At 65.7% G+C, this 56,666-nt stretch carries 52 protein-coding genes and 1 pseudogene (1 of these 53 running past the window's edge); 20 read left to right on the forward strand and 33 right to left on the reverse strand.

Annotated features, from left to right (window positions below; genetic code table 11):
* The coding region (locus tag BLP83_RS16100; protein ID WP_143006728.1) for an IS3 family transposase at positions 1–329 on the forward strand (329 nt) is incomplete at its 5' end.
* Between the two features lie 116 nt (positions 330–445).
* Positions 446–1,255 (forward strand): DUF6694 family lipoprotein, encoded by an 810-nt coding sequence (locus BLP83_RS16105; protein ID WP_091245217.1) that lies wholly within the window; start codon positions 446–448, stop codon positions 1,253–1,255.
* Between the two features lie 426 nt (positions 1,256–1,681).
* Here BLP83_RS16105 and BLP83_RS18425 read toward each other — a convergent pair whose 3' ends face one another.
* From BLP83_RS18425 to BLP83_RS16130, 5 genes are all read right to left on the reverse strand, one after another.
* The gene (locus tag BLP83_RS18425) at positions 1,682–3,292 is read right to left on the reverse strand and encodes an ATP-binding protein (RefSeq protein WP_143006729.1); all 1,611 of its coding nucleotides are present in this window, start codon (positions 3,290–3,292) and stop codon (positions 1,682–1,684) included.
* Positions 3,293–3,461: 169 nt separating this feature from the next.
* Positions 3,462–3,725 (reverse strand): hypothetical protein, encoded by a 264-nt coding sequence (locus BLP83_RS16115; protein ID WP_091245222.1) that lies wholly within the window; start codon positions 3,723–3,725, stop codon positions 3,462–3,464.
* A gap of 81 nt (positions 3,726–3,806) precedes the next feature.
* A complete protein-coding gene (locus BLP83_RS16120; RefSeq protein ID WP_176764242.1) occupies positions 3,807–4,583 on the reverse strand; it encodes a PD-(D/E)XK nuclease family protein in 777 nt (258 codons plus the stop codon).
* Positions 4,584–4,656: 73 nt separating this feature from the next.
* Positions 4,657–5,142 (reverse strand): single-stranded DNA-binding protein, encoded by a 486-nt coding sequence (locus tag BLP83_RS16125; protein ID WP_091245227.1) that lies wholly within the window; start codon positions 5,140–5,142, stop codon positions 4,657–4,659.
* Between the two features lie 247 nt (positions 5,143–5,389).
* On the reverse strand, positions 5,390–5,602 hold the full coding sequence (locus BLP83_RS16130) for a hypothetical protein (RefSeq protein WP_091245230.1): 213 nt from the start codon (positions 5,600–5,602) through the stop codon (positions 5,390–5,392).
* Between the two features lie 204 nt (positions 5,603–5,806).
* Between BLP83_RS16130 and BLP83_RS16135 the strand changes: the two genes are divergently transcribed.
* Both BLP83_RS16135 and BLP83_RS18430 read left to right on the forward strand, forming a co-directional pair.
* Positions 5,807–7,267, forward strand: a complete 1,461-nt coding sequence (locus tag BLP83_RS16135) for a UvrD-helicase domain-containing protein (RefSeq protein WP_091245234.1) — start codon at positions 5,807–5,809, stop codon at positions 7,265–7,267.
* Positions 7,234–7,461: a hypothetical protein gene (locus BLP83_RS18430; RefSeq protein WP_143006730.1), complete on the forward strand. Its 228-nt coding sequence runs from the start codon at positions 7,234–7,236 to the stop codon at positions 7,459–7,461. Before BLP83_RS16135 ends, BLP83_RS18430 begins: the two co-directional genes overlap by 34 nt.
* 70 nt (positions 7,462–7,531) lie before the next feature.
* Here BLP83_RS18430 and BLP83_RS16140 read toward each other — a convergent pair whose 3' ends face one another.
* The 7 genes from BLP83_RS16140 to BLP83_RS16170 all read right to left on the reverse strand — a co-directional run bounded on the left by BLP83_RS16140 (position 7,532) and on the right by BLP83_RS16170 (position 17,280).
* Positions 7,532–8,167, reverse strand: a complete 636-nt coding sequence (locus BLP83_RS16140; protein WP_091245238.1) for an IncC plasmid conjugative DNA transfer DtrJ family protein — start codon at positions 8,165–8,167, stop codon at positions 7,532–7,534.
* A 14-nt stretch (positions 8,168–8,181) separates the two neighbouring features.
* The gene (locus tag BLP83_RS16145; RefSeq protein WP_143006731.1) at positions 8,182–8,697 is read right to left on the reverse strand and encodes a hypothetical protein; all 516 of its coding nucleotides are present in this window, start codon (positions 8,695–8,697) and stop codon (positions 8,182–8,184) included.
* A 50-nt stretch (positions 8,698–8,747) separates the two neighbouring features.
* The gene (gene traD, locus BLP83_RS16150; protein ID WP_091245243.1) at positions 8,748–10,574 is read right to left on the reverse strand and encodes a conjugative transfer system coupling protein TraD; all 1,827 of its coding nucleotides are present in this window, start codon (positions 10,572–10,574) and stop codon (positions 8,748–8,750) included.
* Positions 10,571–12,928, reverse strand: coding sequence for a MobH family relaxase (gene mobH, locus BLP83_RS16155; protein ID WP_091245246.1), 2,358 nt, complete (start codon positions 12,926–12,928; stop codon positions 10,571–10,573). The genes traD and mobH overlap by 4 nt, the downstream gene beginning before the upstream one ends.
* Before the next feature lie 349 nt (positions 12,929–13,277).
* Positions 13,278–13,619 carry a hypothetical protein gene (locus tag BLP83_RS16160; protein ID WP_091245250.1) on the reverse strand — a complete coding sequence of 114 codons (342 nt, stop codon included), beginning with the start codon at positions 13,617–13,619 and terminating at the stop codon, positions 13,278–13,280.
* A gap of 10 nt (positions 13,620–13,629) precedes the next feature.
* Complete coding sequence (locus BLP83_RS16165) at positions 13,630–15,150, reverse strand: tetratricopeptide repeat protein (RefSeq protein ID WP_091245253.1); 1,521 nt, start codon at positions 15,148–15,150, stop codon at positions 13,630–13,632.
* Positions 15,151–15,228: 78 nt separating this feature from the next.
* On the reverse strand, positions 15,229–17,280 hold the full coding sequence (locus BLP83_RS16170; protein WP_091245256.1) for a DEAD/DEAH box helicase: 2,052 nt from the start codon (positions 17,278–17,280) through the stop codon (positions 15,229–15,231).
* Positions 17,281–17,432: 152 nt separating this feature from the next.
* On the opposite strand from BLP83_RS16170, the gene BLP83_RS18435 reads away from it, so the two are divergent.
* A complete protein-coding gene (locus BLP83_RS18435) occupies positions 17,433–17,669 on the forward strand; it encodes a helix-turn-helix domain-containing protein (RefSeq protein WP_143006732.1) in 237 nt (78 codons plus the stop codon).
* Here BLP83_RS18435 and BLP83_RS16175 read toward each other — a convergent pair.
* The 12 genes from BLP83_RS16175 to BLP83_RS16225 form a co-directional block, all read right to left on the reverse strand.
* Positions 17,666–18,172, reverse strand: coding sequence for a hypothetical protein (locus BLP83_RS16175; RefSeq protein ID WP_143006733.1), 507 nt, complete (start codon positions 18,170–18,172; stop codon positions 17,666–17,668). The two genes, BLP83_RS18435 and BLP83_RS16175, sit on opposite strands and share 4 nt — an antisense overlap.
* A gap of 70 nt (positions 18,173–18,242) precedes the next feature.
* Positions 18,243–18,815 (reverse strand): hypothetical protein, encoded by a 573-nt coding sequence (locus tag BLP83_RS16180; RefSeq protein WP_091245263.1) that lies wholly within the window; start codon positions 18,813–18,815, stop codon positions 18,243–18,245.
* A 194-nt stretch (positions 18,816–19,009) separates the two neighbouring features.
* Positions 19,010–19,471: a single-stranded DNA-binding protein gene (ssb, locus tag BLP83_RS16185; protein ID WP_091245269.1), complete on the reverse strand. Its 462-nt coding sequence runs from the start codon at positions 19,469–19,471 to the stop codon at positions 19,010–19,012.
* On the reverse strand, positions 19,359–20,480 hold the full coding sequence (locus BLP83_RS16190) for an ATP-dependent DNA helicase DinG (RefSeq protein ID WP_091245273.1): 1,122 nt from the start codon (positions 20,478–20,480) through the stop codon (positions 19,359–19,361). Before BLP83_RS16190 ends, ssb begins: the two co-directional genes overlap by 113 nt.
* Positions 20,481–20,574: 94 nt before the next feature.
* Positions 20,575–23,592, reverse strand: a complete 3,018-nt coding sequence (locus BLP83_RS16195; protein ID WP_143006734.1) for a hypothetical protein — start codon at positions 23,590–23,592, stop codon at positions 20,575–20,577.
* Positions 23,593–23,729: 137 nt separating this feature from the next.
* The gene (locus BLP83_RS16200) at positions 23,730–24,767 is read right to left on the reverse strand and encodes a hypothetical protein (protein WP_091245280.1); all 1,038 of its coding nucleotides are present in this window, start codon (positions 24,765–24,767) and stop codon (positions 23,730–23,732) included.
* A 10-nt stretch (positions 24,768–24,777) separates the two neighbouring features.
* Positions 24,778–26,049, reverse strand: a complete 1,272-nt coding sequence (locus BLP83_RS16205) for a type II secretion system protein (RefSeq protein WP_176764243.1) — start codon at positions 26,047–26,049, stop codon at positions 24,778–24,780.
* Positions 26,050–26,212: 163 nt separating this feature from the next.
* Positions 26,213–27,127, reverse strand: a complete 915-nt coding sequence (locus tag BLP83_RS16210; protein WP_091245286.1) for a recombination-associated protein RdgC — start codon at positions 27,125–27,127, stop codon at positions 26,213–26,215.
* A gap of 29 nt (positions 27,128–27,156) precedes the next feature.
* Positions 27,157–27,942, reverse strand: a complete 786-nt coding sequence (locus BLP83_RS18440; protein WP_143006735.1) for a hypothetical protein — start codon at positions 27,940–27,942, stop codon at positions 27,157–27,159.
* Between the two features lie 114 nt (positions 27,943–28,056).
* Positions 28,057–28,941, reverse strand: coding sequence for a prepilin peptidase (locus tag BLP83_RS16220; RefSeq protein ID WP_425389024.1), 885 nt, complete (start codon positions 28,939–28,941; stop codon positions 28,057–28,059).
* Positions 28,938–29,180 carry a hypothetical protein gene (locus tag BLP83_RS18770; RefSeq protein ID WP_176764241.1) on the reverse strand — a complete coding sequence of 81 codons (243 nt, stop codon included), beginning with the start codon at positions 29,178–29,180 and terminating at the stop codon, positions 28,938–28,940. The genes BLP83_RS16220 and BLP83_RS18770 overlap by 4 nt, the downstream gene beginning before the upstream one ends.
* A 9-nt stretch (positions 29,181–29,189) precedes the next feature.
* Positions 29,190–30,182, reverse strand: a complete 993-nt coding sequence (locus tag BLP83_RS16225) for a hypothetical protein (protein ID WP_091245295.1) — start codon at positions 30,180–30,182, stop codon at positions 29,190–29,192.
* A gap of 241 nt (positions 30,183–30,423) precedes the next feature.
* Between BLP83_RS16225 and BLP83_RS16230 the strand changes: the two genes are divergently transcribed.
* Both BLP83_RS16230 and BLP83_RS16235 read left to right on the forward strand, forming a co-directional pair.
* On the forward strand, positions 30,424–30,645 hold the full coding sequence (locus tag BLP83_RS16230; RefSeq protein WP_091245298.1) for a hypothetical protein: 222 nt from the start codon (positions 30,424–30,426) through the stop codon (positions 30,643–30,645).
* 227 nt (positions 30,646–30,872) lie between these two features.
* Complete coding sequence (locus tag BLP83_RS16235; protein ID WP_091245301.1) at positions 30,873–31,169, forward strand: hypothetical protein; 297 nt, start codon at positions 30,873–30,875, stop codon at positions 31,167–31,169.
* Between the two features lie 157 nt (positions 31,170–31,326).
* On the opposite strand, the gene BLP83_RS16240 is transcribed toward BLP83_RS16235, so the two are convergent.
* The 4 genes from BLP83_RS16240 to BLP83_RS18775 form a co-directional block, all read right to left on the reverse strand.
* On the reverse strand, positions 31,327–31,539 hold the full coding sequence (locus BLP83_RS16240) for a hypothetical protein (RefSeq protein WP_176764244.1): 213 nt from the start codon (positions 31,537–31,539) through the stop codon (positions 31,327–31,329).
* Positions 31,540–31,794: 255 nt separating this feature from the next.
* On the reverse strand, positions 31,795–32,757 hold the full coding sequence (locus BLP83_RS16245) for an IS5 family transposase (protein ID WP_091245308.1): 963 nt from the start codon (positions 32,755–32,757) through the stop codon (positions 31,795–31,797).
* A gap of 358 nt (positions 32,758–33,115) precedes the next feature.
* A complete protein-coding gene (locus BLP83_RS16250) occupies positions 33,116–34,360 on the reverse strand; it encodes an exodeoxyribonuclease VII large subunit (RefSeq protein WP_176764245.1) in 1,245 nt (414 codons plus the stop codon).
* Positions 34,303–35,142 (reverse strand): replication protein RepA, encoded by an 840-nt coding sequence (locus BLP83_RS18775; RefSeq protein WP_176764246.1) that lies wholly within the window; start codon positions 35,140–35,142, stop codon positions 34,303–34,305. Before BLP83_RS18775 ends, BLP83_RS16250 begins: the two co-directional genes overlap by 58 nt.
* 675 nt (positions 35,143–35,817) lie before the next feature.
* On the opposite strand from BLP83_RS18775, the gene BLP83_RS16260 reads away from it, so the two are divergent.
* The 13 genes and pseudogenes from BLP83_RS16260 to BLP83_RS19435 form a co-directional block, all read left to right on the forward strand.
* Positions 35,818–38,916: a helicase-related protein gene (locus BLP83_RS16260; protein ID WP_091245318.1), complete on the forward strand. Its 3,099-nt coding sequence runs from the start codon at positions 35,818–35,820 to the stop codon at positions 38,914–38,916.
* Positions 38,906–39,145, forward strand: coding sequence for a hypothetical protein (locus BLP83_RS16265; RefSeq protein ID WP_091245322.1), 240 nt, complete (start codon positions 38,906–38,908; stop codon positions 39,143–39,145). The genes BLP83_RS16260 and BLP83_RS16265 overlap by 11 nt, the downstream gene beginning before the upstream one ends.
* 367 nt (positions 39,146–39,512) lie before the next feature.
* Positions 39,513–40,664: an AAA family ATPase gene (locus tag BLP83_RS16275; protein WP_091245329.1), complete on the forward strand. Its 1,152-nt coding sequence runs from the start codon at positions 39,513–39,515 to the stop codon at positions 40,662–40,664.
* A gap of 83 nt (positions 40,665–40,747) precedes the next feature.
* A complete protein-coding gene (locus BLP83_RS18780) occupies positions 40,748–40,915 on the forward strand; it encodes a hypothetical protein (protein WP_176764247.1) in 168 nt (55 codons plus the stop codon).
* Positions 40,916–40,969: 54 nt separating this feature from the next.
* A complete protein-coding gene (locus tag BLP83_RS16280; protein WP_143006737.1) occupies positions 40,970–41,665 on the forward strand; it encodes a hypothetical protein in 696 nt (231 codons plus the stop codon).
* 199 nt (positions 41,666–41,864) lie between these two features.
* Complete coding sequence (locus tag BLP83_RS16285) at positions 41,865–42,617, forward strand: PRTRC system protein B (protein WP_176764248.1); 753 nt, start codon at positions 41,865–41,867, stop codon at positions 42,615–42,617.
* Entirely contained in the window at positions 42,617–43,231 is a 615-nt protein-coding gene (locus tag BLP83_RS16290; protein ID WP_176764249.1) for a PRTRC system protein A, read from the forward strand. The genes BLP83_RS16285 and BLP83_RS16290 overlap by 1 nt, the downstream gene beginning before the upstream one ends.
* 47 nt (positions 43,232–43,278) lie before the next feature.
* On the forward strand, positions 43,279–44,010 hold the full coding sequence (locus tag BLP83_RS16295) for a PRTRC system ThiF family protein (protein WP_218121264.1): 732 nt from the start codon (positions 43,279–43,281) through the stop codon (positions 44,008–44,010).
* 73 nt (positions 44,011–44,083) lie between these two features.
* Positions 44,084–46,648, forward strand: a complete 2,565-nt coding sequence (locus tag BLP83_RS16300) for a tellurite resistance TerB family protein (protein WP_091245343.1) — start codon at positions 44,084–44,086, stop codon at positions 46,646–46,648.
* A gap of 2 nt (positions 46,649–46,650) precedes the next feature.
* A complete protein-coding gene (locus tag BLP83_RS16305; RefSeq protein ID WP_091245346.1) occupies positions 46,651–48,042 on the forward strand; it encodes an ATP-binding protein in 1,392 nt (463 codons plus the stop codon).
* A 4-nt stretch (positions 48,043–48,046) separates the two neighbouring features.
* Positions 48,047–50,359, forward strand: coding sequence for a DEAD/DEAH box helicase (locus BLP83_RS16310; RefSeq protein WP_091245349.1), 2,313 nt, complete (start codon positions 48,047–48,049; stop codon positions 50,357–50,359).
* A gap of 2 nt (positions 50,360–50,361) precedes the next feature.
* Entirely contained in the window at positions 50,362–51,024 is a 663-nt protein-coding gene (locus tag BLP83_RS19430; RefSeq protein WP_425389025.1) for a uracil-DNA glycosylase, read from the forward strand.
* Between the two features lie 113 nt (positions 51,025–51,137).
* Positions 51,138–51,257, forward strand: a pseudogene (locus tag BLP83_RS19435) (DUF5710 domain-containing protein); the annotation flags it as partial.
* A gap of 372 nt (positions 51,258–51,629) precedes the next feature.
* On the opposite strand, the gene BLP83_RS16320 reads toward BLP83_RS19435, so the two are convergent.
* From BLP83_RS16320 to BLP83_RS16340, 5 genes are all read right to left on the reverse strand, one after another.
* Positions 51,630–52,742 carry a hypothetical protein gene (locus BLP83_RS16320; protein ID WP_091245356.1) on the reverse strand — a complete coding sequence of 371 codons (1,113 nt, stop codon included), beginning with the start codon at positions 52,740–52,742 and terminating at the stop codon, positions 51,630–51,632.
* Between the two features lie 82 nt (positions 52,743–52,824).
* Complete coding sequence (locus BLP83_RS16325) at positions 52,825–53,640, reverse strand: hypothetical protein (RefSeq protein ID WP_091245359.1); 816 nt, start codon at positions 53,638–53,640, stop codon at positions 52,825–52,827.
* A gap of 627 nt (positions 53,641–54,267) precedes the next feature.
* A complete protein-coding gene (locus BLP83_RS16330) occupies positions 54,268–55,572 on the reverse strand; it encodes a hypothetical protein (protein ID WP_091245363.1) in 1,305 nt (434 codons plus the stop codon).
* Complete coding sequence (locus tag BLP83_RS16335) at positions 55,569–55,769, reverse strand: hypothetical protein (protein WP_091245366.1); 201 nt, start codon at positions 55,767–55,769, stop codon at positions 55,569–55,571. Before BLP83_RS16335 ends, BLP83_RS16330 begins: the two co-directional genes overlap by 4 nt.
* A gap of 107 nt (positions 55,770–55,876) precedes the next feature.
* On the reverse strand, positions 55,877–56,666 hold the 3' portion of the coding sequence (locus tag BLP83_RS16340; RefSeq protein WP_091245370.1) for an ATP-dependent DNA ligase. 305 nt of this gene lie beyond the right edge of the window; only the last 790 of its 1,095 coding nucleotides appear in the window; its start codon lies off the right edge, out of view — the gene reads right to left on this strand; it ends in the stop codon at positions 55,877–55,879.

A 56,666-nucleotide genomic window follows, 5' to 3' on the forward strand; every position in this document is an offset into this window, starting at 1 on the left:
AGCGACAAGGAGGGTCCGTGGTCATCCTGCACTCGGACCGGGGCGGGCAATTCATCAGCGGGGACTACCAGAGGTTCCTGGATCAGAACGCCTTGGTGAGCAGCATGAGTGCGGCCGGTCACTGTGCCGACAACGCCGCCTGCGAAGGCTTCTTCGGACAGCTCAAGCGGGAGCGCGTGCATCACCAGAACTACCGAACCCGTGACGAGGCACGGGTCGATCTGTTCGACTACATCGAGCGGTTCCACAACCCCCGGATGCGACGTAGAGTCGCTCGCCGGGACCGTAGGTTTTCAGCCTTGTTCAAACCGTCCGCGGAAACGGGGTAGAACCCTACCACCCTGCCCTACCCCGGCAACTTGGCAAGTTGCGCCAAGCTCACTCGGCTAGAGTCTTCTGAGGCTGAACCTTGGCGGCGACGGGATTACGGAGAGGAGTTCCACTGATGAAGCGATACCTGAGTCTTGCGATGGTGGCCCTGGTTCTGGCTGGCTGTGGGCCAGCGACACTCGACGGTTCCTCTGAGGAGGCGCTTCGAGAATCCTCCAAGGCGTTGAGGGAGTCGATGTCCTCGGAGGAGCGCGAGCGCTTCGAGCGGGCCATGCAGGTGGTGGCGATGGAGACTGTTGCCCCGGGTGGAAATATCTTCGCTGCAGCGGCCAGAGCGCAATCCGGTGAGGCCTTGAGCGGAGTGATGGCGAAGCTGGATGGGAAGACCGCTGCCGAGGTCTTAGCGATGAGCGATGAGATCCTTGCCGCTCGGCGGCTCAGGGAGCGCGCACAGATGGCGCAGGAGATCGAAGAGCTTGCCGAGAAGAAGCGCAAGGCTGAGGAGGCGGGCGCACAGCTGGCCAAGTTTGAGGTGCTGAGATCTCGGTTCTTTTCCCGGCCTCAGCGATTTGGACGCCCGCAGCCGATCATCGAGATCACCGTCCGCAACGGGACGGATGTGCCCGTCTCTCGCGCCTATTTCGAGGGCACCATTGCGTCGCCTGGACGCTCCATCCCGTGGCTGAAGGAAGGGTTCAACTACTCGATCAGCGGCGGTCTGGAACCTGGCGAAGAAGCGTCCTGGTCGCTCGCACCGAACATGTTCAGCGACTGGGGCAAGGTGGATGCGCCGCAGGATGCGGTACTGACTGTCGTGGTCTCACGGCTGGACGGCCCAGATGGCGAGGCGGCGTTCGATGCCGCCTTCAGTGAGCGCGACGCCAACCGGCTCGAGGAACTGACAAGGAAGCTGGCCGAGGGCTGAGCGAGGCGACAGCCTGGCAGAAAAGAGAAGGCCCCTCGCGGGGCCTTCTCGGTGCAACGGTCAAACACGGGTGGCCGGCGGAGCGATGGCGGCGCACAGGCGTCGCAAGATCAGAACAACAAAGGGGGTCATCGGTAGTCTCCTTGGGTAAACCGGAGACGCACGACACCCCTGATGGGGATATCGGCATCCCCGGGGGGTATTGGCCACGAGGGCCTGGTGTGCTCCTTCAACGCGGGAGCGGCGCGTGCAGCGTGCGCTGCGAAAACCCAGCCCCAAGGAGATGGGGACACCGCAAGGCTGCCCCATCGATCAGGGCGCAGCAAGGGGTTGACACTGTCGGCATGCGACCGGCTTTCCGAACCCCTCTCCGCATGAGAGGAATCGGGAAAGCCGGCGCGCCCCGAAGGGCGCGCCGGAGTACTGCTAGTTGCCCGATGTGGGCGCGGTCGACATCACTGCGAGATGTCCCTCGTCCGAGAGGTAGAGCACGAGCGGGCCTGAGCTCCTCAGGATCTCGTGCAGCTCGTTCTCGATGCCGGCGTCGTCGATGGTCCGGAGGACCGCGTCTTCGGGCGCGTCCTTCCCAGCGAGGCGTCGGATGGCGCGTTTGAGCGTCGCGGAGTCCGCAGTGAACGCCTCATCGATGTGCCGATCATCGTCGCGGTAGTCGTTGATCTGGAGCAGCACGTAGTGGTCCGTATGCTCAGTCACCAGGATGGCGTCCTCGTGGACCAGACCCGCGTCCTCGGGCAGCTCCAGTCGACCCATCGGTCCGTTGATGGCGATGACGGGCACGCGGATCAGGCTGGCTGATGACCAGGCACCGGCGTAGCGACCACGGGGGGCATCCGCCGCCGGCTGCTCGACTTCGACCTTGAAGTCTTCGAAGTCGACGGTGCGGGTGTAGATCCAATGGCCTGGATCCAGCCGCACATCCAGCATGGGAATCCTGGCCCGCCAGGCGTAGGAGGCGCCCGCCCAGTTGGACTCCTCGCCGTAGATCTCGACGCCAGTGAGCACCACTGGGCCGATCTGTTCGCCGGACACAGGCTGGCCGCTCAGCTCCCCCGCAACGGAGTCCCCGTCGTAGCGGGCCTGACGCGGCAGCTCGGAGAAGACCTCCAGCCACGCGCCGGGCAGCCAGTCGATGTCGTTCAAGAGGTCCAGACAGCCCCAATCGCGACAATGATGGGCGTGGGCGTCCACGAAATCGCGGCCGTCCATGCTCTCCTTCAGCGCCTGCAACTGCTGACGCGCCTCGGTCCTCGTGACCGCGGACACCGCACGCAGCGCCCGATCCCGGTCGATCAGCTCGTTGCGGTCCGGCATGCGGCCAAACCACTTGGTTGGATCGAGGTGGATGAGCGTCGGGGTGCTCCGGCTATATCCCATGTCGAAGCGCATTCCCTGCAGGAACACCTCCGTGGTGCTGTTGCCGAGCGCGATCCTCACCTTGCCCTCGGGCGTATCGACCCAGATCCCATCCTCCGTGATGGCGTGCGGGCGCTCCCATTCGGTGCCGTTGAAGACGATCGGGATCGAAAAGCCGCTGAGCCGCTGCTGCATGCGGTGGATCTCTTGCGGCCCAATGGTGGCCTTGAGCCCATGCAGGGTGATGCGTGCGCCCTGCACGCGCTCAGAGGCGGTGAGTTCCACAGGCCGCAAGGCAAGGAGATCCACCGTGCGCGCCCGGAAGTGGAAGTTGAGGCTTTCCACCTCGACCTCATCACCGGCGAACAGCGCCGAGATCCAGCCCAGTCCGTAGGGGCTGTTCTGGGCCTGCACCGCCAGATCCCAGCCGGACTCAGCGATGGCAAGCAGTTTCGATGGATCAGCGATACCGATGCCGTCGTCTTCGACGGTCAGCGTCCGAGCCTCGGGGTCATGGGTCAGCCACACGCGGCTGGCACCGGCGCGTGCTGCGTTTTGGATCAGCTCGTACACCACGGTGTGCGAGTTGGTGAAGGTGACGCTGAGCGCCTTGAGCACGCTCTCGGTGTTGCTGGTGACTCGGATGCTACGGACTGCGTTCATGCCGCTCTCCTCGCGGGAAAAGCGGGACGCAGCTTCCCCGTCGGGGCTGCGCGCCCCGCTGGGGTTGAGGACCGTGGGTCCTGTATGTGCTCGATCAATGCCCGAGCGGGGCCTGCTGCGAAATCGTCAGACCTCAGTTCGCTGGTCGGCGGACTCAGGTCTTGCGAATTCAGTCGAAGAAGCTGCCGACTTCCGGCAGCCGGCGTACCCACCCGAGAGCGAGTTCTGCGATTCGGATGGCACCCTCGGCGTCGCCCTTCCAGACCCAGCCTTCCTGCGTCGGAAGGCTGATCTCAGTGCGGGCGAGGCCGATGGCCTCGAGGGTGATGACGGTTTCACCGTAGTCCGCCGAGCGCGCCGGCTCGATCAGGATGCTGGAGCCCCGTGCCGGGCTGGTGAGGTGCAGCTTCTGTTCGATGATGGCGAGTCGCATACAAGCCAACGTAGCAAGTCGCAATGCGACCGAGTAGGCGTTGACAGGAGGGGTGTGCCCCTTCTGCCAACGCCGTCTCGTTTAGGCTGCTGCCGGTGCGTCCATGCCCTGCAGCACTTCCGCTGGAACATACCTCGCCTGCGAAAAGTCGACGTCAGAGTAGTCCTTCGACGTACACGCGCGGGACCAGGAGCACATGGTGCAGGGGCTCTCAAAGGACATCCGCGGACTCTTCGCAAACCGCTGCGCGCGGATGTCCTCGGCGATCCAGAGGACCTTCTGCAGGAACTCGTTGACCTGATCCTCGGAACGCCGCGCCGTCAGCACCAGCGGCTCGATCGTGGGGCCCTTGCCGCTGGTTTTGGGCACCTGCCGCTTGATCAGCTCAATCAGGCCGAGGCGCTCCGGCTTGGGCAGCCCCAGTTCGGCGGCGGCGACGTCCATGCCGACCTGGTAGGTGGTTAGCTGCTCGTTGAGCACCAACGCCGTCTCTGGATAGGCCTGTGCCGCCGACTTGACGTCGATGACCGCGAATTCCCCCTCTCGGGTGAACGCGCCGAGGTCGATGCGTCCGCGGATGACGATGTTGCCCGGCAGTGCGAAGGCGATCTCCCGCTGCATGAGAGGGTCTCCTTGCCGGTACGGCTGGTTGAACTCGTCGTAGGCCGGCATCCGCTCCTGGAGGGTCTCCCGGCTGGTGGTGAGGGACCAGCCGGCCTCCGCCGGGAAGAGCGCGCGGAAGAGCGGGTAGCGCTCGGCCACGGGCCACAGCAGCGCGTTGCCATCCGGGGCCTGCACCAGCTGGTGCAGGGGGACCTCCGTGCCCGCAAAGGAGCCTTTGGGGATCGTGTATTTCATGGGAACTCCTTCCTGGTCATTCCGTCCATGCCAGGAAATGCGTGTGTGCGCCCGGAACGGCGGGCGTTGTGTGTCAGCTGCCGAAGTCCATGTCCCGCGGCGCTGGACCGAGCTGGGCGTAGGGTGAAGGCGCGGGCGCGGGTGTCGGTGCGGCCTGAGGACGCAGGGGCGTTGCGGCAGCGGCAGGCGCGGGACGGCTGTCCTCGCGCTCTGGCGGGGCGCTGATGATCTGCAGGCTTTCGCAGCGCACCAAGGTCCGCTGGCGGTTGTGGCCATCGGCACCAACGAACTCGTCGTGGATGGTCTCGCCGACCACATAGACCAGGGCGCCCTTGACCGCTCTGTCGCGCAGGTAGTCGCGGTAGCTCTCGGACGTGGTGTAGAGCTCCACGTCATGCCAGGTCGTAGCTTCCCGCTTCGCGCCGTTGGCGTCTTTCCAGCGTTTGGTTGTGGCCACCCTGAGTATGACGAACCAACCTCGGTCGGTCTTGGGGTTGGGGCGGATCTCGGCGTCCTTGCCGAGGTGACCGCCGATCCGCTGCTCGTTGATGTAGAGCATGGGGTTTCCTCTCGCACAGCATGAAATGAGAGGGACCCTGCGCTGTGCGGCGCGCCTGGGTCCCAGACGCGCCCCCGACGGGGGCCCGTCGGGTTGTGGACGATTGACGACCGTCCGAGCCGTGGCTCCGAGGAGCCGGTGAAGCGAATGCCTCAACGGGCTTGCGTCAGGCCCCGAGGTCCAGGGGCTGACGGAAGCCCGCGGTGTGGCACACACCGCGAGTCCCTCCCGATGTCGCGCTGGTGCACTACATCGGGGTGCTGCTGACCTGCGGAAGGTGCAGGCCTTGTTTGCGGGCGAACGACAGCAGGAGATCGATCGGATCACTGTCGCCGCCCACGCCGTCGGCGTCGCACTGGTCGATCACTTCCGGCGGCACAGCAATGCTGCGTCCGGTGCTGCAGTGGATCATCGGCACGTCGCCGTCCAGGTCAATCGTGAAGCTGGCCGCAATTCCCATGGGAGTCTCCTTCGGGAGTGAATCACAAGGGGCTAGGGGCCCCTCCAAGAAGACTCTCGCGACTCTCCTTGGAGGGACCCCCAGCCGCTTGCGCGGCCAGGGGTTGAGGCGATTACCTGCAGTTGGGCAGGCCCGCCTCGATGCAGTCGAGGAGGGTGACGACGAGAGTGCCCAGGAGCGTGCGCCCGAGGCGGTCGCAGGCTGATGTTGAACGAGGCGCAGCAGCGGGCCGTGGAGGCGACCGGGCATTGCCTGGTCGCTGCTGGCCCCGGGTCGGGCAAGACGCGCGTCCTGAGCGAGCGGGGCGCGCGCCTGCTGCGCGAGAACCCGACCCATCGGCTGTGCGCCGTCACCTTCACCAGCGATGCCGCCCACGAGCTGGCGCAACGCATGCTCCAGCTCGTGCCAGACGCGGGGCGGCGCATCCTGCACGGCACCTTCCATGCCCTGTGCAAGAAGCAACTGCTGGCGTCTGGTCGCGCTGTCCGGCTGATCAACGACCACCAGAGCCGGGACTATCTGCGGCGCGCCTTCCAGGTCCTCGTCGAGGAGGGCTGCGGGGAGAAGTTCGAGGACTTCGAAGCGGCGATCGCCGCGCTGAAGGCAGACCCCGATGAAGTCTTCAGGGTGCTCGCCTCGGTCACACCCACGGCCGACGGCATTGAGCGCGGGCCGGCGCCCGCCTCGGTGGAGCGCGGACTGCTGCTGTACCAGGAGTCGCTCGCGGCGAACGGCGTGCTCGACTTCGCCGACCTGATCTTGCAGGCGGTGTTCGGCATGCGCGACGGCAGCGTCAAGCCGATGCAGGTCGAGCATCTGCTGGTGGACGAGTTCCAGGACACCGATGCCGCCCAGTTCGCATGGATGCGCGGCCACCTCGATGCGGGCGTCTGCGTCACAATCGTCGGCGACGATGACCAGTCGATCTACGGCTGGCGGCAGGCCCTGGGCTACGCGGGCATGGATGCCTTCGCGAAGCTCGCCCGGGCCGAGCATGTCGTTCTCGACACCACCTACCGCTGCGCGCGCAGCATCATCCGCAGCGCGGGTCAGCTGATCCTGCAGAACCGCGAGCGGATCCCCAAGAACCTGCGGACGGCGTCCAGCAAGGATGGCCAGATCCGCGTCGAGGGCTGCAGGAGCCGTGAGCAGGAGCTGCAGCTCATCGTGAGCCGCATCAAGGCCTGCGAGGATCCCTCGTCCTGGGCGGTGCTGGCCCGCACCAACGCCCTGCTCGATGCGCTCGAACTGGCCATGGCCGGCGAGATCGAGTTCGTGCGCGAGGACGCGCGCTCCTTCTGGTCGCTGAAAGGGCCTCGCCTGTTCCTTGGCGTGATGAAGTCGCTGGTCACCAACGACATGCTTGGGCTCGACGCCGTGCTCGGCCACTGTGGCGTTGGCCAGGGCGACCTGCACCGGATCGCGCTGGCCACCCATTCCACCTACCCGGGCGCCGCACTGCGGTTTGCGACCCAGGATCTGCCCGAGCTGGCCAGCATGCCGGCTCCGGTGCGACTGCTGAGGTTTGGGCATGGGCCCGCGATGCCGGCCAGCTGGATCTCTATCACCTCCGGTATCTGTCTTTGTCCGAGGCGCTGCATCACGGTGTGCGAGATCTCGAACGATCGCTGGTGCTGGGCGACGATGGCTCTCTTGTCGCTTTGAGGTTTGTTCCTGACAACGCCCTGGCCGTGGATGAGGCTATCGCGGACGTGATGGTTGTGCTGGCGCACGCTGTCAATGAATACGGCACGGCGATGGACCTGGACACAAGCGTGTTTCAAGGCGCGTACGAGACGGTCAAAAAGATCCACGCCGCGGCCGCGGTTCGGACTCAGCCCAACTTCGATTCCCGTTGAGGTGCGCACGAAGCGCTTCTCGGAAGGCAGTGCATGGCTGGGCGCGCAGTCGCGAATACTTCGATGCCGCTTATGCCCGCTTTTGAAACTCCGCAACCATCTTCCCGAGCGCGGCCGAGCTGATCAGGACCAGCAGCGGGAAGAAGAACGGCTGCAGCGGGATCGGCAGGAACAGCAGCACCACGTAGGCGACGACGAGGATCTCGACGGCGTAGAGGCTGAGTCGGTGCTTCAGCGGGCTCGCGAGGCTGAAGTCGGTCTGCTTGACCTTGCGGCGCACCCAGCCATCGATCAGGAACGGCACGGCCACGAACAGGGCATAGGGGAACCACAGGCCGGCGACCGAGATGCGCAGGAAGCTCTGGTAGAGGATGGTCCACCAGGTCCGCAGGCGCCCCTCCCACCAGTCAAAGAGGGAGCCGAACTGGCGGTTCATGCCCACCATGTCAGCGTCAGCCTGGGTCGGGATCATGGCGCCGAAGACGAGGCTCGAAACGCCCGTGTCCACGAAGGCGGCCTTGAACCACTCCTGCGCGCGGGCCTCGGCGGCGCCGGCGACCTCGGGGGTGAAGAAGCTCGCATTCGCCTGACGCTCGCGCTCGACCGAGCGGGCAAGCCACTCCTCGCCCACGAAGCCCAGCAGCGCGATCACATGCAGCATCACGATCAGGGTGGTGACCTTCCAGGTCTTGGTTGCACTCGCCATCCTTGCCTCCTCGATCAATCAGCGTAGGCGGTGAGCCGCGGCAGGATCGGCAGCAACTCCCGCCGGGTGGAGCGATCCAGGATGTGGTTCAGCAGGGCCGCGGCCAGCGCGTCGGGCTGGTAGTTGGCCAAGTACTCCGGCAGGTCGGTGGCCATGTTCACCTTCGCCGGCGCGTGCTGCTGGAGCCACTGGGTGAGCGGCCCGTCGCTGAGCGCATCCCACGCCTCACCTTGCGACCCACGCACCTCGGTCTCGAAGATGAGCGTCAGGTGGCGGAGCAGGCCCCGCATGTAGGCGAGGCGCACCTCGTCGGAGAACTTCTCGCCCTCGGGTTGTCGAGCCTGCGCTTCCAGCATCTCGCTGAAGCCGTTGGCGATCGCCTCCTCGAGGAACGGGCGGCCGCTCGGATGCTTGACGTGCAGGCCGACGTGCGCCGCCAGGTTGTCGGTCAGGTGCTCCGTCACCGGCCACAGCTTGAACATCAGTCGTGCCAGGGAGGCAATGCGAAGCGACCGCAGGACCTTGGACACAAGGACCTTCGTCGCCGCGTTTGCCATCTCTGCCTGGGTTTGGACTGGGCTCACGCAGCACTCTTCAGGATTGGGATTCGGGCCTTCACCAGGCGGCCGCCAGAGATTCGAGCGAAGAACTCGAGGTTCGGCAGCGCACCTAGCATCTGAGGGTCCACCAGTGCCACTTCGGTCTCCTTCAGCGCTTCGTTGGTCGTGCCCGAGAAGATGAACGGCTCGTCCGTCTCCGCCTTGGCCGACTGGCTGTATTCCACATGGCGCACCACCGTCTTCGAGAAGGTTTCGGTGATGTATTCCTGCGTGGGGCCGTCAATCAGTCGCAATGCGACTACGTTGTTAAGGTTACCCAAAACCATGCGGGATTTGGCATCGCTTCCAAGGCGGCTGGTGAAGTCGCCCAGCGTCTGGGTTGCGACCGTGATCCGAGCCTTCGAGCCACCGGCCTTGTTGAGCATGGCGATGAAAGGATCGTTGGCGAGCTCGGCCGCCTCGTCGACGTAGATGTTGACCGGTTGCAGGTCCTTCCCGTAGTTGTAGCGATCGCCGGCGACGGCCGTGAGGTCCGCCAGGAACATGGCGCCGATGGCGCTGCCGACGAACTTGTCGGACAGCGAGTCGAGGCCGATGTAGACCACCTGCTTGTTGTGGATGGCTCGGCTGAAGTCGGTGATCGGCCGCGGATCCCTCAGGTCTTCCGAGTCGGGTGAGAGCAGGTCGCCCAGCACGCCAGAGGTGAGCATCGTCAGGACCGGCAGCAGCGAAGCGATCATCTTTCCGTAGTGGGTTGCGTCGTGGGTGAACGAGCTGATCAGACCCTGCAGCTCCTGGGACGGCGCATGCTTGGCCACGTAGTCGCGGTAGAAGCGCGCGTGCCGGGTTGCATGGTCGTTGATGTCGGGCTTCGCGCCTTCCATCGCCCGCTTCAGCGCCTCTTCCCACTCGTCGCCGCGATCAGCGAAGGTCTTGCGGCAGTACGAGAGGATCGCGCTCTTAACGAGGTGGGGCATGCCGCCTTCGAAGCAGGTCAGGATCTTCTTGAGGGTCGGTTTCTCGTCGATCAGCAGGATGCCGTTGGCGATGTTGGTCAGCTGCATCTGGCCGAACGCCGTGAACGGGTCGGCACCGGTCTCCGAAGGGATAAGGCTCGCGATACGCGAGGCCAGCTCGGTCGCGCGGTTGAAGTTGCGCAGCGGATCGATGCGCCAGGACTTGTCGGGGAACGCGGGGTGGAAGTAGACGAAATCCTCTGCCCTGCCGTCGGCGATGCAGGCCTGCCGCGCGCACTCCATCAGATCCTTGTCTCCCTTGGGGTCGAGGATGATCACCGTCTCGCCGCGGAAGACGGCCTGGGTGATGAGCGAGTCGAGCAATCTCGTCTTGCCAGCTCTTGTGGTCCCCGCCAGCAGAGTGTGTCCGGCGTTGTGGTCGATGGGCTGGAAGATCGGCTGAGGCTTGCCAAGGCCCTGCATCCAGCGCTGCCCCATCAGCGTGTCTCCATGCGGCGCGAGCCTTTCCGGGTCGCTGCGCACAATGGTGTGGACGAGCTGGCGCTGGGCCTGGCTCCAGTTGAAGCCGAAGCCCAGGAAGATCGAGTCCGGGCGCTCCTTGCAGATCTCGCGCAGCTCGTCGCGCGTCATGAACTGCAGGGCCTCGCCATCGAGCTTGCGCTGCACGCGCAGCAGCTCGATGACCTTCGGGACCTGGCGCGCCATCATGAGCAGACAGATGGCGCCGAACAGCAGGAACGGAGTGCTGGGGTACTCCGCGACGTAGGCGGAGACGCCCATCAATGCAGCGGAGGTGGCCCACGCGGCGATCGAGTAGAACTCGTAGATCGGCCGGAAGGGGTTCTCAAGGCTCAGGGCGGGATCGCTCATTCGAACGTCGGCTCCACGTACTGGGGATGCAGCTCAACCACGTTGACCCCGGCCTCGTCCTTCTTCACCACGACGAGCGGGTTGCGCGTGCTCGCGAGCAACAGGCTGAAGTCCTCGCGCGTGAACTCGCGACGCACACGTGACTCGGTCATGCGCTTGGAAAGGTGTTCGCGGTAGCGCTTCAGCTGCGGCTTCGGGCTCTCGGGCGGCGGAGCCTTGTCGAGGCCGGCCGCGCGGATCTCCGCGAAGACCTGTGCCTTCAGGTTCTCGATGAACTCCACCGAGGCCGAGCGGGGCGGCGTCGTCATGTGGAGAGCAGTGAGCTCGTGCGGGATGCGCCGCAGCGCCGCCTCACCGGGCGCGGCAGCGGCCTCGGCCCGCGGCTCTGGTAGATCCAGCAGAGGCAGGTGCTCGCTCAGGGTGGTCCAGATGGGGGTGAGCGATTCGGCGAACAGCACGCCCTCGATGGCTCCCTGTTCCGTCGACACCTTCACCACGAGGCGCTGGCTCGCCGGATCGAGTTCCAGCCAGCCCTCGGCATGCAGCCGATCGCGCAGATCCATCGGGTCCATGCCGAGCCCGGTGAACCCGCTCGGGAAGGCCACGATCGTCCGCCCTTCCACCAGGGCCGCATGCGTGTACCAGCGCAGCTCGCCCGAGGCGAAGCGCTCCATGATGGCGCGCACCCAGCGCGCGCCGCCGTTTGTGGCGGGCACCTCACTGATGGCGTGGCGAACGACCGCGGTAGCGCGGTCGTGATCGGTCTCCACCGTCCGGCCATGGGGTGGCCGCGCCGCGGACACTGCCGGCGCTTGGAGCCTCATCGGCGCCCGCGCTTCAGCGGCCTCGGGGGCGGCGTTCTCGGGGGGCGCGGCCGTTGGTTCCTCCGCCACCGCAGGCTGCTCAACGGGCGGGAGCGCAGGCGCCAGTGGTGCGGCCCCCGCAGTCGAACGCCCCTGCTTCGCAGCGGGCGCCGCCATGCTCTCGGACGCCGCCGCGGCGGTGCCAGGGGACGCGGCGGCGGGGGCCATGGTCGGCGCTGCCGGTGCCGGTGCCGGTGCCGTGCCTGTGAGGATCAGCTCTGCGGGCATCGGCGGCACGGCCTCTTGGGTGCCCAGGATCTGCTCCGGGTGGGCGAAGCGCACAAGGTTCAGTTCCAGCACCGACTCTCGGCCCTCGATTCGCACCGGCCAGAGCTGTCGCTTTTCCGGGGACATCTCCAGCATGTGCATGCGCATCAGCAGATCGATGATCTGGCTGGTCTCGGAGGGGAACCCTTTCAGGTGGCCGGCCTGCCGAAGCCGGCTGATTGGCATCGTGAAGACATCGGGAGGCGCGCCGAAGAGCCCCACGCTGGTGTGGAAGAGGGGGCCGGTCTTGGTGATGTTCCAAGTGCCGTCCTCGACCAGCTTCGTCATGGCGCGGGCCAGCATGCCCGCATGGGTGCGAAGCGGCGAGCCTCCCGCGGCCGCGATGCGACGCGCTTGATCCTCAAGGTCGAAGTCGGCGCTCGACCTATCCGCCTTGTGGGCGATCTCCGCGATCGGGTTGGTCTTGTCATCGGGGGCGGTGAACGAGGTCACCAGCTTGTTCAGGATCTCGTGGCCGCCGTCCTCGGAGAGATAGTCGAGCAGCTCGGCGCCGACGATCTCGCGCAAGAGCACCGGGCCGTAGGCCACGTGGCGCATGCTGCGCGGGCCGGGTCGCCAGTAGATGTAGTAGGCCTCGATCTTGTGCCGGGTGAGCCATGTCCACAGCGAGGCGCCGTGCCCGCTCCACTGAAGGCTGCCGGACTCATCCACCGCGTTGACGTCCACCACGACCTTGCCGAGGTCATGCAGGAGGGCGGCGAACACCGCGGCGAGGCGCCACTTCGGATCGAGCGTCTTGCGACGCTCTGCCAGCATGTCGAAGGCCCAGACCCGGCCCTCGCAAAGGCGAGCCGCGAAGAACGCTGCTTCAACGCCGTGGCGCAGCATGCCGCCGCGCCCGCAGTGGTGGTCCGCTTCCGACGCAGGCAGCAGATGCACGCGCTCGGCATACCGGAGCAGCACCGGCATCACCCACCGATCGAACTCGGCGCGGGTGTGGCCAAGCGACTGCCTCAGTCGGTCGAGAGTCTCCTGCTGCGTCGAAAGCAGCACCGCGGGCTCGATGGCGGGCACCGCGGGGCTGCGCTCGGGGTAGCGCGGGACCGCGTCGCTGACGAACGTGGGGGGCACATCGATGTTGACCCCGCCGCGGTTGAAGCTCTGGCGGGGGGGCGCGGCGAGCAGCGCATCGAGGCTAGGCGGCGTCCGGGTCGGGGCCTCGGCGGCGCGCGGGGAGAACAGATTTCGGATTCGATCGAGCATGGGAGGAATTCTCCATGTTGGATCCGCGGCTCACTTCCGTTTGCCCCCGGTTTTGAGGGGTTTTTCGGAGGCTTTTTCGGTCGCGCCACCCGTCGAGCCACCGCGCTGTCGATCATCGCTTCCCGGGCCTGCTTGCCAAGGGCCGCGGTCTGACGGTGGCTTTAGGATTCCGACCTGCGTCGCACCACCCGATCTTTTGGGGGCAGCCATCGAGCAGCTCCCTGAGCCGGGCCTAGATCAGCTCATCCTGAGCAAGGATCGCCCTCAGCTTTCCAGCGGTGGCGAACTGAGCCGTGCTCAAGCGCAGGTGCATTCCGAAAATAGGGGGCGCGCACCCTCACCGGCTTCATCAGTCGTCCTGGGAAACGCGATTTCGGCCGTGCGCCGCTTCCCGGACACATTGGACCTGCGAGGGATGAATCGCGAAGGCTACGAACGCGCGACGCTTGGGGTCGTAGATCGTAGAGTCGGAGGCAGCCGTGCGGCCGTAGCAAACGAGTGTCTTGGCGTGCGTGGCACTCAAGGCATCAACTGAAAAAACGGTGCCGTCGCGCAGCACAACCTCGAAGGGCCTTAAGAAGTGCTCTGACCCCGATGCGCTCTCATCGGCATCAGGATCTGTCGTCTTGTCCCGGGTTCGTGTCTCGCCGGCTATGGCGCGACGGGCTCTTGCGATCAGGTTGCGGAGCATCGCGATGCCCTCAGTTGCCGGCGACGCGCTGCGCGCTGAGGGCACGGACGTACTCGCCCGCCTTGGCGTGGCCCAGCATGTCAGCCCGCCGGTACCACTCTTCGGCCTGGACGGTGTCGCGCTGGACTCCGTCCGTGCCGCGTGCGAACAGGTTGCCGAGGTTCGCTGCGGCCTGGGCGTTGCCGGCATTCGCCGACAGCGTGAAGTACTCGATGGCACGCTCCGTAGAGCGGGCAACACCCTGCCCGTTCATGTAGAGGGTGGCCAGGTTGTTCATCGCCTGGGCGTTGCCGGCACGAGCGGCTGCGTCGAAGCGGCTGAAGGCTGCTGCATGGTCGCCGGCGCGGAATGCGGCCAGACCTGACTCGTTCTTGCGGCGGGCCTCCTCGGCCACCGCGGCGGCCTGCCTGTGCTCCTGCTCGCGCGCTAGCTCGGCCTGCAGCGAGGCGATGTGGCGGTCGCGGTCGGCCAGCAGCTGCTGCATGGCGGTGAGCTCGCCGCGCATGGCCTGGATCTCGGCCAGCAGATCGGACATGGAAGGTTGCGGCGTTGCTGCAGGGGCGTCCAGGGCCAGGGACATGGATGCGTCGTCTTCGATGGCCAGTGGACTTGCGGATGCCGCTTGGGCGGGCTTCAGGGGGATGGCGGTGGCTGGGGCGGCCACCGTTCGGGGCTGGGTCTCGCGCGCTGCTGCAGCCAGCTGGGCGGCTTCTGCATCGCGGTGCGCGGCGGCCTCGCGCTCGGCGGCGGCGATCCGCTGTGCCTCACGCTCGCGCGCATCGCTGACCTGAGCCTGTAGCGACACGTCGCCCTGTTCGGCGGCCTTCCGCGCCCACCGGTCCGCGATGTCGACGGCAGGCGGTGTCTTTTCGAGGTGGTGCGCCACCAGGCGCCTCAGGGCCTCCGGGTGACCGCCGGTGGCGGCGTGCTCAAGGAACGGGAGGGCCAAAGCCGCGTTGGGCGTGGCGAGCAGGCGCTGCGCCATCACAAAGGATGCCTGCGGGTGGCCGGCGTCGGCGGCCTCCTTCAGCCAGCGCTCGGCCTCGTCGGCGTGCGGCGCGCCCTGACCGCCATCGGCGTGGATCAGGTGCAGCCGGTAGGCCGCCTCTGCATTGCGGGCCTGCGCGGCGTGGCGCAGGAGCGCCAGGCCCTGCGTACGCGCGCGCTCGCGCTGGGCCTCGGAAAGACCGGCGTGGGTGGAGGCGCGCATCAGGGTCTCTGCGACCTTGATCTGCGCGCGTGTGTCACCCGCGACGCTGGCCTTGCTGTACCACTCGGCGGCGCGGCGGTGGTCGCCGAGCCGCTCGTAATGCTCGGCGAGCGCCATCAGCTCGCTCGCCGGCGCGCCGGGACGGCGGGCCGACTCTTCGCGCACCGCGATGTCGATGGTGCCGCTCGGGGCATCACGGGTGCCGTCATCCGCCGAAGTGCGCGCGGCAGCGTCTTCGGACGCGGAATCCATGGCCAGGAGGACGCTCGGCGAGGTCGCAAGGCCAAGGGCAATGAGGGCGGGGAGCAGCTTCAAAGGCATGCGGGGTCTCCAGTTGAGGCGCCAGTTTATCGACTGACTTCCGCGTCCTCTTTCGGAAACCCCCCCTGATCTCGGCAGTTATCGGACAGTTTTGACACCGCCACCGCGGGTTGAGGCTTCTGGAGCGCGCGGCTGTTGTCCGATGAGGAGGTCGATGGGCCCTGCCCGGCCATGGGCGCGGGCTGCGCGCCGCTGGTAGATCGGATAGACCGCGTCGGTGATCGCCACTGGACACGCTTGACCGAACAGGACGCGCTCGGAGGCGCCAGCCTGCCGCCGGGAGTCTTCGCCGAGGTCGCCGTAGCCGCGCTGCTCCAGGTCACGGAGCGAGACATCGAAGCCATTGGCGTGCTGAACCAGCACATTCAGGCGTTCGCGGGTCTTGTCGCTGATCGGCTCCCGCAGGAGGAGATCGAACCACCCTTCCCCGCCGGTGCGAGCCGCGCGGCCGCGCAGCTGGTGCAGCTGGGAGAGGCCAAAGCGCTGGGGGTCGACGACGATCACCCTGCGGACGCCGGGCAGGGTCACGCCGACCTCGACCACAGTCGTGCTGAGCAGGATGTCCGCTTCGCGCTCTCGCATCGCGCGCATGGTTTCGCGCTTCTCTTCGTCGGGCGTGTCGCCCGTCAGCATGCGGATGCGCTCGGGCGGAAATACCTTGCACCAGCTCTCGTGAGCGCCGCGCACGCTCCGGCGGTCGGCCTCGCGCATGCGGGCCTGGTCGCCGGCGTCGGGGTCGGACTCTCCGCGCAGCGGGTAGACCACCAGCACCTGGACGCCCTGGCGCACGTCAGCACGAACTTCCGCGAAGAGTGCCGAGCGCTTCTCGTGCTCGTGGATGCGCGTCGTGATGCAGCGGGTTGCGTGGCCGACAGGCAGCACCGCGACCGTTGCCGCGCCATAGCGAGCCAGGGCCTGCGTGCGGGGGATGCACGTCGCACTCACCAGCAGCAGGTGGGTTTCGAGCTCCACGAGTTGCGCCTTCTGCTCCACGCTGAAGCGTTGCTCTTCGTCCACCACCACGAGATCGAAGCGGCCTGTATCGCGGTGCAGGACGGCGCTCGTGCCGATCACCCAGCGGGCCCCCGCCATGCTCATGGCTTCTGTGTCCCCGGTGACCAGGACCGGCCCGATGTCCGGGAAGGCATGGCTCAGTTCTCGGTGGACCTGCTCGGCCAGCACCGTGCTGGGCAGCAGCACCGCCACGCGGCGGCCGGCATCGATCACGGCAGCGGCGAGCGCGCCGTAGCAGGCGGTCTTGCCCGAGCCGACGTCGCCTAACAGCACGCCATTCAGGCGCCGGCCCGCGCGCAGGGGCTCGGCCAGCTCATCGACTGCCGTTGCCTGGGCCTCGGAGAGCGTGAACGGGAAGGCCTGCTTGCGCGGATCAAGCGTCGGCAGCGTCATGGCCTCGACGGTGCGCTCGACGCGTTGGGTCTGTGCGCTGGCCAGTGCATCGAGGGCGGCAAGCTTCAGCAATACCTCCCGGGCGAATTCGGCATAGGTCCGATCGCGCGGCGCGTGCGCCTGCTGGAGCACCTGCTTCAAGGTCCAGCCGCCGGCTTCGAGCTCGGCCAGCAGCTCGGCCATGTCGCCCAGGCCTTCAAGGCGGCGGGCGATCTCCGTGGCGGCGCGGTCCACGATCCGCGGCAGGGCGCCGAGTACGAGGTCGCGCACCTCATCGGGCGTAATCACGTTCGGCACACCCGGATAGACCGGTCGCAGGCGGTTCGCCCACGCGTCGTCGACCGCACCGAGGATCGTGCCGCTCAAACGGTCGGCATACCAGCGGAACCGGAGGCTCAGCAGATGCTCGCTGCCTTCGACCAGCCGCGCCTTCCACTCCCCGGTGTTGCCGAAGACGGTGGCGCTGAAGGTGTTGTCGCGGGCGTCCGCGAGCACGACGACCACGCGGGGCGCGCCGTTGAAGAAAGTGCGCGGCGCGCCGGCAACGCGGACCGGCATGGCATAGACCAGCTCTTCCTGGGCCAGTCGGTGATCCTGCAGCGCCTCCGGGGGATCGACGTAGCTCGCCGGCAGCAGCAGGGCAGCCTGCCACGGCGCCTTGACACCAAGAGCCCGGAGTCGGGCCAGCGGGTGCGGTGCTGCGCGTGGCGAAGTCGTATCCATGACCCGTTTTGCCCCCTAACTGCGGGCCTTTCGAGCCCTCGCCCCCGTGCTTATCCACAGCCCTTGGGGACAACAAATGTGGCCGATCGGCAACATGGGCTAGACTAGCCGGCGCGTTGCCGATCGGCAACATCGACGAGAAAAGGACGCGCATGGTTCGCCCAGCCCGACGCGAGCTGCTCGGTCGACTGATTCGGAACGCGAGACTCGCCCGGGGGATCGGCGTGGGTGAGTTGGCGACGCGCCTTGGCGTCAGCCGCTACACGGTCATGAACCTCGAACGCGGCCACAAGGCCGTGGGCTCGGACACGCTGGTGGACGCTCTGCTGGAGCTTGGCCTGCTTTCGAATGCAGCAGATGCGGCCCTGCGGGGCCTGGACGCGGATTAGCCTTCGAGGCCTTCGGAAATCGCGCGCAGGAGTGCCGCTGCGGCCTCGGTCTTCTTCTTCCCCTTGAGCTTCGACAGCACGTGTCCAGTGAAGACCGCGACCTCGTCGGGACTGGTCAGAATGCGATCAAGGACGGAGAGCTTGGCCAGCCACTGGCGACCGTGTTCGTTCGATTGCGACTCGTCAGCGAAGATCTCGATGATGACATCGCGACTCTCGGCTGGACCGGACTCAGTCCCGACGAAATCGAAGCCTTCGATGGTCCCGGATACGATCACGCGGTCGCGCTTGCCCACCCCGGCCGGCGTCGAGTGCGCCCATGCGACATCGGCGCCCGCTTCCTTCGCGAAGGCCGCGGCGCCTTGACCGGCGCCGAGACGCCCCATGATCTGCATGCCGTACGCGGACGACCTGACCGCAGCCCCAGGTAAGCGCGAGGCAACCGCTTGGGTGGCCTTGGCCAACTTTTGGGTCATGGCTTTCGTGGCTTTGGAGTCGGTCATCTTCGATCCCTCGTGAAACGCTTGGCGCAACGATACCGGAACCGCAGCGGACCAGCGGTGGGTCGCCTTCTCAAGAGGCAGGGGTCGCCAGCACTGTCTCCGTGAACATCTTCCGGGCTTCCTCTTTCTCGCCCTTCAGCCACGTGAGAGCCATCAGGCGGCCGCTCGCAAGGAGCGGACTCATCGGGCCCCCCCTCAGCTTTGGCCACTGCTTCACCATCTCATGCGCCTGCTCTGACTCCAGCCCAAACCCATTCGACACTGCTTCGAAGGCGACGCCACAGGCAAAGTCGGTCGCATTGCGCTGATTGCCAAGTTCCTTCACGAATCCCAGCAGTATGAAGCTCTGCGCCACGAGTGAGGTTGGATTAAGCCACTGCTCCTCGGGCAACGCCTTTACCGCGCTCGCGTGGAAGACTCGTGCTTCGATTGCAATATCCATGGCGATCGAGGCTCCCGACATGAGCCCCACGGGCACCGGGATCTCGTCGATGCCCCTCGGCTGGGCTGATGGCGTAGTGACGAGCGGCTGCGCCCCGCTCTCATCGCGCTCTTCATCGCGCCGATCCGTCGGTAGATGCCGGAGGACGGCGATGAAGATCGTGACGAGGACGGCTCCAGACAACAACAACTCGGGAGACATGGCTTACCTGCGGCTCTTGGTTTGGAGGGGGAGAGAAGGTAGCGACTGCAACCCCATGGTCAATAGCCCGAAAGCCGATCCACGATCAACGAACGCGCTGCAGGCTTGACTCCCTGAGTCCGCCAGAACAGGGCCGATCGAATGAGGAAGCCCCGGCAGACCGCCGGGGCTTTCCTCGCGCTTATTGGTATGTGTCAGAACGGGATGTTGTCGTCCAGGTCGTCATCCGGAGGCGGGGGCGCCTGACGCCCGCCCTGGGCCTGCTGCGACTGGCCGCGCGCCGGGCGATCACCATTGCCGCGCGAGGAGCCGCCGCCATCGGCACCGCCCAGCATCTGCATGTCATTGGCGATGATGTCGGTGCTGTAGCGCTCGACGCCGTCCTTGTCCGTGTACTTTTCGGTGCGCAGGCTGCCCTCGATGTAGACCTGCTTGCCCTTGCGCAGGTACTCCGCGGACACCTCGGCCAAGCGGCCGAACATCTTCACGCGGTGCCACTCGGTGCGCTCCTGCTTCTGGCCCGTCTGTTTGTCGGTCCAGCTTTCATTCGTCGCAAGGCGCATCGACGTGATCGCGGAACCCGAAGCGGTGTAGCGCGTCTCCGGATCGGCGCCCAGCGTGCCGACGATGATGACTTTGTTGATCCCCCTGGCCATTCGCTTTCGTTCCTTCTCGTTTGCGGTTCTCGGTAGGTGCGGCGCGGGTTGACGTCGGCGCGTGATGGCGCGTGATGGCGCGTGCGGCGACCCGGTCGACGCGCTCGTCGGGCGCGTTGAGCGTGCGGAGGGCGTGCGCAAGGCTTCCGCGCGCACGCTGCAGGCCAGAGGCCAGGGCGCGGGGCTCCAGCACCGAGGAAAAGGCCTCCACGGCCGCGGCAGGAAGATGATGGGCCTCGTCGAACACGTAGACGGTGTCCCCAGGCGCCGGCAGGGGCGACGCTTCGGCATCGGGCACCTGCAACGCGGCGAGCACGAGGGCATGGTTCGCGATGATCACATCGGCCGTCTTGAGCCCCTGTCGGGCGTGTCGGAAGGCGCAGCGCTGGTAGAGCGGACAGGCCGAGCCGCTGCACTGTGCCGCCGTCGCAGTGATCGTTGACAGCAGGGTCGGCGATACCCGGTCCGGCCATGCGTCAAGGTCGCCATCCCATTTCGAGGTGGCCCGTGCCTTGGCCATTCGGTCGACCTGGCTCAGGTCGTCCTCGGTCGGTCGTGTGCGCCACACGGGCTCCAGCGCGTCTTCGCCAAGGGCGAGGCTGTCCTGGTCGGGGTGGCTCGAATCGGCGGCTGTCAGGCGCAGATCGCACACGTAGCGCGTCCGGCCCTTGGCCAACTTCGCCTTGAACTCAAGGCCGGCGATCGTCATGAGCCGCGGCAGCTCGTTCTCCAGCAGCTGCTGCTGCAGGACTACGGTGGCGGTGGCGATCACGAGCTTCTTCTTGCGGGCCATGGCCGCAGGGATAGCGCCCAGCAGATAGCCGAGCGACTTGCCGGTGCCAGTCGGTGCTTCGACCACGCTACGCACGGGGCCTCCCTCGCCGCCTGCCGCGACGCGCGCTGCCTCGGCGATCAGGCGGTTCTGGGCGCCGCGCTTGCGGACGCCGGCCAGGCTCACGAGGCGCTCGTGGGCGGTGCGGATGCGGTCCTTGATCTCGTCCGTCAGCATGGTGGGGCTCCTTCCGATCTCAGAAGGATCGGAGGACCCGGCAATCCCGCAACTTGCGGCCGGCATGCACTCGGTACATGCCGGCCGCACGAACTCAGCTTTGGATCGCGAACGTCGCGCGCGCAGTACCCGAGGTGACCTCGCACTGCACGCTACCTAGCGGGGCGGCGCTCGCAGTGATCATGAGGGGGATCTCCGTCTGCCCAGCGGCATCCGTCGGCGCGATCGCACCCGAGGTAACCGCGAGGCCAGTCGAGCCCGCCGTCGTGCACCGGAGCGCCGGCGTGACGCCGACCAACGGGCCTGCCGGCGTGAGGGCGTTCCGCAGGGTCACGAGCACGCTGGTATTGATCGTCGTGCCTGGCTGCGCGGGGATCGTTGCAGGCGTCAGCAGGATCGCACCCGCCGTGGTGCTGGCCACCGGCGGTCCCTCAATCGTCAGGCGGGTGCTGACGCCGCCTGCCGAGAGCGTGCATACCGTCGCGCCACTGGCCGTGGCCGTGGCCGACACCTCAAGACCGAGCGTCGTCACGCCTGCATCGTTGGTGGCTGCAATCCCATCCGGCACGGCCACGCTGATGCCGATGGAATCCGCGCTGCTGCAGCTGAGGCTCGGGGTCAAACCACGGATCGGGGCGGGCGGACTGGCCTGGCCCAGCACGCGGACTTCCACGTTCTCGGTGCGCGTCGCGCCGGCGGCGATGTTGACCACGGACGGCGTGGCGGTGAGCGATGCCACGGTAACGACGCCGCCGCCCGCGCATCCCGGCGGCCGCGGCAGGACGGTGCCCGCGCATGCGCTCTCGAACTCCACGCGCTCACTGGCCGTGGTGACGATGCCGCGCGGCGTGACCACACGGACGGTGATGGAACCCGGGGTTGCGGAGCCGTCGCCGAGCAGCGAGAAGGGCAGCACGATGGGACCGCGGGCGTTGGTGTTCAGGACGGTGAAGTCCGCGTCGCCCGCCAGCGTGCCCTTCGACGCCGCGACCTGAATCTGCGTGCCAGCCGGCGGAAGGTTTCCGTTGCGATCACTGACGGCCACGACGAAGCCCGTCGGGCTGATCTCGTCGACCGTCGAGCGCGAAAGGTAGATGTTGACCAGAGCAGCACTGCTGGAGAACACCACGGTGCCGGAAGCACGGGCCTCGAAGTCCCTGCCGCACTGGACGCCCGGCGCGCACGGGCCACCGTCCAGCCGACCGTTGGCGATATCGAAGCTGCCGTTGCCATTCACGTCGAAGAAGAGCTCGCCCGCCGAACGCACACCATCCTCGTTGTCGTCCCTGAAGACCTCCCCACGATCATCGAAGGCCTCGCCGGAATCGAACAGGCCGTTGCCGTTGGCGTCGCGCCAGGACTCGGTGCCCTCCGTGCGCGCAAGCACCGTCACGCGCCCATCTGTCGGCCGCGGGTTGCTGCTTTGCAGGATCACGGAGCACGTGCCGGCGACGGTGCGGCACTCGGGGGCGATGAGACCGCCTTCTGCCGTGAAGTAGATGGCAGTCCCATCCGCCACGGGGTTCTGCAGGCGATCCCCCGCGCGCACGCTAACCTGCGTCGTCACGCCGTCGAAAGCGCCGCCCTCGATATTCAGGGTCTCGAAGCTCAACGAGAAGCTGTCCTGGTCGGCGCGGCCGGTCGACACCACCAGGGTCGCTGAGTCGGCAGACTGCCCTGTGCCCCGCACCGTCGCGCGCACTCGGAAGACACCGGGCACGTCGCCAGCACGAACGCGGGCGATCGCGCTCCCTTCCACATCCGTGGCCGCGCTGGCGTTCTCAAGGGTCAGCGCACCGAGCGGATTCACGACGGCGAAGTCGACCATTGCATCGCGCACCGGGATGCCAGCCGCGTTCGTCACCCGGAAGGTCAGGGTGGCGCGGTCGGGGCGCGTGTCGGAACCCATGCCGCGCAGCATGATGCTGAGGTTGCTCGCCTCGACATAGGCGATGCCCTCGGCCTGCGGCGGACGGATGCGGATGAGGCCCTGTGCGCGAACCGGCTGCTCAATGCCCGGCACCAGGAAGTCCGCGGTGATGAGATCGGCGGCCGCACAGCCCTGCCCCGCCCTGTAGCTGGTCGCGACGACGCCGCCGGCGGCCAGCACCGGACTGGTTATCGACGCCGCGTCAGTGCCGGCACAGGTCGAAGTGAAGTCGACGATCACCGGCGCTTCGAACGCACGGCCTTCCTGGTCGACGAGCTGCGCGCTGATGCGCGCCGAGGCTCCGGCCTCGATCTCCGGCGGGTCGATGACCAGCACGCCCGGCTGGAAGGGCCGGCCCGCGCCCAGGTAGATCTGCGGCACGCGAACTTCGACGATGCCGCTCGCCGCCACACTCTTGCCGTCGACCTCGGCCGCCGCCGAGAGGCGGATCGGTCCGGAACGCACGGGCGGCACGAAGAGGATCGATGCCCTGCCGTTCGCATCCGTGGTTGCGGCGCTGAAGGCCGGGTCGAACGAGCCTGCCTCAGCCGAGAACCCGACCCGCACGTTGGTGGCAGGCTCGTAGCGATCAGGGACCCCAAGCGCGGTCACGCGAGCGCGCCGAAGTTCGACGTTCGCGCGGACCTGCTGGCCAGGTCGAACCGCTCCGACTGCATTGCCCGACGCATCCGTGATCTCCAGCCGGGCGTCGGGGCGAAAGGTGCGCTCCACCATGTAGGGCAGACGGGTGGTGACGCTGCCAGTGGCTGCGGGTGAGGAGGTGGCGAGATCGACCTGGAAGGCGCCGGCAACCTCGCCTGCAGTGATGCGGAAGCGCGCGACACCATCGGCGCCGGTGAGCGCCGATCCTGGCTGCACCTGCCCGCCGGTAACGGTGGCAGTCACCGTGGCGTTCGCCGCAGGGCCGGAGGTCTCGCTGAGCGTCCGTCCTTGGCTCACCGTGCGTGATGTTTCGACCACGTTAACGACGACGTCGAAGGCCTCGCCTTCCTCGAAACGGGTCGCCTCTTGACCGGTCGTCCGCACGGTCTTGGCTGTGACTGCGAGGGTCTTGGTGGTCGTGGCTTCAGCTACAGCGGTGGGAGAGGTCCCACCACCACACGCACCGAGCACCGACGAGATGCACAGTGCCGCTGCAAGCCTGAGAAGCGTGTTTCGCATCGGAGCCTCCTGGCGCGAAAGAGTTGTGGCCGTAATGCAGGGCATTCCCGCCTGCGGGCAAAGCGATGCCGTGGCGCGCCGCGGCACCATCCAAGGAAATCGGAGATCGGGAGCCAAACGCTCCCGTTAGAGGTTAATCAGCGTGTACGCCTGAGGACGTACACGCCCTCGATGATGCGGGAGTCCTGCGCTTGGCGCTGCACGTACACGTGGTTCTGAGCACCGGTGATATAAATCCGACCCACGGGAGTGTTTGGCAGTATCCGATAGCTCAACACGTTGCCAGTTCCGTCAAGAACGCGGTTATTCGTTGGGAGTGAATAAACCAATGCGTAGGGAGCCGAGCGATCAGCCGGTGCTGCGATGTGGATGTTGTTGAACATCACAGAAGTTCCGACGGGGGGAAGCTGCTGGCCTCCACACGCAAGTCCAACTTGAAACCAGATCGCCAACGGGTCTGGCTGCTCCGCGATCGCGGTGCCTTCTTCCCAGCGCAACTGAGTCTCCTGGAAGGGCTTCGCGACGCGGCGGAACGTGTAGGAGCACTGGCTGACGATCAGCGGTGTGCCCTGCGACTGAAGCGATCGGGTCTGCCACGGGCCGAAGTGGTCCCCGTCCAGTCGCGTTGCCCAGTCCGGACCAAGGGCGATGTCAGCAGCAACGATGCGAGGCAAGCCGACGCCGTTGACCTTGAGATCCGCCATGGTGGGCGTCACCCACGTGACTTCAGCTCGGCGAAACTCGCTCGGCTCATTGACCGGAGGCACATAGGGACAGGTCGGGCACGCGCCAGCGGACGTCTTGATGAGGTCGACAGCAATACCTGCGAGCGGCTGATTGCCCCACACAGCTTCGGCGCCGTTGTTCAGCGCTGGTCGCGGCGCATTACCGAGTACGAAGCCCTGGCGCCCCTGCGCGTCGTAAATGAAGCCCGTCATGTTCAGCAGCTCTACTCCAGGGGCTGGGAGGATCTGCGAGAAGTACCACCCGCTGCCGCTGGTAGCTGGCGAGTACCACGCAGCCTGCCCGTAGATCTCGAATTTCCCAAACCGTTGATCTTCAGGAATCGAACGGGTCGCGCTGTTCGGAGCGAAAGGGTTGTCGAAAACTTGCGCGGACACGGGCGTCGCCAGGGATACGATAAGAAGTGCTGCCATCCCAATTTTCTCGAGCATCTGTTTTTCCTCAGTTTGCAATGCAATAGAACCAGTGGCCACGCGTGGACGCGTCGCCCGTCGATCTGGTATTTCCAGCCATCGGCGCCAAGGGATTCCAGGTTTGCGTGCCGTTGATCGTGGTGGTGGTGACTGGCACGGTCTGCAAGACTCGTCCCGCATCGGTGAGCGTCCCTTGGTTGATGGGTTGGCACGTCGTGAAATTGCGGGTGAACACCGACATGCCACAAACCTCCTCGAAGACGGTGGTGTCATTCAACCGCAGCGATTGGATAGTCTCGCTTGTCGTGCCAGTCGCTTCCGGGTACTGGTTACCAAAGCCGTCTGTGCATGTCGGCAGCGTCACCTGATAGTTCCGGGTTCCCGTCGCGGTGGTAAGAGCAACGCCTGCGACCCCGGTGGAGACAATGTTCAGCCCTGCCCCGCAGATCGGGATGCGGACAACATTCACTGAATTGGCCGGGAGGGTTGGCTCGCGGTAGTGCGTGCCCGCGTCCAGCGCAGACTGGCCCCAACAGGGCGTGGACTGCCACGAGCCGAACCGATTACGGAAGCAGGTACCCGAGACTCCGTTGATGATGTTGCATTGAAGCGACCCGGAGTTGCCGCCAGGAGGGCCCGGGAGCTGGACGGTAGACGAAAGGTCCGAGAAGTTCCCAAGTACCGCCACCAGTGCCTGTGTCGGCACAGTGGGGATGAAGGCGGTCAGATCCTTGGTGAAGCCGCGAAATCCTCCTTGGACCGTGCGCGAGTTCGCTGGAATGGCCCCGGTGGATAGGTTGTGCTCTTCAGAGATTCTCGCTGCGATTCGGGTCTTGAGATTCAAGATGCCGTCCACCGAATTCGGGATGCCAGCGCGCGACAGGCTGGCGACGGCTGGTACCCCAGTCTCGGTCACGACGAATGCCGCCACGGTCGGTGTGGTCGAGGTGGCTGCCACCCGCATGAAGCGGATCTGGTAGCGCTGGCCAAAGACGCTTGTACCAAGGACACCGCCCCGGAGCGCGAAGTTGGCAGGCAGCAGTCCCTCCGTGATCAGAGTCGCAACCTGTAGCTCAGCCACGGCATTGACGGTGAGCGTGGCGACCCGGTCCGCCGTGAAGTAGCTGGTGGTCGCCCGCGCCAACATCGCCATCTCAGTCGATGCCTGGTTGACCAGACGTTCAGCCTGTTGCTCCTTGCCCCGGGTAGTCAACACACTCAGGCTGATCGTTAGCGCTACAGCGATCAGAGCGACGACGATGATCGTCTCGACGAGGGTAAATCCGCGCAGCCGTTGCATTTCTAAGGTCCGATTCTCGTGGGCAGGCATAGTTTAGGCGGCGGGCTACCGGCCCTCTTACGTTCGCTCTCGGTTTTGGAGGAGATTTCCGCGCCGGGAAGCACCCATCACTCGCTAGCGACAACCTCGGCATCGCCCCAGCTGGGCGTGGCGCAGGTGTTGTTCAACTTGCGTCGACCCGACTCAGGCGAAGGATCTCTTCAAGTCGGTTCAAGAGCACTCGCAGCTCGCCGGTCATCAGTGCGAACACGGCGTCGATCTCGTCACGCTGCGTGTCGCGCTCGCCCTGCTCCAGGGCTTCCGTCGCCGCTTCGAGGAACTTCAGCTTGCGGATCACCAGATCCTCGCCGAGCACGAAGCTGATGCGCTCCTCGAACACTAGGGCGATCTGGAAGGCCTGCTTGCCACACTTCAGGTGTTCGCGCACTTCCTCGGCGCTGAGCTCCTGGCGACGGCACTTGATGATGGCGCCAGCGTCGACCGGGTCACGCAGCTCGCACTCTTCGCCGAGTACGAAACCTTCGGGCAGCGGTTCGCCGTCGATCCAGGCGGTCATCAGCGCGCGCGGACTGGTCTCGGCGTTCACCGGAACCGCCGGGAAGCTGCCCAGGGCCTCGCGGATCGCGGTGACGAAGGTCTCGGCGTTCTTGCGGCTGCTCGTGTCAATCACGCACCAGCCCAAGCTCAGATCGAGATAGCCCGAGCAGCGCGAGGGCCGCGAGAAGGCGCGCGGCAGCAGGTCGGTCAGCACTTCGTCCTTGATGCGCTTGCGCTCACGGCCGCCCGGGTTACGCCCTTCGTTCTCGCGGATGTGTTCGAGCTTCTCCGCAAGTACCGCGTTGACGACCGAGCCCGGCAGCAGCTTGTCCTCGCTGCCGAGCGTCAGCAGCAGGGCCTCGGCGACGCGATGCGACAGCGCCTGCTCGCCGCGCCCCAGCGGCGAGACGAAGCCGCGGGAGGACAGCTCCAGCGGACCGACGGGCTTCAGCACGTGCTCGGCGAGCTTGTCGTCAAGCGCCTCGAAGCTGTCGTTGATCGAAGTGGGGTAGCGGAACAGGGTCAGATTCTGGAAGAACATCGAAGCTCCGGTTGAAGTTCTGTTGGACATCACTCGATCACGGTCTTGGCAAAGTGCAACTTGCGCGCAGCAGGGCCTTTCCTCCGAGCAACGCCAGAGTCGATCAGCGCACCAACTCCGCGAGCGTCTGCGGGCTCAAAACACACGCGCCACATCCAGGGGTCATCGCTGGAGGAGCGCGGGCCGTGCGCGATTTCGAAGTCAACGAGGAACCGTGTCCGGGGACAGACGGGCGCCCCAGCATGGCCTGCCTGGCGGGCTTCTTCGGCGGTGATGGAATGGAGGCGGCGTGGCGTGGTTTCCTCGGTGCGGAGAACCAGTCGGCTCGCCCACACCGGCATGGACGACCACAGCGCGCGATCCAGCGACTGCGGTGGCAGCCGAGCAAGACAGGCCGCTCCTTCGTAGATCCGCGCGCCTTCGTTGGGACGCCAGCGCCCGTCGCGCGGCTCAAGCCGGAGCGTGCCCATTGGCGCCTTCGTGCGCCAATGCGACTCGGCCACCCACGCCAGATCGCCGGGCCCGCCCAGCGGGCTACGGCGGACGCGCTCCCCCAGAAGCGGGCGGCCCAGGGCATCGAGCGGCAACCACTGGTGGTCTGGACCTGCGACGAACTTTTCGACTCGGTCAGAGGGGCGCGGCTGCATCAGCAGCCAGACTTCCCGGCACCGGCCGGCAAGCACCCGCTCAACCCATTCGGCCGCGCGAGGCAGGCGATAGACGCGCACAGCCCCGGGGCGCCCGACAGTGCCCCGCACGCTGTCCGCCGTGCTGCCAAGCTCGACGCTGGCAGGATTGGGGTCAGCGAGATCCATGGGAGGGCTGCCGATGACGGTGCGGGGTCATGGAGCCATGATGACGAGGCGAATTGACGCCCATTGCCGCTTTGGGGGCAGTTTCTGGGGGGATATCGGGAAGTTCGCCCTATCTCAGGGCAGTCCCATCTGACGTGCCCAGGGACCGAGGTGGCTGGCGCCGAACAGCATCCAAACCCAGATTGCGGCGCCGATCGCCGGCCCGAAGGCCAGATGCGTATGGGCGCCCTGCCCCGTCCGACGCAGGTGGATGAGTCCGAGCACCGAGATCAGGCAGGCCGCGAGGAACACCACCGGCAGAATGGCCTGCGGGCCGAACCAGGCGCCGGCGACCGCCATCAGCTTGAAGTCGCCATAGCCGAGCCCTTCCCTGCCCGTCAGCAGGTGGTGCAGCCAGAACACCGACCACAGGCTGAGATAGCCAGCCGCGGCGCCCAGGATTGCTTGGGCCGGGTGGACGAACACGCCGTTGACCGAGAGCAGGAGGCCGAGCCAGAGCAGCGGCAGCACGATGGAATCCGGCAGCAGGCGATCGCGCAGGTCGATCCCGCTCGCCGCGACGAGGGCTGCGGTGAGGACGAGGCCCGCCGCCGCCGCTGGCGTCGGTCCGAAGTGGTGCACAACGAGCGCGAAGAGAAGGCCGGTGCCCGCCTCAACCAACGGGTACTGGATGCTGATCGACGTCCCGCAACCTCGGCAGCGGCCGCGCAAGGCAACCCAGCTCACCACCGGCAAGTTCTCGAACCAGCGAATCGAGTGGCCGCAGCTCGGGCACGCTGAACGGCCGTGGAAGAAGTTCGGAGGGGCTGGCTCGTCGAAGGAACGCTCCAGCAGCTCGTGCGCGTCGCGCCGCCACTCCCACTCCAGACGGCGCGGCAGGCGGAGGATCACGACATTGAGAAAGCTCCCCACCAGGGCGCCCAGCACCCCGGCACACAGCAGGGTCAGTGCGGGATTGAGCGCGAGGGTCAGTTGCAGCGCGTGCAACGCATCGGTCACGGTGACGGCCCTGCGTGTGCGCGGATCGACTCGCGGGCGCGTTCGAGTTCGGGGAAGCCCTCGGCGCAGACGTTGAGGGCTTCGAGCAAGGCTGCCCATCGCACCGTCGGATCGGGATGGCGCAAGCGCGTGGCCAGCAGGCACTCAGGGGCCCGCCGCGGCACGCCGGCAGGACCGAGTTCCGCGGCGGCGAGCAGAGCCCAAGGGCTCTGCGGCGAGACGTGCGCGATCTGGATCATGGCGTCATTTCAACAAGCGGGGATGACCGGCAGCACCTTGCGGATCGGCAGGCTGCCGCTGCGGCCATCATTCAGCGACCAGCTCACAGTGGCGCGGTCGCAGGCCGCGAAGTCCATCGTCATGGTACCGAAGGGCTGGGTGTTCACCGTTGTCTGCCGGGCAAAGGCGACATCCTCGGTCCGGTAGACAGTGAGTTGAACGCGCGGTCCGGTGAACGTGCCGAGAGCCGAATACCAATCGCGGGCGCGTCCGTCCGGCGTGCCGGTGAACCAAGCCACGGCCAAGATGCGTGCCGATTCATCGATGTCGAAGTAGAAGCCCTGGTTGCCCATCCCTTCCGTGTTCCAGGCACCAGCCATCTGGCGGCGAACTGTCGAGAGCGCCGGCGGGGGCGCGCCGTAGTCCGCCGCGTTGTACGCCGGGATGTCGAGTCGGACCGGGGTGGGTATTGCGGCGAGATCGAAGAACAGCGTCGAGGCCTGGTCGTCGTCGAAGGCGGGAGAGAGCCCGGTGCTGATCACGTATGCGGTCGTCGGCGTGAACAGGTTTCCGCAGAGCGCAGTCGTAGCAATGTTGCTCGGCAGGTTGGTGCGAAGCAGCGAGCTGTACTGGACGTTGTTCTGAACCATGGTGACGCGGCACGGAGCGAACGGCGTGCCAGAGACGGGGGAAACGGTGATGAAGAGCTGAGCATCACCCGCCGTACCGCAGGGCCTCCGCCACGCCGTGATCTCCATCTGTGCGCCTGCAACATCGCTCGCTCGCACGGTCCATTTGGGACCGGTGGGCTGCACTGGGAATGGCTCGGTCACGCATCCTCCCGTGAACTCCTTGGACGGCGCTACAGCGAACCCGGGGCGCTCAGTCAGCGCCTGGATCTCTACCAGCGCGCGCGTCTGCGCTTCGAGTCGCTCATGATCGATTCGCGCGAAATCAAGGGCGGCGGCAGTGTTCGCGAGAAGGAGGGTGGAGAGCGCGAGAGCGACGTTCTTTCGGAGCATGGCGACACCTCAGAGACCAGGTGGCGCAGGAGTGTGAGCAGTTGACAGCCGTGCGCACAACCGGTGTCGCCGACTTGCTTCAGAGGTTCGCGGATTGGCATGCTTCGTGGCAATTCGCCCTAGGGCGACCAGCTCGCCGGGCTGCTAATCCGGCACACAGGCCCGCAAGGCCACAAAACACCCCACGGGGACGCCATGTCCCTGCCGGGGCTGTGCGTCCCCTTTTTCTTTGGAGACGCACATGCTCGACCGCGATGAGATCCGCGCCTTCCGGCGCTTTCTGAACACCGCCAACCGCAAGGAACTGGTGGAGAGGCGCTCACACATCGAGCGCATGATGGCCCTGGTTACCCAAGGCACCGAAGAAGCGCGGGACCTGCGCTTCATGCAGCGCTTGATCCGCGAGGAGATCGGCGCACGAGCCGAGGTCGACGCCATCGTCGCTCGGCGGTTGAGCAAGTAGCACGAAGAGGCCGACCCCCTCAGGGGTCGGCCTCTTGCATTGAACGTCACGTGGCAAACGCCAGTAGCGCCAGACACAGCCGGTAACAGCATCCATCACAACCAAATGCAGTTCATCAGCATGAGCCATCCCGGCTGATGTGAAGCGCGTGGGTACTGCCGGGTGGTGGGACACCAATCGGAACATCGCACCTTCCGGAGCATACATATTCAAAACAGGAACTTATTATGCAAACCGATACCTATTCTTCCGAGCACATTGCTCACGAAATCATCGACATCCTTACTCGCGATCCAAGGGGCAAAGGATGCATGCAGCTCGTCGCGGCCCAGTGCCAGTTCGGCAGCACTAGGCTGTGCGACTTCAGGAAGGGCTTCATTTACGCACTCAGAAAGGACTGGATCAAATCTGGGTCAGGCTGGCTTTGCGTGGTAGTTCAGCCACGGCAAGAGCAGGACGAGGTGGATGAGGAGCAAGGCCTTGCGCACTCGGTTGAACCGGAGTCTCTGGATAAGCCCCGCTGACTGACTCCGCTCAGCGAAGCGCGCCGCTCTAGAAGCTCCATTCCCGCAACAGCGGCTGCATCATCCCCGACCGCCAGCGCTCGCACTATCTTGCGTTCGACCTGCGCACGCCCGCCCTCAACCATCCTCAGGGCCGGGTTGCCATCCGCCGGCCCGCTCACGCCGGGTCCCGCTGCGCGAACATGGCGTCTAGCCGCTGTGTCGCGGCTTCGAGCCTGGCCTTGGCTTGGGTATAGGCCGCCTGACCTTGCTCAGCGAGCGCGAGTGCTTCGTCGATAGCCTCGGGCGGCAGCTGATCGAGCTTGCTCACGCAGGTCGAGAGGGTCTTGTAGAGCGCATCGAAGCGCTGGGTGTCGGCGACTTCGCTCATGGGGTTCTCCATCTCGGGGATGCCCGGAGTATTCGTCCGGTGCGCCCAATCATCAAGCTGCGTCAGGGGGGCACTGCCGGGGTAAGAGTTTTCCTAGGGAACCTCTGAACAAAGCGCCCCGTCCAGCAATCGAGCTCTCTGCGACGATCTTTGATGTCGCTACTGCACTTCGATCTCGCGGAACTGGTCAGATCGCGCTCGTCAGACCCTCGTTTCTCTGCGGCTCGGGGCGAAATGCCCGAGTTGCAGACACGCTTATCCCGCCGCCGCCAATCGGCGGCGCGCCAGACTCAGGTTCGCCAGCGCGAACAGCACCTGCAGCTGAGCGGCGTTCTTGGCCAAGCCGCGGTAGCGCACTTTGGTGAAGCCGAACTGGCACTTCACCACCCGGAACGGGTGCTCGACCCGCGCCCGCATCTGCGCCTTCAGCTTCTCAAGCCTTTGCGTCGCGTCCTTGAGCGCACTCTCGACCATGCGCTTGAGCGCGCCGCGCTTGGCCGCGATGTGCAGCTGGGCTTTGCCCTGAACGTATTTCTCGGCGCCGGTGTAGCCGGCATCGGCATGCACGGTTTTTTCTTCGCCGGTCAGCAGCGCTCCGATCTGGGTGACGTCCGCCGTGTTGGCCGGCGTCGCCACCACCACCCTCACCAGGCCTGACTCGGAGTCCACGCCGATGTGGGCCTTCATGCCGAAGAACCACTGGTTGCCCTTCTTCGTCTGGTGCATCTCCGGATCGCGCGTGCCGGTGCTGTTCTTGGTCGAGCTCGGCGCGTGGATGATCGTGGCGTCGACCAGGGTGCCCGCGCGCATCTGCATGCCGCGCGCCGCCAGATGCGCGTTCACGGTTTCGAGGATCCTCGGCGCCAGCGCGTGCTTCTCCAGAAAGCGCCGGAACTTCAGGATCGTGGTTTCGTCGGGGATCGCATCGACGTTGAGCTCGAGCCCGGCGAAGCGCCGCATCGACTCGATCTCATACAGCGCGTCTTCCATCGCCGGGTCGCTCAGTGCGTACCACTGCTGCAGGAAGTGGATGCGCAGCATGACCTCGGGCGACATTGGCGGCCGCCCCGCCTTGCCGCCCTTCGGGTAGTGTTCGCCGACCAGTGCCAGCAGCGGCTGCCACGGCACCACCTGCTCCATCTCGGCCAGGAACCGCTCACGCCGCGTCTGCTTCTTCTTCGCGGTGTAGGCAAGGGAGTCGAAGGTCGTCTGCTTCATCGGCCGAACAATCTGCGGAGATGCTGCATGGTAGCTGGCTGCGGGGATAAATCAGAGCTTCCCTAGCACGCTACGCGCTGGAGTCCGACTGCGCCGCGTCCGGCAGGCTGGCAACCTCACCACCATGAGCTTGTCCCGCAACGAGTTTCTTGATCAGTTGGCTGTGGCCATCGACTCCGGCGATGGTCGAGCCCGCGCGATCCTGCCGATGTTCCGTCACCTGTTGGCCGAGCTCGAACGAGACGCGGCGGCAGGGCGTCTTCCGCCTGACGGCCCTGGCCAGTTAGCGCACACATTTGCGCGTCGCCTTTCGACGGGTCGGGACCATAGCTCGGCCGCCGGCTGACGCATTTGGCACTCAGCGCTCCGGCTTGAGGGTCGCTTCGCGAGCCCCGTCCATCCACTGGATGACCACTTGGCCAGGCGCCTCCGCAGCGATCTTCACCACACGCCCATGGGTGTCCCGCACGAGCGCGAAGCCACGCGTCAGCATGCGGCGGGGGTCAAGCGCCTTCAGTTCGCCGCGTTGTTGCTCAAGGCCGATCATCGCGGCATTCAGATTGGCCTGCGCCAATTGATGGAGTCGCCCGTAGGCGCGCTCCAGCAGCAGCGGCGCCTGATCGACCCGCTGCCGCGCCTTCTGTTCCAGCTGCGCCCGCGCGCGATCCAGCCCCTGCCCAGCCGTCAACAGCCTCGTCTGCGCTTGGTTGAGCAGCTGGGCACCCTGTCGCCCGAGATTCGCCTCGCACCGTGCGAGGCGGGCCCTTACTGTCTGCTCCAGCGTGCCTTGAAGGCCGGCGAGGTCCGACGCCGCCAGGGCCGCGAGGCTGCGTGCCCGTCTCTCCGCCTGCGACTGCAGCGCCGCGAGCTGGGTGCTTGCCTGGTCGCGCTTGCCGCGCGCTGATTGGGTCAATCGCTGCTGCTGTGCGTCCAGTCGCGACCGGGCTACTTCGACCTTGCTGCTTGCCATCCGTTGGATCTTTCCTGCGTTCTCGACCGCCGTGCGGGCGCGCTCTACGATCACCCGGCGAATGTGCCCGATCACCTTGCTGGGCGTATCGAACGCAAGGCATGCCACCTCATCCGGCAAACCTCGATCTCGCTCGTGACCGACTCCCACCATCACCGGCACAGGCGCGTCGCAGATCGCCCTGCCAATCTCATAAGCGTTGAGCCAATCGAGATCGAGCTGCGCGCCGCCGCCGCGGATCAGTGCGATCGCATCGAAGGGCTCGGCGTGATGGAGGGTGGACGCTGTCGCGATGGCTTTGGCCACCGAGATCGCAGCGCTCTCGCCTTGGAACACCGCAGCAAAGGTCTTGATCTCAAGAAGGCCAAGCCGCTGCAGGATCTCCCCATCGCGCATGAAGTCGCCGAGGCCGGCGGCGCCCTCCGGAGCGATCACCGCGATGCGCGTGAAGTCGATGGGTGCCGGCAGCGCCTTGTTGCGTGCCGCAAGACCCTCAGATTCGAGGCGCGCCAGAAGTCGCTTCAACTTGGCCGCGAGTTCACCCAGCACGAAGGATGCATCGAGATCGCAAATGCTCAGGCTGAAACCGTGGGAGGGATGGAATTCTGCGGTGACCTGCACCAGTAGACGCATGCCGACCTGCGGCGGCCCGCCGACAAGATCGGTGAGGGCCTCAGTCGGAGGCCTGCGTCGCATACATCGACTCGGGCACCCTCGTAGACGCGCAACACATCGGCCAACGCCTTCAAGAACGCTGCCTTGAATTGGCGCGGCTCCTTGTACTCGGCGCCGAACTGCGTCGCCAGCGCGCCCCAAGGGATGAAGGCGTCCTTCTTCAGCTCGTGTAGGCGGTGCGGCAACCAGATGGCGATGTCGATGCGCATTGGCGACTTCTGGAAATGCTTGAGCACGCGCCAGTCGAGGGGCACTGCGCTGGTGCAGATCTCGTCGAAGAACTTCTGGCCTAGGAGCAGCCTCGACTCGAACAGGTCCTGCTGGCGGGAATTCGCGTGCGGCTGCCACCAGGTCGCACTCTCCTCGATGGGATCCCAACCCTTTGAGACCGCATGCACTTCGGCGTCGCGATAGACGACCTTGAAGGTCGCATGGGTCAGTCGCTGCAGCTGCTCGCGAAGGCGGGTGATGGTGCCGTTCTTGCCGCCGGTCATCGCCATGCCGAGCTTGTCGCGCATGAACTCGCTCACGTTGTGTCCGAGGCTGATTTCCCGGGAGCGCTTCGTGACGACTTCCGAGGTGATCCAGGCGAGCAGCAGGCGCGGCAGCGAGCCATACGGCAGACCCCCCGCATCCGGCGTGGTGGTCACGACCAGCGTCAGATTGCCGTTCGTGCGGCTGTAGGTCAGGCCCTCCGGCTCACTGTGGGGCAGGGTGGCTTGCGCCAGCACCCGGGCCATGTAGGCGAAGCTGCCCGCCTCTCGCGGGGTCTCGGACCAGATGTTGGCGAGCTCGGCGGTGCGCCTAGCGATGATTGTCGCGGCGCGATCGCGCTTGGGGCGGGCAGGCAACAGAGAAGTTTCGGTGGCTGTGTTCACGGGGAGCAGGGAAGGCGGGGCACAGGCGACCCACTCTAGGGGGCGCAATTCCGTCCCACTTCCCGATAGGTGGCGAAATCGGGGAGATATCGCGAAGTGCCGCGCATAAACGGTGACGCCCTGTCTCCGCCGGCTGTCGCGCATAAACGGTGACGGCTGCGCCCCCAGGCTAGGGTGGATAGTCCGGGACGCGCAGGTGGGCACGCATAAGCAGTGACGGTTATCCCCCAAAGCCTGTGGATAAGCCAGGTTATCCACGCATAAACGCTGACGTCGGGCCGGATCGTGCGGAGACCCGCGCCAATGCCTGCGATCCGCGGAGGCGGAGCAGAGTTGTCCACGCATAAGCGGTGACGGAAGCACGCATAAACGCTGACGTTCCTGCGCATAAACGCTGACGCGGAATCTTCTGGAAGCAAGGCGGAGCAAGGCTTTCCGGGCCCCCTCCTATAGTTACCTGTAGTTCTACCTTTAGAAGTCCTGTAGTAGGGGCCCTGCGCATGTGGACAACTGCCACGCTCGGGGGATGCTGCGGGCATGATGACTCCCGCCCCCTGGTACACCCTCTCGTCGATCCAAGGCCGCGGTGCCCATTGCCGACCCGGCTCCCTCGCTGGACTCGCAGCCGCGCGCCGCGAGAACCTGGGTGCCTTCTACACGCCGCCCGCCGTCGCCGCGATCGCGTGGACCGCCGTGCGGCCCTATCTCGACGCCGTCGCGGCTACAGGGCGGCGCGCGCAGCTCCTCGACACCAGCATCGGCACCGGCCGGCTCCTGCAATGGGCCGACCCCGAAGCGCACGCGATCACCGGCTGCGATGTCGACCCCGAGCCGCTGGAAGCACTTGGCGCCGCAATGAAGGCCGCCGGCTTCGACTTTGAGCTGCGGCGCGCCGGCATGGAGGTCGTCCAGGCGTCCGGGTTCGATGTCGCGCTGATCAATCCGCCGTTCTCGCTGACCTTGAGCAGCCCGGTGATGGCCTACAACGCCGCCTGCGGCCACGGGCCCTTCGGGCCGGGCACCCAAGCCCTGTCCCATCGCTACGCGCTCCAGCAGGCGCTGGGCGCGGCGCGCGTGGTCGCGGCCATCCTTCCCCGCAGCTTCGCCGAGACGCTGCACTCGGAAGACGGCGCAGAGCGTCTGGCGGCGCTGCTGCACCTGCCGGCGGGCGCTTTCGAGGACGGGGGCACCGAGGTTGCGACCAGCATCGCCGTTTACGGAAACCTGAAGCGCCGCGGCGAGTTGCGGAGCGTCGTCCTGCGACGCGGCCAGCCAATGCCGACGTTGGCGCTCGACCTCGGGCCTGCGGCCACGAGCGCGCGGACGCGCTTCGTGGTCGACGGTGTCGATCCCTCCGAGCCGGCCATCACCCGACCTGTCACCGGCAACGCGCGCGTGCGAATCGTGCACAGCGGACGCAAGCTCAGCCTGCAGTTCCACTGTGGCCTCGTCGAAGCGAAGGTTCTGAACACCTTGATGCGCCATCGCCTTCAACCGATTGAAGGGCTGCGCCGGCCGTCAGACTGGGTGTATGCCGGCGAAGGCGTGTTCGATGTCGAGGCCTACCTTGCCCAGACGGACCCGGTGGGCGCGCTGCGCGCGGTAGCCAACCAGCTTCGGGAAGCGGGTGGACACCCGGAGTTCGCCCCGGGCCTCCTGGAATACCTGCAACGCAGGACGCGCCGCGCGCGCCGCGAGCGCACTCCGTTCCGGCTGGAGGTGGCCAGCGCCTTCGCCGCCGTCGAGCGAGTGCAGGCCACGCCGCGCCGGTTGATGCAGATCGATCCGGACCGTTGGGGGAGCGCGGTGCTGCGCCCGACGCAGGCGGTCGAGTTCGAGCGGCAGGGCACCCAGTGGGTGTATGTGCATCCCAGCGGGGAACGGCTTGTGCTGGAGGATGCCGCGCTGTCGTCCGCTTTCGACGTGCAGACCGGGGCAGGCGGTGGTGGCGGCCATCGCGTGGTACATGCCGGGCGCGAGGTCGAGTTCCCTGCACTCGCCCGCCATGTCCGCGCGGAGATGGCGCGTCGCGGGGTCGCGGACATCGTTTCCTGGGGCTATCAGGCCTCCGACCTGGTCGAACTGCGCATGGGCCGCGGCGGCGTCGCGGCGTGGGACATGGGATTGGGCAAGACCCGTCTGGCCATCGCCCTGTGCCTCATGGGCGGCCTCCACAACCTCATCGCCGTCGAGGCCCACCTTGTCCCCGAGTTCACGGACGAGCTCAAGGCGACAGGCCTTCCGCCGGACAGCTGGCAGGTCATCGAGTCGCCGGCGGAGACTGAAGGCCTGCGCCGCATCAACGTGATCGCCTACACGCGGTTGCGTCGGCCGCTCCGCGAGGGGCATCGCAAGACCTACGCGCAGGCCCTGCGCCGCCGCATCGCGACACTCGTCGCGGACGAGGCCCATCTGCTGCGCTCACCGGACACCGCTCAGACGCGCGCTCTTTGGGCGCTGTGCCCCCGCCGCCGCTACGGGCTCACCGGCACGCCCATTCCCAGCTACCCGCGCGACCTCTTGTACCTGCTGCGCTGGGCGGGCGGTGACGGCACTGCGATACAGCCCTACGGCCTGGCACGCGCCTTCATGGAGCCGTCGGTCTTGTGGGGCCAGGGGCGGTTGGAGCGCGGCGTGGACGTCTTCCGCGAACGCCATGTGGTGACGGAGTGGGTGACCCACGAGTTCGAAGACGGCCTGACGCGCGGTGGCAAGCGTGAGGTGCCCAAGCTGGCCAACCCCGACCTGTATCGCAGCTGGGCGGCGCCCCTCGTGAAGCGCCGCACCCGCGCCGAACCGGAGGTGCGCCAGTACATCGCGCTGCCCGCGGCCGAGCGCCACGTCATCGAGTGCGACTTCGATCCCGCGCACCGCGCTCTGTTCCTCGGCGTGGCAGACGAGTTAGCGCACTGGTGGCGGGAGCGGCGTGCCGCCGACGGCGCCGATGCGCGCCGGATCAACATGGTCAGCCTGTTGGCCCACATCGGTGCAGTCGAGCGCGCAACCAACGCGCCGCAGCTGGCGATCGGCCAGTGGGGCCGGCTGGCCGGGCCGAGCAGCAAGCAGCGCCTGGCTGCCGAGCGGGCCATCGAGTGGGCGGGGCGAGGCCGCAAGGTGATCGTGTTCGCACAGTCGCCGACGACCCTCAACGTGATCGCGGCTTTGATTGCGGCAACGACCGGGGAGAAGCCCGTCGTGGTGACGGGTGAGCGGGACATCGAGACGCGCACCGAGGAGATCAATGCGCGTTTCCGCCGAGGCAGTTGCCCCTATCTCGTTGCCACCTACGGCGCAGCGCAGACGGGTCTCAACCTGCCCGAAGGTTCCGTCGTGATCCGCGCCGCGCGCGCCTGGACGCACAAGACCGAGGAACAGGCGGCCGCCCGTGTCATGCGCCCACAGCAGCGCGAGCGAGTGGTCATCGAGGATCTCGAACTTCGCGGGTCGATTGACCCCTACCAGCGACAGATGACTGCGATGAAGGCTGCGGCTGCCGCAAGTGGCCTAGACCACCTCGATGCGGACGATGAGGCGGAGTTCGAGCACTTGCACACGATCATCGATCGCTTCGTCGAAGCGGTCGAAGCCGAGACCGGCCTAAAGCGACGAGACCTGAAGGAGCGACATGCAGCCTGACCGAAGCCCCTCGCTGTCCCTGACCGTTGGCGATGGCTATGTCACCGTGCGCACCCGGCGCGGCAGCCGAACCCGCGTGGCCCGCATCCTTGGCGACGAAGCCACGCGGGAGGGTGGCCGTCGCATCACCCTCGACCGCCTGATTCACACCCCGGATGACGATGCTGACGGCTTCAAGCTCGAAGGCTGCGTCGTGACGGTGCTCGTGCGCGAGGCTCCCGGCTCATGAGGGTGAGTACCGCAACCGTCCTGACGGTCGCGCTCGACCGAGAAGGGCAGGGCAGCTACTGCGCGTTCGCCCTGCAGCCCGACGGCGGACGGGTGCGTTGCGGCACCGTCCTGGGCCGACATGGGGTCTGGCGAGCCGAGCTGATCGGGCGGTCGCCGTCCGTGCGCCTCCGCTCGCTCAGCGACGCGGCCAAGCACCTGGTGTCATGAACCTGCGCTCAAGAATTCCTGCGCGTAAATTACGAGTCGACGCAAAGGGACGCCGTAAAGCTTCCAAATAGCCCATTTGGACGGACCTTGCGGGCGCACAATGAGCGGGTTAGAGTGCAGATTCCGTAATTTACGGGACACGCTGAAGGAGGCCGTAAATGACGAATCCTGTCTTTCATCGCCCGCAGCTGGCCACCGAAGTCGCGAACCTCGCGCTGGGGCGAAACGCGTTGGGGCGTGCCGGGGCTGGTGTGTTCCTGGCTGCTCCGCGACGCACCGGCAAGACGACCTTCTTGCTCCAGGATCTGACGCCCGCCCTCCGCAGCGAAGGCGTCCACGTGATCTACGTCGACCTGTGGGCCAACAAGGAAGTGCCACCCTCCGAGCTGATCGCGAACGCCATCGCTCGTGATCTCGCTGAGACGCAGGGTGCCGCCGCCAAGATTGCAAGCGCGATCAAGGCGGTCACCATCCATGGCGTGAGCTTCGACCTGCACGAGGTTGGCAAGAAAGCAGGCGCCACGCTTGCAGAGGCGTTGAGGGAGCTTCAGGCAACGCTTGGCAGGCCCATCGCGCTGATCGTCGACGAAGCCCAGCACGTTGTCGCGGAAGGCAAGTCGATGGATGCCATGTTCGCCCTGAAGTCTGCGCGCGACACCCTCAATGTTGATGGCACCCGGAAGCTGCTGCTGATCATGTCAGGATCGGATCGAGACAAGCTGCTTCGGCTGGTGAACACGCCGAGTGCGCCCTTCTTTGGCGCTCAAATCCACGACCTGCCTCCTCTTGGGCGCGACTATGCTGCTCATGTCGCCGGACGTCTGGTTCAGGCGCATTCGCGCTTGACGATCAGCAACGACGCATTGGACGTCGCGTTCGACCGATTTGTTCGCCGGCCTGAGCCTTTCGAAGAAGCGATCGGGCTTGCCGCGAACCCCTTGGCAGGGCCTGATGCAAATTTCCACGAGCGGCTTGCTGCCGAAGCGGACAAGTACGAACGCATGCTCGATCAGGAGCACGAGGAAGTGTTCGCGGCCCTGTCTCCCTTGGAGGCAGCAGTTCTGCGCTGGGTTCTGGAGCACGGTCCTGGTGCGCGCCTCTTTACGCAGGATGCTCTGGCTTACTACGGCGGGGTGATCGGAAAGGCAGTGGGGGCTGGCTCAGCGCGCGATGCCGTTCAGTCCTTGAGGAACATCGAGCCGCCCGTGCTTTGGAAGTCCGATCGAGGCGACTACGCGCTGGAGAACACCGACATGCTCCGCTGGTATCGCAAACGCAAGGATGCTGGACTGTGGCCTCCTGGCGGATAACGCCAAGGGACCGATACGGTCCAGCGGGGAGCACGCAAGCTCAACATCGTGTCGCGCTGCGAACAACGTCGAAGGACGAGCACATGGATCAGGGATTCAAGGCCAAGGGCAATGAAGTGCTGCTTCCCGATGGTCGGCAGATGCTGGTCGTCCTGCCCTCCAGTTGCACGCGCAAACAAGCCGCTGAGATCGCGCGCATGGTGGCGCAATGGTTGAACGAACGAACAAACGATCGCGACCTCGCGTCCTGACTGCGCTGCGCGAACCGCGGCGCTAATGCCTAGAAGGCGTTGGAGGAGGATATGTTGTCAGCTGTGATCGCTGCACTTGCTGTGTACCTTTCGATCGGAGCCGCCAATTGCTTCCTGGGCCCAGCGGCGAGATGGCTGCAGATGGCATTGCGGCAGTTCGTCCGTGATGAGGCGCCGGCCGTGTACTGGCTGGAGGAGCCTGTGGACGAAGGTGGTAGTCAGCCCTCAGACAAGAACTCCGCGCCTCTCCCATGGCGGAAGTGGGTTTTCGCAGGCTTGCTCGCAGCGACCGTTCTGATCGCGTGGCCGTTGGTGCTTTTCGCCGCCTTCAGAGGCGAGAACGCCCAGTCTTCAGCCGAAGCGGACTGGAAGCCCCCAACCGAACCCTCTCGCCGAGCTGCCTCCTATATCGCGCGTATCGCGGCGGAGCCAACGAAGCGGATGTCCTTCGAAGAGTTCCGGTCCATCGGAGACGGCTTCTCGGCCTCGGACGCATACCTCATTCAGGAGGCTATGGAGGAACAGGGGCATCAAGTCCTGCTTGCGACCATGGGTGACGGACAACTGATTCCAGTCACGTTCGCGGTAGCGCGTAGCCTTGGCCAACGCATCACTTTGGCTCCCGACGGTGAGGGCGGCTGGAACTTCGAAACCTCATCGGAGAGTTGGGACAATCTCGCAGGATGCTCCGGACGGGCTCACATTGAAGCCGGCGTCGTCGTATCGGTTTTCGTTACCTCAATGAACTGATGTTCAAAGCTGTCGCTGGTAGGTCGCGTCTGGCTTGGCGGCTCGTTGGCGGTATCTAGCGCAACTTGCCGGCGTGCGAAGAAATGCGGAAATGGCTGTGCACCTTCTCGGAGCCAGCCTCATGGAACACCCAGCGGAACCCAGCAAGGACGACGCCTTTTTCGTCGACCTGTACGACACAGACGGAGTGGTCCGTGCTATGCGCGATTCGCTCCGCACCACGCACGCCCTGTTCTTTCATCAGCGCGAGCGGATGCTGGCGCTGACCACGGTGCACCCCGTGACGACCACCCGAGAGGGCATGCCCGAGGTCGGCCCAGGCCGCCCCTTGAGCTATGAGGACGAGCAATCGATTCTCGCTCTGCTCGGCAGCCGTGCCGAGGAAGAGTCCATTGAGATCCTTCCCGAGCGCGTCCTCTACCGTGATCCTTCGACCCTGCTGTGGTGGCTGCCTGCGGCCGTGCGACCCATGCACCTCCGCACGCATGCAGAGGGTCTGAGAACGATCGAGGCGCACTGGCCGGCGCTGGCCTTCCTGGTGCGCGAGCGCAGCCTCTACCTCGCTGCCCTCGCCTGCGATGCGCGGCCCACGGCAGACACGCCCCTGTTCCATGCGCCGCTTGGCAATGTCTACGTCGACACCGGGGTCTGCACCGGCTCTGCCCGTCTGCCTGAAGGACCGGAGACGCGGCACCTCGCGGCGTGGGAGGCGGTCATCACCGACACCGCGTTCACCCACACCAACCATGACGCAACCCTCCGTACACCGGGCACCCGGAAGCGCGGCACCGGCTTCGTAAAGACCGATGCGAGCTTCTGGCTAAAGCGGGCGAGCGAGGGCCCTCTGCCGGTTGCGCAGTTCAATCCGCTGGGCATCACGCTCGGCGAATGGCTGCCCCGCCTGCGGGCCAGCGAGCGCTCCGGCCGCGTCGGCGCCCGGAGGCCGCTGTGATGGCCGATGGCAACGCGCTCGACGCAACCCTGTTCCCACCGCTCGTGCCTGCGCCTCGGTTCGGGAGCCTGTCGCAACTCCAGCCCGGCCAGAAGCGATTCTTGGGTGCCTGCGACGGCCTCTACGTTGAGGCGCGCTCGGCGGCGATGCGACTGCGGCTCAAGGTCGCGAACGCCGTCCTTCCGTTCGGTCCGCTTGCCGCGCAGGTGGAGCTGGACGCGGGCCCAGTGCCCCGAGCCCTGCTTCGGGAGTTCGTCGAGCAGGCGCACGCACAGGCGGAGCGCGAGGTCGCCGCTGCCATCGTGCTGGATGGGGAGGGTGTGTACCGGCTGCACTGGCCGGAGGTGGAGGCGGCCAGCGCCGGCCACATCCGGTATCGAGACACGCTCGATGACGCACGGCTTGTGTTCGATCTACACAGCCACGCATCCGGCCCAGCGTTCTTCAGTCGCACGGACGATGCAAGTGACCTTTCTCGGCCAGGGCCGTACTTCGCCCTGGTCGTTGGCCGCTGCGACGAGCCCGATCCCGAGATCGTTGGCCGCGCGGTCCTCCCACCCTATCTGCAGCCGCTGCCGCTCGCATGGCTGATCGAACACGGAGTGCTCGCCTGATGCCCGACCAGCCCTTCTTTCTGCCCGAGCGCTGGGCCGACCATCGCGTGCAGATCACCGTCATCGGCGCGGGCGGCACCGGCTCGCAGTTCCTTGACCAGCTTGCGAGTCTCGAGTCGACGCTCACCCGTCTCGGCCATCCCGGCTTCGAGGTCGTTGTCTACGATGGCGATGCCGTTTCACCCGCCAACGTGGGTCGGCAGCGCTTCACGGCTGTGGATGTTGGTCTCAACAAGGCCCAGATCCTGGTCCACCGGATCAACCTGTTCTACGGCCTCGACTGGCAAGCCCAACCCCGGCACCTCGATCCCACCGCCCTGCCGTGGGTCGACCTGGTGGTGACGTGCGTCGACAAGGCCCTGTTCCGGGTGCAGCTGGGCGAGGCGCATGCGGAGCGTCACTCCGGTGCCCTGTGGCTCGACTTCGGCAACGGCGCGGATCGCGGCAACGTGGTGCTCGGCCACCTTGGGCGGGGCGACCGCGGCGGCCTGCGCCTGCCCAACGTGCTCGACCTCTACCCCGAACTGGCCGACATGGAAGCGGCCGATGCCGAGCAGCCGAGCTGCAGCACGGAGGAAGCGATTCGCCGTCAGGCGTGGCCTGTCAATCGAATCGCGGCCATGATCGGTGCAGAGCTTCTCTGGACCCTTTTCCGCGAGGGGCGCATAGAGACGCACGGGGCATTCTTCAGCCTGGCGCCGATGCGGGTCCAGCCGCTGGCGATCGACCCGGAGGCGTGGGCATTCATGGGACTTCAGACGCCCCCAAGCATCAAGTAAGGTTGACTCGTTTGCCACGCTCGGGTCGCGAGCGCAAACGGGGCAGACTCAATCAGGGGACGAGACATAGAGCATGGCCAAGCGCAGTGGAAACCTAAGCATAGGCGCGCTGATCGTTGTGGTCGCTATCCTGATCTGGATACCGAAAGAGGTTTGGATCGCGGTGGCGGTCGTGGGCGCCATCGGCGCTGCGATTTACTTGCTGCAGAAGAACAACAGCAGACGTGCAAATCCAAAGCGAGGCAAGGCAACGTCTAACGAGTCGGAGAAGACCCTCGCTCAGATGATGTCGGAACAGAAGCGATTCTCGGAGTCGGTTAGCAAGAGAGTCTCCAAGCAGCCCACGCAGTTGCCCGGGAAATCTGTGGAGACGGAGGGCTCCTCGACCGACCTGGTCAAGACCACCACTGCGGACGCCGGGCGCAGCGTAACGCTCACCATTGATGTGGCAGGCATAGCGGCGCGTGTTCTGGACCGCGGCCAGCGCGGGGACATCGCGCTGAGGTCTGCCGAACGCGCCGATTTTGCTGGCGACCAACCCGGAGCAAAGAGCGGTCGTGTTGCGACACACGGTGCCAGAGCGCTGCAGTGGATGCCCTTCGATACCCCGGTCCGTACGGAACGCGTTTCGATTGGACGGGGCGGTTTCTATGTGTGCGACGGCGAATCAGGGTTCGGCGCGGCGGTGGACACGCGCCTGCCCATCAGCAAACGGACGCCAGATTGGTCTGGCCAGGGCATCTACTACTTTCCCCGCTATGCGCAGCTGAGCCCTCAGCAGCGCGAGGCCTTCCTCGGCTTCCTGCACGGCACCCGGCGGGAAAGACACATCAACGCCGGTTACGTTTGGTTGTACATCTACAACCTCGAGCGGCGCGCGTTGGTTGACCCGCCCGCTGAGATACCTCTCGCCGAGCGCCTATGGCTCGTCAGCGAGCTGACCGAGCTTCTGGAGAACTACGGCGAGGGCGACCAGGAGCAGAACTATCAGGCCCTCTCGTACGGCCGCTACCTGCCAACCCTTATCTCGGTGGCGCGCGTCCGCCTTCTTGGTCCACCGCCTTATGAAGCTCCGCCCTGGCCTCCTGTCCGCCACCTAGACGAAGGGGCGCTCCTGCTGGGTTTGGGCCGCGCCACGATGGAGTCGCGCTTGTCGCCTGAGTGGGCCTACCAGTGGGCATACGCCAGTCATCCTCCGGTGTCCTATGCCCCTTGGAAGGTCGTCGAAGAGGAGCTGAAGACTCTGTTCGTCCGGCGATACCGAGAGCGCCATGCGGAGGGCATCGTTCTCAAACAGCCGGTGTCTTCGCGCACCCTCAAGCTTGAGCACCGCTTTGCATATGAGAGCACTCAGGTCTGTCGGGTCGACGCGCAGGTGCCTGACGTCAGCAAGCTGACGCGGCCGGTGAAGCCACTCCTCGACCTTCTGCTGGAGGTCATGGCCGAGTTGGAGCCGCTTCGCAAGGCGCGTCGCAGCTCGACGGCCACACGAGAAGCGGTTCTTGCGGCCTACCCCGCGTCTCTCGTCGAGGCTCAACTGCCGGACGCGCTGAAGGACGCGCTCGCCCGCTTGGAAGTCCATTTCGCTGGCGGATCGTTGGCACATGTTCGCACCGAAGACATCTACCGGGCCCTCGGCATAGCGCTACCAAACAGCCAAGACAAGCGCGGTGCTGCCCGACTTGGACACATTCTCGGCCTTGTGCGTATTGGCATGGAGCCCGACCCTCGCTTTGAGGGATCCACCCCTGGTTCTCACGTTGTCCTGTTTAGGCTTAGCAGCCTGGGGGCCACGGGACCTTCGTCGAGCTATGGCTTCGCGCTCTTGGTTGCCCAAGCCGGTAGACATCTCGCTGAAGCTTCCGAGGGGCAGTCCAGCGCTGAGCGCGACACCCTTCTAAATCTCGTGCGCACCCGTTTCGGCCTTGCGGCCGACGAGGCGGCGCGCCTTGAGGCACATATCGCCTTCGTTGATGCCTATGCATCCAAGGTCACGAAGTTGGACAGTCGCATCCGAGCGCTGCCAGAGTCGGATCGGCACGCATTGGCCAAAGCCCTACTTGAAATCGCCGCCGCAGACGGCCGCGTGGACCCTGCCGAGGTTCGCGCGCTGGAGAAGCTGTACAAGTCTTTGCAGATCCCTCCGGATTCTCTCCACGCCGATCTGCATGCCGTGCTCGCCGGGTCGACATCAGATCGGGTCACCTTGCGCGCGGAAAATGCGCCCACGTCACCGGCTGTGCGCATCAGCGAGGAAAGCCTGGCTCGAAAGCTGGAGGAGACCGTGCGTGTTCAAGCCATGCTGCACGAAATCTTTGCTGACGAAGAATCGGAGCGAGGGCACGTGCTGGCGAAGCCATCTAGTCCTCCGCCAATGGCCGAGAGCGATGCAACGATGGATGGCCTCAATCCCACTGCTGCTCGGGTTCTCCGAGCGCTGCTGTCGAAAGGAGCGGAACGATGGGATCGGGTGTCCTGGGATGCCCTCTGCGAAGAGCATGCGGTTCTCCCTGATGGCACATTGGAAGCCATCAACGAGTGGAGTTGCGAAAAGGTGGGAGAGGCGTTGCTTGAGGGCGACGATCCTTTGGAACTCAACGACTACGCCAGCACTGAGCTTGGTCTGAAAGAGGATTGAGAATGTCGGTCGACAAGCGAATCAGCCCACGTGATCGAGACAGCGTGCTGCAGGCTCTCCGAGCTGGCGTGGTTCCCCGCCGAGGCATCCAGCACATCCAGGTCGGGCGAGAGTCTGAGGTTCGCGCGCTCCTGCGGGACATCGAGCGCATCGCTGACGGCGGAGCCGCCATTCGATTCGTCGTTGGTAGCTATGGCTCAGGAAAGACGTTCTTCCTTCAGTTGGTGCGAAGCATCGCGCTGGAGAAGGGGCTGGTTGCACTGACTGCCGACCTCAACCCGGACAGGCGCCTGTTCGGGTCTGGAGGTTCGGCCCGGTCTCTCTACACAGAGTTGGCTCGAAACGTTGCAACACGGACCAAACCGGACGGAGGCGCGATGGCGAGCGTCGTTGAGCGCTTCGTCAACACGGCGCTGCAGGAGCACCAGGCGGGCGGCCGCCCCATGCGCGAGCTGATCGACGAGCGCCTCCAGCGTCTTTCAGAACTGGTCATGGGCTATGACTTCGCAACAGTCATTGAGCGCTACTACCACGGCCACGACCAAGGTAACGAGCAACTCAAGACTGACGCCGTGCGTTGGCTTCGAGGCGAGTTCTCAACGGTTACCGATGCCCGCAAGGCCCTCGGTGTTCGCGCCTTCATCGACGATGACAACATCTACGACGCCCTGAAGCTCTTCGCACGGTTCACCCGGCTCGCTGGGTATGGCGGCGCTCTCATCGGCCTGGATGAGCTGGTGAATCTCTACAAGCTCCCGAACGCGCAGAGCAGGGCGTCTAACTATGAGCAGATCCTGCGGATACTCAATGACGCGCTTCAGGGATCGGCAGAACACCTGGGAGTGCTCTTGGGTGCAACGCCGGAGACGATCAGTGATCCTAGAAGGGGGCTCTACTCGTACCAGGCTCTGCAGTCCCGACTCGCGGAGAATACGTTCGCGGCCAAGCACGGAGTCGCAGATTTCGGTGGACCAGTGGTGCGTCTTGCGAACCTTGAGCCCGAAGATCTGTTGGTGCTGTTGATCAAGTTGCGCGATCTCTCCGGGTCTGGTGTTGCCCATGTCACCAACGATCACATCAGGGCGTTCCTCGCCTTCTGTAACGACCGCATCGGTGCGGCCTACTTCCAGAGTCCGCGAGCGAGCGTCCGGGCCTTTCTGGACCTGCTCGCTGTCGCGGAAGCGCGGCCCGATATTCCGATGAGCGCGCTGCTAGAAGGCGTTGATCTGACCGACGATGCGACCTCGCAGGACGAGGGCTTGCCCAGCGAAGAGGCGGATGGCGCAGATGCGGGGGGTACGGCTGGGCTCGCTCAGCAGACGACAACGTCTCCGTCGTCCGTCGCACAGCCTCGATCATCGGCAGAGGACGATTTGAGCAGCTTCAAGTTGTAGCCCCATGGCGGGTTTCGATTCCCTCGACTTTGCCGTTCAACAGTGGATCTGGCAGCAAGGCTGGAGGCAGTTGCGGCTCATCCAGTCGGAAGCCATAGAGCCGATCTTGGCGCGCACCAGCGACGTCCTCATCGCGGCTCCCACGGCCGGCGGCAAGACCGAGGCGGCGTTCCTGCCAATTGCGAGCCGTCTGGCGCGCAGGCAGCACGAGGGCGTACTGGCGCTGGCCGTGTCTCCGCTGAAGGCGCTCATCAATGACCAGGCCCGACGGTTGGAGCACCTGTTCGAAGCCGTGGACATTCGGGTCCAGCCGTGGCACGGAGATGTCAGCAAGGGCCGCACGGGATACTGGAAGAATCCAGCGCAGGTCCTGCTGATCACGCCCGAGAGTCTGGAGGCGATGCTGATGCGTCGCGCCGGAGACGTTGCCCAGATCTTCCCGCGTCTTGAGTATGTGGTGGTCGATGAGCTCCATGCTTTCATGGGCACCACGCGCGGCGCTCAGATGCTCTCGCTGCTGCGCCGCCTGGAGTGGCTCGCTGGATGCCGTCCAACCCGGGTAGGCCTGTCGGCAACGCTCGGAGATCTGGGGCTTGCCGCGAGATATCTGAGGCCAGGCTCGACGACGCCGGCTCAGATAATCCAAGGCGAGTCAGCAGGAGCAGAGATTCGCATTGGCATGTTGACGGTCGTACCGGAAAGCCCCGTCTGCGCCGGGCAAGAGGACCAGGCGGAAGAGGCTTCTGAGGACAACGAGCCCTTCACGCCATCGCCGCCGCCAGCAACGCTGGCAGAAGCTGAAGCGCTGGCAGCTGCTCAAGCGGCTGCGGACGAATCCGCGGTGCTGACTGGGTTGTCGCGCATCGCAGATCACCTCTTTGCGAAGACACGTGGCCAAACCAACCTGGTCTTCGCGAACGCCCGATCGAGGGTCGAGCTGCTCACCGATGAGCTCGTCGCGCGGGCTGAAACCTTGGGGTTGCCGATCGAGGCCTTCGCCCATCACGGCAGCTTGTCGCGCGAGCATCGAGCTCTGGTCGAGACACGGCTACGCGAAGGGCAGCTGCCAACGACCGTTGTTTGCACTTCAACCCTCGAGCTTGGCATCGACATTGGCGATGTCGATGCCGTTGCCCAGATCGGCCCGGCACCCACGGTATCCGCCCTCAAGCAGCGCGTCGGACGCTCAGGCAGACGCCTCGGCCAAGTGCAGACGCTTCGCCAGTATGTGGATCTCACGCGGTACGCCGGCCGTTTCGAGGTGCTCGCGTCCCTTAGGCTTCCGCTGCTGCAAAGCGTCGCGACGGTGGAGGGCTTGCTTGAAGGCCAGTTCGAGACACCGAATGACCGCGACTGGCACCTCTCTACGCTGGTCCAGCAGGTACTCTCGCGAATCGTGCAGGGCAATCGCGGGGAGCGAGCACAAGACCTCTACCGGGAGTTGTGCGCGGAAACGGGACCTTTTGGTGCCGTATCCGCCGCTGTGTTCTCCGAGGTCCTGCGCGCCATGGGCTCGCGAGAGCTGATTGAGCAGCTCAGCGACGGTGCCCTGTTGCTGGGGCGGGTCGGAGAGGCGCTGACCTCCCACTACAGCTTCTACGCGACCTTCATGACCCCTGATGAGTACCGCGTCATCGCGCAGGGGGGAAAGGTACTTGGGGCCCTACCTATCGAAGTGCCCATCTCAGAGGGGCAGCTCATTGTTCTGGCTGGCAGGCGCTGGCGTGTGCTCACTATCGATCCGTCCGAAAAGCTGCTCATCGTAGAGCCGGGTCCGCGTGGCCGGCCTCCCGGCTTTGGTGGAGGGGCCGGCACAGTTGGGGCGTGGGTGCACCAACGCATGCGAGTGTTGCTTGAGGCCTCGCACTATCCTGTCTTCTTGGATCCGACGGGGCGTGATGAACTGGATGCAGCGCGGCGGGCTTATGGCCTCGTGGAGCTGCAACATCGCCGGGTCTTGGATCAAGGCGATAGTGTTGCGGTCTTCCATTGGGCAGGCTCCGCCACCGGCGCTACGCTTGCAGCCCTGCTCGCGGATCGCGGGCTTGAAGTTGAGCAAGCAGGACCTGCCGTCATGTCACATGGCGCAACGCGAGACGAAGTGGTCAAGGCCTTGGTGCAGGTTCTGGAAGATCTTCCCATCACGGCCCAGGCGATCGCGGACGTCTTCGTTCCGTTCCCGGAGCACAAGTTCGATGAGTTTCTGACCCCGTCGCTGCTACAGCGTAGCTATGCGCAACGCCACGTCGACATCGATGCGCTCAGGAGCGCGCTTGGGCAGTGTCTCAGTGCTGAGCCGGAGGGTAGTCGAGCATGACTATGGAGCTTGCGAATTGGCTAATCGAGACGCTCCCATCGAGCGGGACAGATCTGTTCAACCCGTGGCGCAACCGTTGCAACTTCGACACTCCAACCAATGGGCCCGAGGCAAGGTTGGCGCGACTTGCCGCTCACCTGAACTGCGATGCCCGATGGATCCTGGTGGGCGAAGCGCCCGGATACCAGGGGTGCCGATATACCGGGGTTGCATTCACCAGTGAGCGCCTTCTGCTGGAAGGGCAGGTTCCAAGGCAGAGTGTTCCAGAGGGACGCCTCGTACACCGCGCCCGTCCATTCTCCGAACCCAGCGCGACGCTGGTCTACCGAGCGCTTTACCGGGCGGGAATCGCAGAGACAACAGTTCTTTGGAACGCGCTGCAACTTCACCCACACCGATGTGGAAAGCCGTGGACGAATCGCCCACCAACGCCGAGTGAGCTCGCCCTCGGAACGGAGTCACTGAAGCGTCTAGTGCAGGCGTTCCCTCGCGCCAACGTTATCGCGGTGGGGCGCAAGGCTGAGGCATTGGTGGCTTCAAGCGGAGTACGCGCGGTCGCGGCGATTCGACATCCTGCGAACGGCGGCGCTTCACTCTTCACCCACGGCTTGATCAGACTTGTCGATCACAGGGAGCCATCCCAGTTCGCGGGAGCGCGGGTCTGAGAATGTCAACGCAGTCTCCCCATCGCGCGTCTGGTGAGGCTGACGGACGCACTCGCAACGTGCGCAGCGAAACGCAAATTGCCTTGTGCTGAGGTCCCGAGCATCGTTTCCACATGACCCCTCTCACCGTCACCTTCGCTCAGAAAGAACAGGTCAAGGCACTCGGGGCGCGCTGGGATAGCGTTAATCGGGTGTGGTTCGTCCCAGATGGCATGGACCTGGCCCCGTTCGCTGCTTGGCTCCCGCGCGCCGCGGGGCCTATCACAGCTCCCATCGGGCTCCGCGCAGCGACGCCAATCCGCAGCGCAAGCGTCGGCGATGGAGCGACGTCGCCCGAACCCGTTGCAATCGCTCCGGATGGAGCCACGGGCCTGCCACTGTCGAGCTACCTCCAGAGCATCGGAGCGGTGGTGAAGGCGCACTGCGCCACGCCGACATGGGTGATCGCCGAAGTCAGCGAGTGCAACCGTAGAGGCGCACACCTATACCTGACGCTGGCCGAGCTCGACGCTCGGGGAAACGCTGCTGCGAAGGTGGCGGCAAAGGCCTTCAGCGTGGAAGCGCGTAGCTGGTGGAAGCGCTTCGCCACCCCTCTTGAAGGCAGCCTAGCCCTTCGTTCCACCCGAGGGCGCGCCCGCACCGCTCGGTGGATAGTGCGTAACCGACGTTTTTTCCTCCAGCGCACAGGCGGTCCCAGGGAGCACACCGTCGGCCGGCCTCACTACCGCGCGGTCATCCGCAGACACCACGTGGCGAATGACGCTCTGGTCAGTCTGGTTGATCGCATTCACCACCACCACAGCACGCGCGTGAATGTCGAAGTTGCGCTTCGGCACGATCCGCATCCCCTGGATGCTCATGACGTCGGCGCTGGTCTCGAGGCTGACGAGGCAACGCGTGTTCCCCTCGGGCAGGGAATAGTCGATCACGGCCAGCGACTGTAGCAGCGAGGGCTGCCCATCCGCTCCAGGCGCCTCGTATCGAGCAAGTGCAGCGCCAATGGCATCGGCCCGCTCGATGAGTGTCTCAAGGCGCTTCTTTTCTTCTTCGCTTCCTTCCCCGTGCTTCTCAGCCAACAAGGCAGCAAGGTCCTGGTACTGTTTGCGGGTGGCTTCGAACATGCTCAGCGTCGCCGCGTTGATCGAGATTGGCTCGCCAAAGCGGTGGCCGTTCCCCACCGCCTGCAGAAAGACAGCGTCCAACAGCCCGGGGGTTGGACTCACAGACACACCATCGAAGCGGTATTGCGTGCGGGCCAGGGAAAGCACGAATCGCGTTGCGTCAGTCAACCGGACGGCGTCAAGCAAGCCGGGGGCGACACGCAGATTCGCAAAGGGGACGATCGAGGCCTCCTGCGGTTTCTCGCTCTCATCTTTGATGGCACTCAGGCGCCTCTGCATGCCACGGAAGTCCGTCTGCGCGGTTTGGCGCATTGCCCTCCAGGTCACCACTTGCGCGGGATCGTCCACGAGGAGCACGCCCCCTGAGCACTGTGCCTTGATCGCTATGGCGGCCTCATGCGCAGCCCGGCAGACCACTCGGTCAATCTGGTGCCTGAAGTGGACGGCGGCTCCCACCGGATTGGTGATCGCCGACTGGTCCGCCTCGAGCGGCGCTAAGCGATCCACCTTGGGGCTTTCCGCCTGGGCCGCGGCCGCGCCCGGCAACGCGAGTAGCGCACCGACCGCAACAGAGAGGGCATAGGCTTTGAATCTCATGATGGCTCTCCTGGAAGGGCATGGGCCAGTCGGTGGCCCCGCGCCAAGAGAGCGCCGTGAAGCGTACTTGTCTCAGCCGAGTTCAGGCGGTCTTGGCCGTGACCTCGGCCCCATGCGCCGCCAAGAACAGGTTTAGAGCCCGCGCCAGCTCGCGGCCCATCTGCAGCTCGAAGTAGTCCTTGCGACAGATCACCTGCACGGGGCCCGCATCGAGCCGCTGGTGTGGGAAGTAGGGGCGCTCGCGCTGCCATGCGTGGAGCTGTCCCACGGGGACCGTGATGCCCGACTCCCCGGCGATGATGCGGATCGCGTTGAGTCCGTCCAGCAGCCGATCCGCACTGTCTGATGAGTACTGTGGCGCGCTCCAGCTATAGGTCTCCTGCGCGGCATACATCTTCAACTTGATCCCGTCGCGATGGGACTCGGGTGCGGGATAGCGGCGCCCGAAGAAGATATCTCGGAAGCGTCGCGCGAGGTCTGCTCGAGCGACCTCATGCGCGTGCTCCTGCGAAGGGAAGCGGGCGCACATGGTTGGCCACAGGGCGTCCAGGGTGAAACCTGCTTCCCCATCGGCTCTAGGATTCAGACCCCGCAGGGCAAGGGCACGTCGCTCATGTCTGCCAATGTCGTCCGGAACCAGATCTGCGAACGTATCCGCCGGCAGCGGCAGCCCCTCCGGCCCAAACACCCGGCGAGCGTAGTCGGCGATCTCGCGGGCTGCCTTCCGCTCGGCAACAAGGTAGGCGACCACAAGTTCGTCTTCGATGCTGCTCCAGCTCGCCAAATGAGGACTGAGGGCCTGAGCGTGCTTTGCCAACTCGAACGCTCGCCGGTACTGGCAGGTCTGCAGCTTGCAACGCTCGATGATCTCAACAATTTCCGGAGGTGTCCCGTTCATGGCCTGCCTTCCTGGTTGATGCCGGGAAGTCAAGCACACTCACGCCCACTGTCGAGTTGGATCGGGATACGCAAAGAACCATGCGATGACGGGCGAAGGCATTCTAGGCTTGGGCAACTTCAGTGCGTCGAGGCCGGCCTTGATGCTCTGGCTCCGTGGTCGTCCATCTGCCAGTCAATGTTCTGCTTGCGCATGACGCGTTCGGTCGAAGGGTCGCCGGACGACCGCCAAGAGTGCTGCCGCAGAGTCGGGAGGATCACAGGGGAGCTACCCCTCGGGTTGTTGGCTCGGCCGGTCTCGCAGTAGACCCTGGCGCAATCTCTCCATCGAGCGTTCGGCTTGCTCACGGGAAACTGGCATGCGGCTCGGATCGACGGACACCCCACCGTTCGGACTCACCGACACGCAACGCCGGCTCCACTTACGGATTTCCTCTTCCCTCCACGCTGGGCTATCGGGTGTCGGTTTGCCACCAAGGCGCTCGCGCACCTGCGTGAGGAAGGCCACGAGGAGCGACACGAGGCGGGGCTTTTGCATTGCCTTGATCTCCATCAGCGCTGCCAACGAGCCGCAATCAATCACGCACGGTTGGCTGAGTCTCACGCTCGGCGCGAGTGCCCCAGTATGTCAGCGCATGTGCGACAGGCTCAACACTGCGCCGCCGACGGCGGCTTCTGCGATCAGCGCGTCGAGCACTCGCCCGAGCGACAGCTGGGAACCCGGCTCGCGCGTCACGCGCAGCGTCGCGCTGCAGACCTGCTGCTGTTCCTGGTGGATGAAATCGGCGAGATGCTCGCCAAAAGGCGCGGCTCGATGGATCGGGGTGATTGAGAACAAACCCTCCTCCTCGTCGTTGGAAATGTGAAGCCGCTCCTTCAGGGCGAACGTGCGCCGCCAACGAGCAAGTGCCAGCAATCGTTCGACTACTTCGCCAGCCGGGGAGCCCGCTTGTGCAGCGCGCCAGGTCTGAAACGCCCTGCCGCGTCTCGCCCAGGGGGGATTGAAGCCCTCAAGCCTGACTTCGCGCATGTGCGCGCGCATGCGCTGCAGCAGAACCTGGTCATCGGGGTCCTCGCCCATCTCCTCGGCAACCTCTGCAAGCTGTTCGTAGCTCACACGCGGCTCGTGGCCGTCCCATTCGCAGTTGAGCGCCAAATCGTTCAGAGATTCGAGCATGTAGGCGAGGTAGCTGGTCTCTCCGGCCGACTGCCACGCGTCGAGCGTGCCGACATCCAGTGCCATGACAACATCGTTCCAAGCGACACGCAGTGCGCGTGTCTCATCCGGCGTGTCGCCAGCGTAGCCCACCCACACGAACGCATCGTTGCTGAGACCGATCACCGCATCCACGTCGGTCAGCTCGGCGTCGCCTTCGTCGCTTGTGATCGAGGACGGATTGATGAGGTACAGCAGCGCTGCTGGGTAAACGAAATGGGTGGTTTCAGGCTCGCAGTCCGGCGGCAAAAGGCGCCGCAAGCTGCGGGTCACTCGCGTCACCCGCCGGACCCACGCGGCATTCAGGCAGATGGCCAGCTCGCGGGGCGACAGGTTGGGAACCGTCGCCAGCGCCTCGGGCGTGAGATCGCCGTCAGCAGCCAATGTCTCAATGAGACGCGCGAGTCCTGCGAGGACGCGATGGTCCGGTGCGGAATCCATCGCGCGCAGGTCGATCGCATGGGTCGTCAGCCGTGCCCGCTTCGGCCTGGTCGCATGCGCTCGGAACAGGGCGGCCACGCCGCTGTCGCCGCCGGCGACCGCCTGGGCAACGGCACCGGGGTCGATACGACCTGCGACCACTGCTTCCCGCAGCACGCGCCGGGCTCGCGCCCGCTCCGGCGGGGTGGGCGCCAGCATCGCGACATGGCAGGCGTCCGGCACGAAGCCGGTGCCGCGAAGCGCGGGGCGCGGCAGGGTGAGGAGAGCGAGGCTCATGCCAGCGGGATCAGCAGGGGATCACGCAGGGGGCGCGCGGGCCGCGCCAGGGCTCCGGCGCACAGTTCGGAGACGGCCTGCCAGCGCGCATCGGCAGCAGGCAGCGGATCGCGCGGGGCACTCCAGCTTTCGAGAGCGTCAAGCGCGGCCTGCAAGGCCGGATCATCATGGGTGTTGGCGCGCTGGAGGCGGGGCATGGGAAAGCTCCGTAGTGGTGCTTTGAGTTCAGCAGACAGCCGCCACCGCGCAACTTGGAGCAGCGCCCCGGAGCCGCCTCCAACGGCGGCTCCGGGCGGCGGCTGGCTCAGGCCGCCTCGGCCTCGCGCTTGAACTTCAGCTGGCCCACGGTGCAATCCTCGGCGCCGAGGTCGGAGCGCTGTCCCAAGAGGACAGGTTGGAACAGGCTGCCGCCGGGGAAGGCGTACAGGTAGGCGACCTCGACCAGATCGCCCTCGGCGGGCACCGGCTGATTCGCAGGAATCGCCACGTTGCCCACGGCGACCCACACGCCCGCAGCCGGGTCATGCAGTTCCAGCTGCACCGAGCGCTTGCCCTCGTTGATCGCGCGGACCCGGCAGGTCGCCGAATCGACGAACTTGTGCTTGCGCTGGGTGCCGCCGGAGTTCGGACGATCCGGCGTATACGGGGCGTCCATGCGCTTGAACACCACGCCCTCGCGGCGCTCGCTGCGCATCGTGTCCAAAGCGCGGCGCTTCTGGTCCGCAGTTCGATAGGTGAAGGGCCGCCCCCATTCGGTCGCGTCGATGACGAGCGCTTCGAGCGCCGCCAAGCGCGCAGCGTAGGGGCGGTCCCGCAGATCGACGCCGTTGCAGACCAGGAGATCGAAGGGGAAGTACGACTCGCCCACTTGCTCGCCATCGATCACTGTGAGGCCCGTGGTTTCGACCTTCGCACGCACGGTCTGTTCGATGCGCACTGAGAGCGCCACAGTCAGCCCTTTGCGGTTGATGCCGCTGACGGTGCCCCCGTCGATCACCAGCAGGCGGCGCTCGCCATCGTGCTTTTCCTGCATGCCCCAGGCCGCGTCCTCAAGCAGCGCGTCCAGCTGGGAAGCATCATCGACGGGGTTCAGT

It is taken from the genome of Aquimonas voraii, assembly GCF_900101825.1.
In the GTDB taxonomy this organism is placed as follows: domain Bacteria; phylum Pseudomonadota; class Gammaproteobacteria; order Xanthomonadales; family Xanthomonadaceae; genus Aquimonas; species Aquimonas voraii.

Excerpts from the sequence above, each read along its gene's own strand:
- BLP83_RS16105 (WP_091245217.1), top strand. The coding sequence starts at position 446 with ATGAAGCGATACCTGAGTCTTGCGATGGTGGCCCTGGTTCTGGCTGGC.
- BLP83_RS18425 (WP_143006729.1), bottom strand. The coding sequence starts at position 3,292 with ATGAACGCAGTCCGTAGCATCCGAGTCACCAGCAACACCGAGAGCGTG.
- BLP83_RS16115 (WP_091245222.1), bottom strand. The coding sequence starts at position 3,725 with ATGCGACTCGCCATCATCGAACAGAAGCTGCACCTCACCAGCCCGGCA.
- BLP83_RS16120 (WP_176764242.1), bottom strand. The coding sequence starts at position 4,583 with ATGAAATACACGATCCCCAAAGGCTCCTTTGCGGGCACGGAGGTCCCC.
- BLP83_RS16125 (WP_091245227.1), bottom strand. The coding sequence starts at position 5,142 with ATGCTCTACATCAACGAGCAGCGGATCGGCGGTCACCTCGGCAAGGAC.
- BLP83_RS16130 (WP_091245230.1), bottom strand. The coding sequence starts at position 5,602 with ATGGGAATTGCGGCCAGCTTCACGATTGACCTGGACGGCGACGTGCCG.
- BLP83_RS16135 (WP_091245234.1), top strand. The coding sequence starts at position 5,807 with ATGTTGAACGAGGCGCAGCAGCGGGCCGTGGAGGCGACCGGGCATTGC.
- BLP83_RS16140 (WP_091245238.1), bottom strand. The coding sequence starts at position 8,167 with ATGGCGAGTGCAACCAAGACCTGGAAGGTCACCACCCTGATCGTGATG.
- traD (WP_091245243.1), bottom strand. The coding sequence starts at position 10,574 with ATGAGCGATCCCGCCCTGAGCCTTGAGAACCCCTTCCGGCCGATCTAC.
- mobH (WP_091245246.1), bottom strand. The coding sequence starts at position 12,928 with ATGCTCGATCGAATCCGAAATCTGTTCTCCCCGCGCGCCGCCGAGGCC.
- BLP83_RS16160 (WP_091245250.1), bottom strand. The coding sequence starts at position 13,619 with ATGCTCCGCAACCTGATCGCAAGAGCCCGTCGCGCCATAGCCGGCGAG.
- BLP83_RS16165 (WP_091245253.1), bottom strand. The coding sequence starts at position 15,150 with ATGCCTTTGAAGCTGCTCCCCGCCCTCATTGCCCTTGGCCTTGCGACC.
- BLP83_RS16170 (WP_091245256.1), bottom strand. The coding sequence starts at position 17,280 with ATGGATACGACTTCGCCACGCGCAGCACCGCACCCGCTGGCCCGACTC.
- BLP83_RS18435 (WP_143006732.1), top strand. The coding sequence starts at position 17,433 with ATGGTTCGCCCAGCCCGACGCGAGCTGCTCGGTCGACTGATTCGGAAC.
- BLP83_RS16175 (WP_143006733.1), bottom strand. The coding sequence starts at position 18,172 with ATGACCGACTCCAAAGCCACGAAAGCCATGACCCAAAAGTTGGCCAAG.
- BLP83_RS16180 (WP_091245263.1), bottom strand. The coding sequence starts at position 18,815 with ATGTCTCCCGAGTTGTTGTTGTCTGGAGCCGTCCTCGTCACGATCTTC.
- ssb (WP_091245269.1), bottom strand. The coding sequence starts at position 19,471 with ATGGCCAGGGGGATCAACAAAGTCATCATCGTCGGCACGCTGGGCGCC.
- BLP83_RS16190 (WP_091245273.1), bottom strand. The coding sequence starts at position 20,480 with ATGCTGACGGACGAGATCAAGGACCGCATCCGCACCGCCCACGAGCGC.
- BLP83_RS16195 (WP_143006734.1), bottom strand. The coding sequence starts at position 23,592 with ATGCGAAACACGCTTCTCAGGCTTGCAGCGGCACTGTGCATCTCGTCG.
- BLP83_RS16200 (WP_091245280.1), bottom strand. The coding sequence starts at position 24,767 with ATGCTCGAGAAAATTGGGATGGCAGCACTTCTTATCGTATCCCTGGCG.
- BLP83_RS16205 (WP_176764243.1), bottom strand. The coding sequence starts at position 26,049 with ATGCAACGGCTGCGCGGATTTACCCTCGTCGAGACGATCATCGTCGTC.
- BLP83_RS16210 (WP_091245286.1), bottom strand. The coding sequence starts at position 27,127 with ATGTTCTTCCAGAATCTGACCCTGTTCCGCTACCCCACTTCGATCAAC.
- BLP83_RS18440 (WP_143006735.1), bottom strand. The coding sequence starts at position 27,942 with ATGGATCTCGCTGACCCCAATCCTGCCAGCGTCGAGCTTGGCAGCACG.
- BLP83_RS18770 (WP_176764241.1), bottom strand. The coding sequence starts at position 29,180 with ATGATCCAGATCGCGCACGTCTCGCCGCAGAGCCCTTGGGCTCTGCTC.
- BLP83_RS16225 (WP_091245295.1), bottom strand. The coding sequence starts at position 30,182 with ATGCTCCGAAAGAACGTCGCTCTCGCGCTCTCCACCCTCCTTCTCGCG.
- BLP83_RS16230 (WP_091245298.1), top strand. The coding sequence starts at position 30,424 with ATGCTCGACCGCGATGAGATCCGCGCCTTCCGGCGCTTTCTGAACACC.
- BLP83_RS16235 (WP_091245301.1), top strand. The coding sequence starts at position 30,873 with ATGCAAACCGATACCTATTCTTCCGAGCACATTGCTCACGAAATCATC.
- BLP83_RS16240 (WP_176764244.1), bottom strand. The coding sequence starts at position 31,539 with ATGAGCGAAGTCGCCGACACCCAGCGCTTCGATGCGCTCTACAAGACC.
- BLP83_RS16245 (WP_091245308.1), bottom strand. The coding sequence starts at position 32,757 with ATGAAGCAGACGACCTTCGACTCCCTTGCCTACACCGCGAAGAAGAAG.
- BLP83_RS16250 (WP_176764245.1), bottom strand. The coding sequence starts at position 34,360 with ATGCGTCTACTGGTGCAGGTCACCGCAGAATTCCATCCCTCCCACGGT.
- BLP83_RS18775 (WP_176764246.1), bottom strand. The coding sequence starts at position 35,142 with ATGGCCCGGGTGCTGGCGCAAGCCACCCTGCCCCACAGTGAGCCGGAG.
- BLP83_RS16260 (WP_091245318.1), top strand. The coding sequence starts at position 35,818 with ATGATGACTCCCGCCCCCTGGTACACCCTCTCGTCGATCCAAGGCCGC.
- BLP83_RS16265 (WP_091245322.1), top strand. The coding sequence starts at position 38,906 with ATGCAGCCTGACCGAAGCCCCTCGCTGTCCCTGACCGTTGGCGATGGC.
- BLP83_RS16275 (WP_091245329.1), top strand. The coding sequence starts at position 39,513 with ATGACGAATCCTGTCTTTCATCGCCCGCAGCTGGCCACCGAAGTCGCG.
- BLP83_RS18780 (WP_176764247.1), top strand. The coding sequence starts at position 40,748 with ATGGATCAGGGATTCAAGGCCAAGGGCAATGAAGTGCTGCTTCCCGAT.
- BLP83_RS16285 (WP_176764248.1), top strand. The coding sequence starts at position 41,865 with ATGCGCGATTCGCTCCGCACCACGCACGCCCTGTTCTTTCATCAGCGC.
- BLP83_RS16290 (WP_176764249.1), top strand. The coding sequence starts at position 42,617 with ATGGCCGATGGCAACGCGCTCGACGCAACCCTGTTCCCACCGCTCGTG.
- BLP83_RS16300 (WP_091245343.1), top strand. The coding sequence starts at position 44,084 with ATGGCCAAGCGCAGTGGAAACCTAAGCATAGGCGCGCTGATCGTTGTG.
- BLP83_RS16305 (WP_091245346.1), top strand. The coding sequence starts at position 46,651 with ATGTCGGTCGACAAGCGAATCAGCCCACGTGATCGAGACAGCGTGCTG.
- BLP83_RS16310 (WP_091245349.1), top strand. The coding sequence starts at position 48,047 with ATGGCGGGTTTCGATTCCCTCGACTTTGCCGTTCAACAGTGGATCTGG.
- BLP83_RS19430 (WP_425389025.1), top strand. The coding sequence starts at position 50,362 with ATGGAGCTTGCGAATTGGCTAATCGAGACGCTCCCATCGAGCGGGACA.
- BLP83_RS16320 (WP_091245356.1), bottom strand. The coding sequence starts at position 52,742 with ATGAGATTCAAAGCCTATGCCCTCTCTGTTGCGGTCGGTGCGCTACTC.
- BLP83_RS16325 (WP_091245359.1), bottom strand. The coding sequence starts at position 53,640 with ATGAACGGGACACCTCCGGAAATTGTTGAGATCATCGAGCGTTGCAAG.
- BLP83_RS16330 (WP_091245363.1), bottom strand. The coding sequence starts at position 55,572 with ATGAGCCTCGCTCTCCTCACCCTGCCGCGCCCCGCGCTTCGCGGCACC.
- BLP83_RS16335 (WP_091245366.1), bottom strand. The coding sequence starts at position 55,769 with ATGCCCCGCCTCCAGCGCGCCAACACCCATGATGATCCGGCCTTGCAG.